General features: G+C 66.4%; 53 protein-coding genes and 5 pseudogenes (1 of these 58 running past the window's edge). 30 read left to right on the top strand and 28 right to left on the bottom strand.

From position 1 onward, the window contains the following. The 3 genes in view from dxr to QT17_RS03580 are tightly spaced (each overlapping or abutting the next) and all read left to right on the top strand, a layout consistent with a single transcriptional unit that may run on beyond the window. Positions 1-404, top strand: partial view of a 1-deoxy-D-xylulose-5-phosphate reductoisomerase gene (gene dxr / locus QT17_RS03590; RefSeq protein WP_039456444.1) — the end only. Its footprint begins 700 nt before the window's first position; only the last 404 of its 1,104 coding nucleotides appear in the window; its start codon lies beyond the left edge, outside the window; the stop codon is at positions 402-404. Then, positions 401-1,411: an RIP metalloprotease gene (locus QT17_RS03585; protein WP_039456442.1), complete on the top strand. Its 1,011-nt coding sequence runs from the start codon at positions 401-403 to the stop codon at positions 1,409-1,411. Before dxr ends, QT17_RS03585 begins: the two co-directional genes overlap by 4 nt. After that, on the top strand, positions 1,411-2,043 hold the full coding sequence (locus tag QT17_RS03580; protein WP_039456440.1) for a glycosyltransferase family 2 protein: 633 nt from the start codon (positions 1,411-1,413) through the stop codon (positions 2,041-2,043). Before QT17_RS03585 ends, QT17_RS03580 begins: the two co-directional genes overlap by 1 nt. Here the strand turns inward: QT17_RS03580 and QT17_RS03575 are convergent. The 6 genes and pseudogenes from QT17_RS03575 to QT17_RS03550 all read right to left on the bottom strand — a co-directional run bounded on the left by QT17_RS03575 (position 2,024) and on the right by QT17_RS03550 (position 5,775). Next, the gene (locus QT17_RS03575) at positions 2,024-2,551 is read right to left on the bottom strand and encodes a hypothetical protein (protein ID WP_039456438.1); all 528 of its coding nucleotides are present in this window, start codon (positions 2,549-2,551) and stop codon (positions 2,024-2,026) included. The genes QT17_RS03580 and QT17_RS03575 overlap by 20 nt on opposite strands. Then, positions 2,552-3,337, bottom strand: a complete 786-nt coding sequence (gene proC / locus QT17_RS03570) for a pyrroline-5-carboxylate reductase (RefSeq protein ID WP_039456435.1) — start codon at positions 3,335-3,337, stop codon at positions 2,552-2,554. Beyond that, complete coding sequence (locus QT17_RS03565; protein ID WP_039456433.1) at positions 3,334-4,533, bottom strand: RsmB/NOP family class I SAM-dependent RNA methyltransferase; 1,200 nt, start codon at positions 4,531-4,533, stop codon at positions 3,334-3,336. The genes proC and QT17_RS03565 overlap by 4 nt, the downstream gene beginning before the upstream one ends. Then, a complete protein-coding gene (locus QT17_RS03560; RefSeq protein ID WP_014515944.1) occupies positions 4,530-4,802 on the bottom strand; it encodes a stage V sporulation protein S in 273 nt (90 codons plus the stop codon). Before QT17_RS03560 ends, QT17_RS03565 begins: the two co-directional genes overlap by 4 nt. Positions 4,803-4,894: 92 nt before the next feature. Continuing rightward, positions 4,895-5,326, bottom strand: a pseudogene (locus QT17_RS03555) (type II toxin-antitoxin system RatA family toxin); the annotation flags it as partial. Positions 5,327-5,340: 14 nt separating this feature from the next. Beyond that, complete coding sequence (locus QT17_RS03550; RefSeq protein ID WP_039456426.1) at positions 5,341-5,775, bottom strand: regulatory protein RecX; 435 nt, start codon at positions 5,773-5,775, stop codon at positions 5,341-5,343. A 23-nt stretch (positions 5,776-5,798) separates the two neighbouring features. Here QT17_RS03550 and QT17_RS03545 point away from each other — a divergent pair, with 23 nt between their 5' ends. From QT17_RS03545 to QT17_RS03525, 6 genes are all read left to right on the top strand, one after another. Continuing rightward, positions 5,799-6,482, top strand: a complete 684-nt coding sequence (locus tag QT17_RS03545; RefSeq protein ID WP_039456424.1) for a metallophosphoesterase — start codon at positions 5,799-5,801, stop codon at positions 6,480-6,482. 50 nt (positions 6,483-6,532) lie between these two features. Then, positions 6,533-7,288, top strand: coding sequence for an MBL fold metallo-hydrolase (locus tag QT17_RS13225; protein WP_081995763.1), 756 nt, complete (start codon positions 6,533-6,535; stop codon positions 7,286-7,288). A gap of 66 nt (positions 7,289-7,354) precedes the next feature. Further along, positions 7,355-7,840 carry a CPBP family intramembrane glutamic endopeptidase gene (locus QT17_RS03540; protein WP_081995764.1) on the top strand — a complete coding sequence of 162 codons (486 nt, stop codon included), beginning with the start codon at positions 7,355-7,357 and terminating at the stop codon, positions 7,838-7,840. A gap of 137 nt (positions 7,841-7,977) precedes the next feature. Next, positions 7,978-9,990 (top strand): PrkA family serine protein kinase, encoded by a 2,013-nt coding sequence (locus QT17_RS03535; RefSeq protein ID WP_039456420.1) that lies wholly within the window; start codon positions 7,978-7,980, stop codon positions 9,988-9,990. Continuing rightward, complete coding sequence (locus QT17_RS03530) at positions 9,987-11,048, top strand: DUF444 family protein (RefSeq protein ID WP_039456412.1); 1,062 nt, start codon at positions 9,987-9,989, stop codon at positions 11,046-11,048. Before QT17_RS03535 ends, QT17_RS03530 begins: the two co-directional genes overlap by 4 nt. A gap of 1 nt (position 11,049) precedes the next feature. After that, positions 11,050-12,423, top strand: coding sequence for a SpoVR family protein (locus QT17_RS03525; RefSeq protein ID WP_039456410.1), 1,374 nt, complete (start codon positions 11,050-11,052; stop codon positions 12,421-12,423). On the opposite strand, the gene QT17_RS03520 is transcribed toward QT17_RS03525, so the two are convergent. From QT17_RS03520 to QT17_RS03510, 3 genes are read right to left on the bottom strand one after another with little or no spacing between them, the layout of a single operon-like run. Next, positions 12,420-13,208, bottom strand: a complete 789-nt coding sequence (locus tag QT17_RS03520; protein ID WP_039456407.1) for a TlpA disulfide reductase family protein — start codon at positions 13,206-13,208, stop codon at positions 12,420-12,422. The genes QT17_RS03525 and QT17_RS03520 overlap by 4 nt on opposite strands. Beyond that, positions 13,208-13,579, bottom strand: coding sequence for a rhodanese-like domain-containing protein (locus QT17_RS03515; protein WP_039456401.1), 372 nt, complete (start codon positions 13,577-13,579; stop codon positions 13,208-13,210). Before QT17_RS03515 ends, QT17_RS03520 begins: the two co-directional genes overlap by 1 nt. A gap of 1 nt (position 13,580) precedes the next feature. Further along, positions 13,581-14,270 carry a thioredoxin family protein gene (locus tag QT17_RS03510; RefSeq protein WP_052155148.1) on the bottom strand — a complete coding sequence of 230 codons (690 nt, stop codon included), beginning with the start codon at positions 14,268-14,270 and terminating at the stop codon, positions 13,581-13,583. A gap of 172 nt (positions 14,271-14,442) precedes the next feature. Between QT17_RS03510 and QT17_RS03505 the strand changes: the two genes are divergently transcribed. The 4 genes from QT17_RS03505 to QT17_RS03490 are packed head-to-tail and all read left to right on the top strand — an operon-like array spanning position 14,443 to position 18,151. Further along, positions 14,443-15,879 carry a rhodanese-like domain-containing protein gene (locus QT17_RS03505; RefSeq protein WP_039456397.1) on the top strand — a complete coding sequence of 479 codons (1,437 nt, stop codon included), beginning with the start codon at positions 14,443-14,445 and terminating at the stop codon, positions 15,877-15,879. Between the two features lie 11 nt (positions 15,880-15,890). After that, entirely contained in the window at positions 15,891-16,547 is a 657-nt protein-coding gene (locus QT17_RS03500) for a rhodanese-like domain-containing protein (RefSeq protein ID WP_039456394.1), read from the top strand. After that, the gene (locus QT17_RS03495; protein ID WP_039456391.1) at positions 16,544-17,287 is read left to right on the top strand and encodes a sulfite exporter TauE/SafE family protein; all 744 of its coding nucleotides are present in this window, start codon (positions 16,544-16,546) and stop codon (positions 17,285-17,287) included. The genes QT17_RS03500 and QT17_RS03495 overlap by 4 nt, the downstream gene beginning before the upstream one ends. Positions 17,288-17,302: 15 nt before the next feature. Continuing rightward, on the top strand, positions 17,303-18,151 hold the full coding sequence (locus QT17_RS03490) for a nitrilase-related carbon-nitrogen hydrolase (protein WP_039456389.1): 849 nt from the start codon (positions 17,303-17,305) through the stop codon (positions 18,149-18,151). On the opposite strand, the gene QT17_RS03485 is transcribed toward QT17_RS03490, so the two are convergent. After that, positions 18,148-19,065: a peptidylprolyl isomerase gene (locus QT17_RS03485; protein WP_039456386.1), complete on the bottom strand. Its 918-nt coding sequence runs from the start codon at positions 19,063-19,065 to the stop codon at positions 18,148-18,150. The two genes, QT17_RS03490 and QT17_RS03485, sit on opposite strands and share 4 nt — an antisense overlap. Positions 19,066-19,078: 13 nt before the next feature. Here QT17_RS03485 and hemE point away from each other — a divergent pair, with 13 nt between their 5' ends. From hemE to QT17_RS03455, 6 genes are all read left to right on the top strand, one after another. After that, the gene (gene hemE / locus QT17_RS03480; RefSeq protein ID WP_039456383.1) at positions 19,079-20,104 is read left to right on the top strand and encodes a uroporphyrinogen decarboxylase; all 1,026 of its coding nucleotides are present in this window, start codon (positions 19,079-19,081) and stop codon (positions 20,102-20,104) included. After that, a complete protein-coding gene (hemH, locus tag QT17_RS03475; protein ID WP_039456380.1) occupies positions 20,101-21,054 on the top strand; it encodes a ferrochelatase in 954 nt (317 codons plus the stop codon). Before hemE ends, hemH begins: the two co-directional genes overlap by 4 nt. Then, on the top strand, positions 21,042-22,421 hold the full coding sequence (gene hemG, locus QT17_RS03470; RefSeq protein ID WP_039456377.1) for a protoporphyrinogen oxidase: 1,380 nt from the start codon (positions 21,042-21,044) through the stop codon (positions 22,419-22,421). The genes hemH and hemG overlap by 13 nt, the downstream gene beginning before the upstream one ends. 7 nt (positions 22,422-22,428) lie before the next feature. Then, positions 22,429-24,669: a diguanylate cyclase gene (locus QT17_RS03465; RefSeq protein WP_039456375.1), complete on the top strand. Its 2,241-nt coding sequence runs from the start codon at positions 22,429-22,431 to the stop codon at positions 24,667-24,669. An 84-nt stretch (positions 24,670-24,753) separates the two neighbouring features. Next, positions 24,754-27,336, top strand: a complete 2,583-nt coding sequence (locus QT17_RS14825) for an EAL domain-containing protein (RefSeq protein ID WP_039456371.1) — start codon at positions 24,754-24,756, stop codon at positions 27,334-27,336. Then, positions 27,333-30,272: an HD domain-containing phosphohydrolase gene (locus tag QT17_RS03455; RefSeq protein WP_039456369.1), complete on the top strand. Its 2,940-nt coding sequence runs from the start codon at positions 27,333-27,335 to the stop codon at positions 30,270-30,272. Before QT17_RS14825 ends, QT17_RS03455 begins: the two co-directional genes overlap by 4 nt. Here QT17_RS03455 and QT17_RS03450 read toward each other — a convergent pair. From QT17_RS03450 to QT17_RS03390, 13 genes and pseudogenes are all read right to left on the bottom strand, one after another. Further along, a complete protein-coding gene (locus tag QT17_RS03450; RefSeq protein WP_039456366.1) occupies positions 30,269-30,568 on the bottom strand; it encodes a metal-sulfur cluster assembly factor in 300 nt (99 codons plus the stop codon). The two genes, QT17_RS03455 and QT17_RS03450, sit on opposite strands and share 4 nt — an antisense overlap. Beyond that, positions 30,565-31,716 carry a hypothetical protein gene (locus QT17_RS03445; RefSeq protein ID WP_039456364.1) on the bottom strand — a complete coding sequence of 384 codons (1,152 nt, stop codon included), beginning with the start codon at positions 31,714-31,716 and terminating at the stop codon, positions 30,565-30,567. The genes QT17_RS03450 and QT17_RS03445 overlap by 4 nt, the downstream gene beginning before the upstream one ends. Positions 31,717-31,766: 50 nt before the next feature. Next, the gene (locus QT17_RS03440) at positions 31,767-32,603 is read right to left on the bottom strand and encodes a protoglobin domain-containing protein (RefSeq protein WP_039456361.1); all 837 of its coding nucleotides are present in this window, start codon (positions 32,601-32,603) and stop codon (positions 31,767-31,769) included. Further along, positions 32,600-33,037 carry a hypothetical protein gene (locus QT17_RS03435; RefSeq protein WP_039456359.1) on the bottom strand — a complete coding sequence of 146 codons (438 nt, stop codon included), beginning with the start codon at positions 33,035-33,037 and terminating at the stop codon, positions 32,600-32,602. Before QT17_RS03435 ends, QT17_RS03440 begins: the two co-directional genes overlap by 4 nt. Further along, positions 33,037-33,815, bottom strand: a pseudogene (locus QT17_RS03430) (DUF2249 domain-containing protein). The gene QT17_RS03435 and the pseudogene QT17_RS03430 overlap by 1 nt, the downstream one beginning before the upstream one ends. Before the next feature lie 23 nt (positions 33,816-33,838). Beyond that, positions 33,839-34,057: a DUF2249 domain-containing protein gene (locus tag QT17_RS03425; protein WP_039456357.1), complete on the bottom strand. Its 219-nt coding sequence runs from the start codon at positions 34,055-34,057 to the stop codon at positions 33,839-33,841. 93 nt (positions 34,058-34,150) lie between these two features. After that, positions 34,151-35,482 carry an MFS transporter gene (locus tag QT17_RS03420; protein ID WP_039456354.1) on the bottom strand — a complete coding sequence of 444 codons (1,332 nt, stop codon included), beginning with the start codon at positions 35,480-35,482 and terminating at the stop codon, positions 34,151-34,153. Further along, positions 35,479-36,807 carry a nitrate/nitrite transporter gene (locus QT17_RS03415; protein WP_039456351.1) on the bottom strand — a complete coding sequence of 443 codons (1,329 nt, stop codon included), beginning with the start codon at positions 36,805-36,807 and terminating at the stop codon, positions 35,479-35,481. Before QT17_RS03415 ends, QT17_RS03420 begins: the two co-directional genes overlap by 4 nt. A gap of 3 nt (positions 36,808-36,810) precedes the next feature. Beyond that, positions 36,811-37,488, bottom strand: coding sequence for a respiratory nitrate reductase subunit gamma (gene narI / locus QT17_RS03410; protein WP_039456348.1), 678 nt, complete (start codon positions 37,486-37,488; stop codon positions 36,811-36,813). A 3-nt stretch (positions 37,489-37,491) separates the two neighbouring features. After that, positions 37,492-38,004, bottom strand: a complete 513-nt coding sequence (locus QT17_RS03405; RefSeq protein WP_039456345.1) for a nitrate reductase molybdenum cofactor assembly chaperone — start codon at positions 38,002-38,004, stop codon at positions 37,492-37,494. 9 nt (positions 38,005-38,013) lie between these two features. Continuing rightward, positions 38,014-39,549: a nitrate reductase subunit beta gene (narH, locus tag QT17_RS03400; protein WP_039456342.1), complete on the bottom strand. Its 1,536-nt coding sequence runs from the start codon at positions 39,547-39,549 to the stop codon at positions 38,014-38,016. 12 nt (positions 39,550-39,561) lie between these two features. Beyond that, on the bottom strand, positions 39,562-43,152 hold the full coding sequence (locus QT17_RS03395) for a nitrate reductase subunit alpha (protein WP_039456339.1): 3,591 nt from the start codon (positions 43,150-43,152) through the stop codon (positions 39,562-39,564). A gap of 2 nt (positions 43,153-43,154) precedes the next feature. Next, complete coding sequence (locus QT17_RS03390; RefSeq protein WP_039456334.1) at positions 43,155-43,946, bottom strand: cytochrome c; 792 nt, start codon at positions 43,944-43,946, stop codon at positions 43,155-43,157. Positions 43,947-44,041: 95 nt separating this feature from the next. Between QT17_RS03390 and QT17_RS03385 the strand changes: the two genes are divergently transcribed. Both QT17_RS03385 and QT17_RS13220 read left to right on the top strand, forming a co-directional pair. Then, positions 44,042-45,841: a GAF domain-containing protein gene (locus tag QT17_RS03385; protein ID WP_039456332.1), complete on the top strand. Its 1,800-nt coding sequence runs from the start codon at positions 44,042-44,044 to the stop codon at positions 45,839-45,841. Positions 45,842-45,844: 3 nt separating this feature from the next. Further along, positions 45,845-46,099, top strand: a pseudogene (locus tag QT17_RS13220) (Crp/Fnr family transcriptional regulator); the annotation flags it as partial. A 40-nt stretch (positions 46,100-46,139) separates the two neighbouring features. Here the strand turns inward: QT17_RS13220 and QT17_RS03380 are convergent. After that, positions 46,140-47,263, bottom strand: a protein-coding gene (locus tag QT17_RS03380) for an IS3 family transposase (protein ID WP_119359095.1) whose coding sequence is annotated in 2 segments (ribosomal slippage) — positions 46,140-47,026 and positions 47,026-47,263 — 1,125 coding nt in all. Because the reading frame shifts where the segments join, the coding sequence is not laid out codon by codon here. Between the two features lie 70 nt (positions 47,264-47,333). Between QT17_RS03380 and QT17_RS03370 the strand changes: the two are divergent. The 4 genes and pseudogenes from QT17_RS03370 to QT17_RS03355 form a co-directional block, all read left to right on the top strand. Next, positions 47,334-47,735: pseudogene (locus QT17_RS03370) on the top strand (Crp/Fnr family transcriptional regulator); the annotation flags it as partial. Positions 47,736-47,827: 92 nt separating this feature from the next. After that, a complete protein-coding gene (locus tag QT17_RS03365) occupies positions 47,828-48,055 on the top strand; it encodes a FeoA family protein (RefSeq protein ID WP_039456329.1) in 228 nt (75 codons plus the stop codon). Continuing rightward, positions 48,052-50,130, top strand: a complete 2,079-nt coding sequence (gene feoB, locus QT17_RS03360; RefSeq protein ID WP_039456326.1) for a ferrous iron transport protein B — start codon at positions 48,052-48,054, stop codon at positions 50,128-50,130. The genes QT17_RS03365 and feoB overlap by 4 nt, the downstream gene beginning before the upstream one ends. Next, complete coding sequence (locus QT17_RS03355) at positions 50,127-50,342, top strand: hypothetical protein (RefSeq protein WP_052155146.1); 216 nt, start codon at positions 50,127-50,129, stop codon at positions 50,340-50,342. Before feoB ends, QT17_RS03355 begins: the two co-directional genes overlap by 4 nt. Here QT17_RS03355 and QT17_RS03350 read toward each other — a convergent pair. Continuing rightward, positions 50,339-50,608, bottom strand: coding sequence for a ferredoxin family protein (locus QT17_RS03350; protein ID WP_039456321.1), 270 nt, complete (start codon positions 50,606-50,608; stop codon positions 50,339-50,341). The genes QT17_RS03355 and QT17_RS03350 overlap by 4 nt on opposite strands. 126 nt (positions 50,609-50,734) lie before the next feature. Between QT17_RS03350 and QT17_RS03345 the strand changes: the two genes are divergently transcribed. The 5 genes and pseudogenes from QT17_RS03345 to QT17_RS03330 all read left to right on the top strand — a co-directional run bounded on the left by QT17_RS03345 (position 50,735) and on the right by QT17_RS03330 (position 52,606). Beyond that, complete coding sequence (locus tag QT17_RS03345; RefSeq protein ID WP_039456318.1) at positions 50,735-51,124, top strand: hypothetical protein; 390 nt, start codon at positions 50,735-50,737, stop codon at positions 51,122-51,124. Further along, complete coding sequence (locus tag QT17_RS14960; protein ID WP_369792355.1) at positions 51,115-51,234, top strand: DUF488 domain-containing protein; 120 nt, start codon at positions 51,115-51,117, stop codon at positions 51,232-51,234. The genes QT17_RS03345 and QT17_RS14960 overlap by 10 nt, the downstream gene beginning before the upstream one ends. Before the next feature lie 15 nt (positions 51,235-51,249). Further along, positions 51,250-51,459, top strand: a pseudogene (locus tag QT17_RS14955) (DUF488 domain-containing protein); the annotation flags it as partial. Positions 51,460-51,556: 97 nt separating this feature from the next. Next, complete coding sequence (locus QT17_RS03335; protein WP_255347411.1) at positions 51,557-52,006, top strand: cytochrome P460 family protein; 450 nt, start codon at positions 51,557-51,559, stop codon at positions 52,004-52,006. 9 nt (positions 52,007-52,015) lie between these two features. Beyond that, positions 52,016-52,606: a MarR family winged helix-turn-helix transcriptional regulator gene (locus QT17_RS03330; protein WP_235283712.1), complete on the top strand. Its 591-nt coding sequence runs from the start codon at positions 52,016-52,018 to the stop codon at positions 52,604-52,606. On the opposite strand, the gene QT17_RS14225 is transcribed toward QT17_RS03330, so the two are convergent. From QT17_RS14225 to QT17_RS03315, 3 genes are all read right to left on the bottom strand, one after another. Next, the gene (locus tag QT17_RS14225; RefSeq protein ID WP_369792356.1) at positions 52,505-52,852 is read right to left on the bottom strand and encodes a hypothetical protein; all 348 of its coding nucleotides are present in this window, start codon (positions 52,850-52,852) and stop codon (positions 52,505-52,507) included. The genes QT17_RS03330 and QT17_RS14225 overlap by 102 nt on opposite strands. Positions 52,853-52,986: 134 nt before the next feature. Continuing rightward, positions 52,987-54,126 (bottom strand): TIGR04053 family radical SAM/SPASM domain-containing protein, encoded by a 1,140-nt coding sequence (locus QT17_RS03320; protein ID WP_039456309.1) that lies wholly within the window; start codon positions 54,124-54,126, stop codon positions 52,987-52,989. A 164-nt stretch (positions 54,127-54,290) separates the two neighbouring features. Next, entirely contained in the window at positions 54,291-54,914 is a 624-nt protein-coding gene (locus QT17_RS03315) for a cytochrome D1 domain-containing protein (RefSeq protein ID WP_235283710.1), read from the bottom strand. Positions 54,915-55,013 lie beyond the last annotated feature (99 nt).

Genomic DNA, 55,013 nt, shown 5'->3' with positions numbered 1-55,013 from the left:
ACGGCCTGGTGCGCTTCACCGACGGCAACCTCAAAGCCCAGCTCGGCCCCACGGACATGCGGCTTTTCATCCAGTACGCCCTCACCCACCCCGAGCGGGCGGAAACCCCCCTAAAAGACCTTCCCCTCCCCGGGGTCTTGGAGTTCCTGGAGCCCGACCTAAACCGCTTCCCCGCCCTACAGGTGGCCTACGAGGCGGGAAGGAGGGGCGGGGTGGCCCAGGTGGCGGTCTCCGCCGCCGACGAGGTGGCGGTGGAGGCCTTCTTGGCGGGTCGCATCCCCTTCACCCGCATCCCAGCGATCCTCGCCCGGGTCCTGGAAGCCACCCCCACCCTTCCCCTAACATGGGAGAACCTCTTCGCCGTGGACGCTTGGGCCCGGGAAGAGGCCAAGAGGTGGACATGAGCCTTCTTTGGTTCCTCCTCATCATCGGCGTGAGCGTCTTCGTCCACGAGCTCGGGCACTACCTGGCCGCCCGCCTCCAGGGGGTGCGGGTCAAGGCCTTCAGCGTGGGCTTCGGCCCCGTCCTCCTGCGGCGGGAGGCCTTCGGCACCGAGTGGCGGCTTTCCGCCATCCCCTTGGGCGGCTACGCCGACATTGAGGGGCTCCTCCCCGAGGAGCGGGGCCGGGGGTACGACGCCCTCCCCTTTTTGGGCAAGCTCTTCGTCCTGGTGGCCGGGGTGGGGATGAACGTCCTCCTGGCCTGGGGGCTTTTGGGCTACCTCTTCAGCGCCCAAGGGGTGCCCGAGGCCACGGGGCGGGCGGTGGTCTTGGAGGTGGTGCCGGGAAGCGTGGCGGAAGGCGTGGGGCTAAAGCCCGGGGACGTCCTCTTCGCCGTGGACGGCACCCCCTTCCAAAGGCCCCAGGACCTGGAGCGGGTCAAGACCCCCGGCACCCACACCCTCTCCCTCCTGCGCCGGGGGGAAGTGGTCCAGCTCACCCTCACCTGGGAAGCGGGGATGGAGCGGCTTGGGGTGGTTTACCAGCCGGAGGTGGTCTACCGCAAGGTGGGCTTTGGGGAAGGGCTCGCCTTGGCGGCGGGCCGCACCCTGGCCTTCGGCCCGGAGATGGTGCGGGCCCTGGTGGGGGGGCTCCTTGGGGTCCTCTCCGGCAACCCGGATAGCGGGGTCATGGGGCCGGTGGGCATCGTGGCGGAAACGGGCAGAGCGGCGCAGGAGGGGCTTTTGCGCCTGGTGGAGCTCGCGGCGGCCATCAACCTCTCCCTGGCCCTTTTTAACCTCCTGCCCATCCCCGCCCTGGACGGGGGCCGTATCCTCCTCCTCTTCCTCGGCCGCTTCCTCCGCATCCGCCCCGAGCAGGAGGCGGTGGTCCACTACCTGGGCTTCCTGTTTCTCATCCTCCTGGTCCTCCTCGTCACCCTCCAGGACCTGAGGCGGCTTTTGGGGGGCTGATGGAGGCCACGGTCCTCATCCCCGCCTACAACGAGGCCGCCACCATCGCCCAGGTGGTGCGGGTGGCCAAGGAGGCGGGCTTCCCCGTGGTGGTGGCGGACGATGGCTCAGTAGACGCCACGGCGGAAGAGGCCCAAAGGGCGGGGGCGGAGGTGGTGCGCCTAAGGGAGAACCGGGGCAAGGGCGGGGCCATCGCCACCGGGCTCGGGCGGGTGGCCACCCCTTACGTGATCCTCCTGGACGCCGACCTCCTTGGGCTCAAGCCCGAACACCTCCAGGCCCTCCTGGACCCCGTGCGCGCCGGCGAGGCGGAGATGACCGTGGGCGTCTTCCAGGGGGGGCGGCTTTCCACGGATTTGGCCATGCGCCTCACCCCCTTCCTCTCCGGGCAGAGGGCCCTGGCCACGGGGGCGCTACGGGGGGTGCCGGGCCTGGAAAAAGCCCGCTACGACCTGGAGCTCCTCCTCACCCGCTACGCCAAGGCCCAGGGCTGGCGGGTGCGCTACCTGCCCCTTCCCGGGGTGAGCCAGGTGATGAAGGAGGAAAAGCGGGGCCTTCTCCCCGGGCTTCTCCACCGGATGCGGATGTATTGGGAGATCCTCCGCTACTCCTTCAAGGCGCACCTGGGGTGAAGCGGAGGAGCTCCACCCAAGCCTCCCCCGCCCGGTAGGCCACCACCCCCAGGCCCGGAACCAGGTAGAGCTCCTTGAGGTCGGTTCCTCCCTTCTCCGTGGTGTAGGCCACCCGCACCCGGTAGGCGTTGAAGGCCCCCGCCTTCACCTTCACCCCCTCCACGCCCTCCACCCGGGCGGAAAGGGCCACCCTCTGCCCCCGGAAGCGGGCGCTTCCCCCCCAGGCCGCCCCGGGAAAGAGCTGGGCCGGGTAGAGGAGGAGGGGCGGGTCAAAGGGGAAGTACCCCTCGGGGAAGCCCACGCCCAGGAGGTGGACCCCATCGGGGGTGAAGCGGAGCCGGTCTTCCCGGAAAACCCGCCCCTCCTTCAGGTAGCGCAGGCGGAAGCCCTCCGGGTATAGGAGGAGTTCCTGGAGCGTGCCGTCGGAGTAGGCGTAGCGGCCTCCCCCTGGGGGGAAGGGTTGGGCCCAAGCCAAAAGGAAAAGGGGTAAAAGAGCCAAAAGGCGCACCTACTCCGCCTCCCCCAGTTCGTGCCCCCGCCGGGTGGCGGCCTCCACCGCCTCAAAGAAGGCGGCGCGGAGGGCGCGGGCCTCGAGGGCGTGGAGGCCGTGGATGGTGGTGCCCCCGGGGCTCGCCACCTCGTCCTTGAGCTGGGCGGGGTGGCGGGTCTTGAGGAGCTCCCCCGTGGCCGCCAAGGCCTCCGCCGCCAGGCGGAGGGCCAGGGCCCTCGGCATGCCCATCTTCACCCCGGCGTCCGCCAAGGCCTCCGCCACCACCGCCAAATAGGCGGGGGCGGAGGCGGACATGGCGGTGAAGGGGTCAAAGAGGTGCTCGGGGATCTCGTACACGTCCCCCACCGTGGCGAAAAGGGCCCGGGCGAAGTCCAAATCCCCCGCCTCCTTGGCCTCGCGCAGCGCGGTGAGGGCGGTGGAGCTTTCCCCGATCACCGCCGCCAGGTTGGGCATGGTCCGCACCACCCGCCGCGTGTCCAGCCTGCGGGCAAGGACCGCGGTGGACACCCCGGCCATGATGGAGATGTAGCCCACCTGGGGAAAGGCGATCTCCGGGGCCAGGTGGGGGAAGTCCCGGGGTTGCACCGCCAAAAGCACCCGCTCCGCCCGGGCCAGGTCCTTGACCTGCAAGGGCCTTATACCGAAGGCCTCCGCCAACTCCCGGGTGCGCTCGGGCGTGCGGCCCACCACCCCCACCTCCTCGGGGCGGAGGAAGCCCCGCTCCAGGGCCCCTTTCAGGATGCTCCGGCCCATCTTGCCCAGGCCCAAAAAGGCAAGCCTCATGCCCTAGAGTCTACCCTCCGCAGGCGCAGGTAATAAAACCCGTCCAGGCCTCCTTCCGGGGCCACGTAAACCCCAAGGCCCTCCCGAAGCACCGGGAAGGGGCAAGAAAAGGGTTCGGGCACGAACTCGGGATGCCGAGCGAGGAAAGCCCGGGCCACCCCCTCCCCCTCCTCCTCCGTGAGGGAGCAGACGGCGTAGACCAACACCCCTCCCTCCTCCGTGGCGGAGGCGGCGGTCTCCAAAAGCTTTAACTGGAGCTCAGCCATGCGGCTTGGATCCTCGGGGCGAAGGCGGTAGCGAAGCTCGGGGTGGGCGCGGAAGGTTCCCGTGCCGGTGCAGGGAGCGTCCAGGAGCACCTTCTTGGCCCGCTCGGGAATGGGAAGGGTGAGGTCTTGGGTGCGGTAGGCCACCGGAAGGCCGAGCCTTTGCGCCGTGCGCTTCCCCGCCTCCTGCCGCTTGGCGTTTAGGTCGTAGGAAACCACCTCCGCCCCGCGGCTTGCCAGGTGGAAGGCCTTTAGCCCCGCCCCACCGCAGAGGTCCAAGACCCGCTCCCCCGGCCCCGCCTCCAGGAGCTGGGCGGCATAGAGGGAGGCGGGGTTTTGCGGCTGGAGGCCGAGGGCGGGAAAGTCGGCCTTGGGGCCTTCCCAAACGTAGCTATCGGGGATGGGCCCGGGCTTTAGCCCCTCCACCGGGCGCACGGCGGTGACGAAAAGGGGCGCGGGCTCGTTGAAGCCCTCGGCAAAAGCCAGGCTCCCCAAAAACCCCCGCCACGCTTCGCAGAGCCAGTTGGGGAGGGATAGGCGCACGCACTCCGGGGCCTCGAGGGGCGCCAGGCGCCGAAGCACGGCGTTCACGAGCCCAGCCAGTCGGGGGTAGCGCCCCTTCACCGCCTCCACCCAGGGGCTCACCCGGGCGTGGTCCGGCTTGCCCAAGAGCCACTCCAAGGCCCCAAGCCGCAAGGCCCAGCGCACCTGTGCGGGCAGACCTTCAGGGCGGGGCAGGTGGGGGGCGAGGAGATGGTCCAAAAGCCGAAGCCGGCGCAAGGCGCCGTAGACCAGGTGGGTCACGTAGGCCTTGTCCCGCTCCGACCAAGCCACCCGGTCTAGCGCCCGGTCTAAAAGCTGCTGGGCCCTCCCTCCCCGCTCCACCTCGAGGAGGAGGGCGAGGGCCAGGGCCCTGGGGTTCGCGGCCCTCAAGACTCCAGGGGATGCGCCTTGATGCTGAACTTCAGGGCGGTCCGCTCCTCGTTCTCCAGGTCCAGCTTGACGAAGGCGGGCTTGACCACCAGGTCCAGGTTGTCGGGAGCGATGTAGCCCCGGGCGATGGCGATGGCCTTCACCGCCTGGTTCACCGCCTGGGGCCCGATGGCCTGCACCTCCACCTCGCCTTTGGTGCGCAAAAGCGCCGCGATGGCGCCGGCCACGGAGTTGGGGCGGGACTTGGAAGAGACGCGCAACGTTTCCACTTTGACCTCCTGAAAGCTCTTAGGCCACCCCGTTCGGCAAAAACATGGGCGGCTTCAGGGCCCATGGTAGAACAAACGGGCGGCTTGCGCAACTAGGCGGACTGGACCCGCTCCTCCAGGCCCTTGAGAACAGACACAGCGTTTTCCTGCATCAACTTGTGGATTAACCGGCGCAAAAGGGGACCAAAAATAGGTATGGTTAGCTCGTAGGTTATGTTTAGCACAACCTTTGTACCCTCACCCTCGGGGATGAACTCCCATGTCCCCTCATAGCGGTCAAAATCCCCCTCGGGCGACCAAAAGCGGTTGCGAAGGAGCGCGTCATCCCACTCTTCCTCCTCTACCCAACGGACCTTCTTACCCATCGCCACCCCTACCCACTCCGTACGCGTCCGGTTCCCCTCTTGATGCAGAAGGCGAAGCGTCTGTACATCCTTCAGGAAAGGCTTTAGGCCCTCTAGATCTTTGGCTAAAGCGTATACCTTCTCAGGAGGAGCCAGGATGAAGCGCTCAGCGTGGACCTCAGCATGGGCCCTTTTTACCCGTTTTCTTCCTCTTTGGCAAGCCGGTAGGCTTCCAGCGCCACCCCCAGGGGAAAGCCCCGCCCCTGGAGGAAGCGCACCGCCTTGGCCTGGTCGTGCCGGCGGGGGTAGCGGCGGAGCACCCTTAAGGCCGCCTCCAAAACCTCCGCTTCCCCCACCTCCCCCAGCACCTCCTCCACCACCTCCCCTGCCACCCCCTGGGCCAAGAGGAGGCGGCGGAGCTTGGCGGGGCCGTATTTGCGCCGGGCAGCCACGAAGGTTTCGGCGAAGGCCCGGTCGTTCAGGTAGCCCAGTTCCTCCAGGCGCACCAAGGCCGCCTCCACCTCCTCTTCGGGGAAGCGGGCGAGGAGCTTTTCCCGAAGGCGGGCCCGGCTCAGCCCCCGGCGGGCCAAGAGCCTAAAGGCGTAGGCCAAAGCTTCCGTCTTCCCCACCCCTTTAGGGTACGCTATGGCCCATGCGGGTCTATGCCATCGCCGACCCCCACCTCTCCCGCGTTCACCCCAAGCCCATGAGCGTCTTCGGCCCCGCCTGGCAGGGACATCCCGAGGCCTTTTTCCGGGGCTGGCGGGAGGTGGTGGGGGAAGGGGACCTGGTCCTCATCCCCGGGGACATCTCCTGGGCCATGCGCCTCGGCGAGGCCATTCCCGACCTCTTAGACCTTGCCGCTTTGCCCGGTAAGAAGGTGCTCCTCAAGGGCAACCACGACTACTGGTGGCCCTCCATCAGCCGCCTTCGCGCCGTCTTGCCACCGGGGATGTACGCCCTGCAAAACGACGCCCTGGTCCTGGAAGGGGTGGCGGTGGCCGGCACCCGGGGCTGGCAGTACCCGCCCGCAAGCCTCGAGGACGAGAAGATCTTCGCCCGGGAGGTGGAAAGGCTCAAGCTTTCCCTCAACGACCTAGCGGGGAAAACCTACCGCCACCTGGTGGTGGCCTTCCACTTTCCCCCCTTCGGCCCCGGGGGGGAAGCCACGCCCCTTTTGGAACGGGCCGCCGAGGCTAAGCCGGACGCCATCGTCTACGGCCACCTCCACGGGGCCGACCCCAGCAAGCTTCTTCCGGCGTACCAGGGTATTCCCCTCTATTTGGTATCAGCTGACGCTCTCGGGTTCCGCCCCCAAAAAATCTTAGAGATTTAATTTGGGATACACTTACTTGCCCGAGAGTTCTTACAGTTTATACTAGGTACATGTGGAACTGGCAACCCCTAGGTCACGGCGTGGAAACCCTTTTCCTAGTCACGCCCCTAACCTGGTGGATCAACTTCGGGGTTCATATTTATCAGTACAAAGGATTTCAAATTGACGCAGGCCCCCTCCGGACTTTGCGCTATACCAGCCGTGCTGAAGCTCTTTTCATCACACACACTCACGAAGACCATGCTGGCGGAGCATCCCGCCTTTCCTTGCCCATTTTCACAGGAAAGGAGGCGGCGTACCTTTTACAAAACCCCCCGCCTCTTCCGCTATACCGCCGCCTGGTATGGGGAACGGTAAAACCTGTACCCGCGCAAGCCGCAGAACGCGTGGGTTCTTTCTTCCTCGTTCCCACCCCGGGACACTCACCCGAACATGTAATCGTATACGATGAAGAGACAGGTGTGGTCTTCGGAGGAGATTTGTTTCTTTCGGTGAAGGCAAACTTGGCTTCCCCCGGGTTTAACGTGCAGGCGCTTATCCATAGCTTGAAGAAAGTTATAGAACTCGCGCCGCGCCGCTTCTTCTGCGCTCACGCGGGAGCGGTGGAAGAACCCGTGAAAGCACTAAAGGCAAAAGTGGATTTTTTAGAACTGACTCGCGATCAAGCGTTGCTGCTCAAGCGAAAAGGTTTGCGTCCCAGCGAAATCCGGGACCGCCTTTTCGGGGGAGAAAGCGCCTGGGCCCTTCTTTCTGGAGGAATAATGAGCCGTCTACGCTTTGTCTACGCTTTACTGGACGAAAGCTAGCCCGTGCGAAGCCTTCAGGTGCTCTTTCTGTTGCAGGCGGGGCTTCTCCTCCTTGGAGCCTCCGGAATGCTCCTTTTAGGCCTCCCCTTAGGTGTACCCCGGTTTGGACAGGACCCTTGGTTAGCCTTGGCCCTTCTCTTCTTTCTTTGGGGCTTAGAAAAATGCTTCCTGCACCTTTTCCCCACCTCTTTTCGGGAGGTGGAAAAGCTTCACCGGGAGCTGGGTTTAGCCCTGAAGAATGCGGGATTGGGTCCTGGTACACTTATCCTCCTGGCCCTCCTTTCCGGGGTGGCGGAGGAGGTGTTCTTCCGGGGCCTCGTGCAAGGCCTTTTGGTCTCCTGGCTGGGAGGGGTGGGGGTCTTCCTCCAGGCCCTCCTCTTCGCCCTCCTCCACCCCGCCCCCAGACGGGCCTTCGCCTACCCCCTCTACACCTGGGTGGCCGGGCTTCTTTTCGGGTGGGCCTACCTCCTCACGGAAAGCCTCCTCCCCGGCATCCTGGCCCACTTCCTCCACAACGCCCGGGGGTTTTACGAGCTTTGGCGGGAAGCTTAGCCTTTTGAACCAAACTAACATCTTGGGGGTTTCCGGACTTTTTGCCTAGGACCGGGGCCACATTTCCCCACGGGGACGTGCTACAATGGGGGTAAGCTATGACAACTCCTGCCAAGCCCCTATGAAGGAGGGCGCACATGAACGAGCTGGAGCGCATTCGCCGCCGCCAGGACCTCGAGGCCTACCGGGCCCTAAGCTGGGAAGGTTCCTTCGCCGATTACCTGCGCCTCCTCAAGGAGGACCCCAGGCCCCTGAGGACCAGCTTCCAGCGGGTCCACGACATGATCCTGGCCCACGGGGTGGAGGAGTACACCCTCTTCCGGGAGAAGCTCCTCCACTACCGCTTTTTTGACGACCCCTTTGAGGGGGGCAAGGACGCCATTTTCGGCCTGGACAAGCCCCTCATGCGCCTGGTGGCCACCCTGAAGGCGGCGGCCCACCGCCTGGGGCCCGAGCGGCGCATCCTCCTCCTCCACGGCCCCGTGGGCTCGGCCAAGAGCACCATCGCCCGCCTCCTCAAGAAGGGGCTGGAAGCCTATAGCCGCACGGAGGAGGGAAAGCTTTACACCTTCTACTGGAAGACACCCGAGGGCCCCCTTCCCTGCCCCATGCACGAGGAGCCCTTGCACCTTCTGCCCAAGGAGATCCGGGAGGAGTTCTTGGCGGAGCTACGGTCGCTTCACCCCGAGTACCCGTATCCCCTCGAGGTGGAGGGGGACCTCTGCCCGGTGTGCCGCTTCCAAATGCGGGAAGCCCTGGCCCGCCACCAAGGGGACCTGGCCGCGGTCTTGGAGCACGAGGTGGGGGTGAAGCGGCTGGTCCTTTCGGAGAAGGACCGGGTGGGCATCGGCACCTTCCAGCCCAAGGACGAGAAGAACCAGGACGCCACCGAGCTCACCGGGGACATCAACTACCGCAAGGTGGCCATCTACGGCTCCGACTCCGACCCCCGGGCCTTCAACTTTGACGGCGAGCTCAACATCGCCAACCGGGGCCTGGTGGAGTTCATTGAGATCCTGAAGCTGGACGTGGCCTTCCTCTACGACCTCCTCACCGCCAGCCAGGAGCACAAGATCAAGTCCAAGAAGTTTGCCCAGATGGACATAGACGAAATTGTGCTTGGGCACACGAACGAGCCTGAATACAGGAAACTCCAGGCCAACGAGTACATGGAGGCCCTGCGGGACCGCACCATCAAGATTGATGTCCCCTACATCCTCCGGGTTTCCGACGAGGTGAAGATCTACCAGCGGGACTTCGCCAAGGTGCGGGGCAAGCACATCGCCCCCCACACCCTGGAGATGGCCGCCACCTGGGCCGTCCTGACCCGGCTGGAACCCCCGAGGCGGGCCGGGCTCACCCTGATGCAGAAGCTCAAGCTCTACGACGGCAAGCTCCTCCCCGGCTGGACGGAGGAGGCGGTGCGGGAGCTGATGCAGGAGGCCAAGCGGGAGGGCCTGGAAGGCATTAGCCCCCGCTACATCCAAGACAAGATCTCCAACGTCCTGGTCACCAGCGAGGAGCCCTGCATCAACCCCTTCATGGTGATGAACGAGCTGGAGGAGGGCCTGAAGCACCATTCCCTGATCTCCGACGAGAAGACCAAGGAACGCTACAAGGCCCTCCTGCAGGAGGTAAAGGCGGAGTACGCCGAGATCGTGAAAAACGAGGTACAACGGGCCATCGCCGCCGACGAGGAGGCCCTGAACCGCCTCTTCCACAACTACATTGACCACGTGAAGGCCTACGTGCTGGGGGAGAAGGTGAAAAACCCCTACACCGGGGCCCCCGAGCCGCCCAACGAGCGGCTCATGCGCTCCGTGGAGGAAAGGATTGAAATCCCAGAGTCCCGCAAGGACGACTTCCGCCGCGAGATCATGAACTACATCGGGGCCCTGGCCCTGGAGGGGAAGCAGTTCACCTACAAGGACAACGACCGCCTGCGCCGCGCCTTGGAGCTCAAGCTTTTTGAGGACCAGAAGGACACCATAAGGCTTTCCGCCCTGGTCTCGGGGGTGGTGGACCCGGAAACCCAGGCGAAGATTGACGTGGTGAAGGCCAGGCTCATCCGCGACCACGGCTACTGCGAGCACTGCGCCGCTGGCGTCTTGGAGTTCGCCGCCTCCCTCTTCGCCCGGAGCGAGCGATGACCCCTGGAGAAGGCTTTTTGCCCATCGCCCGCGACCTGGAGCGCTTCAAGGAGATCGTCCGGGGCGAGGTGAGGAAGCGAGCCCGGGAGTTCCTGACCCGGGAGGAGCTCTTCGGCCAGGTGGACGGGCGGCTCGTCTCCATCCCCCTGCCCCAGCTGGAACTTCCCAAGATCGTCTACGGGGAACCCTTGGGAGAGGGCCTGGGCCTTGGGGGGCCCGGGGACGAGGCCTTAGGGCCTGGGGGGCACATCCCCGTGGCCGAGCTGGAGCTGGAGGAGTTTTTGGACCTCATGGGGGAGGCCCTGCGCCTACCGCGCCTCCTGCCCAAGGGGGAGGGAGAGGTGACGGAGGAGGCCTTCCGCTACGCCACCATCGCCCGGAAGGGCCCAAGGGGGCTTCGCCACGTGCGCCGCACCCTGAAGGAAAGCCTGAAGAGGGCCCTCCTCACCGGGGAGTATCGGCCGGAAGAACCTCGCCTGGTTCCCGAAAGGGAGGACCTCCGCTACAAGGCCCCCAAGAAGCGGCCCAAGCCCCACGCCCAGGCGGTGGTCCTCTTCGCCTTGGATGTTTCCGGGAGCATGCGGGAGGAGGAGCTGCGGCTGGTGAAGACCCTCTCCTTTTGGATCACCCTTTGGATCAAGCGCCACTTCCCCCGCCTGGAAAGGCGCTACCTCCTCCACGACGCCGAGGCTTGGGAAGTCTCTGAGGAGGAGTTCTTCCGCGCCCAAGAAGGCGGGGGCACCCGGCTTTCCAGCGCCCTCCTTTTGGCCGAGGAGATCCTCAAGGCCTACCCCGAGGCCTTCTACAACCGCTACCTCTACCACTTCTCCGACGGGGAGAACTGGCAAGGGGATACCCCCATCGCCCTCGAGGCCCTGCGCCGCCTCCTTCCCACCCTCGCCCTTTACGGCTACGCCCAGGTGCAGGGGCCTTACGGCCAGGGCCGTTTCCTGGAGGAGGTGCGGGAGGCCTTGGCGGGCCAGGCGGGCCTCGCCACCGCCGAGGTGCGGGGCCGGGAGGACCTGCCCACCGCCTTAAGGCACCTTTTGGGAGGGTAGCGTGGATAGGGAGCTTCGCCAGTGGGCCGAGCGCCTAAGGGAAAGGGCAGAAGCGGAAGGGCTCTCCTTCCCCCCTGTGCTTTTTGAGGAAGTGACCCCCGAGGAGATGGCCATGCTGGCCGCCTACGGGGGCTTCCCCCGCCGCTACCCCCACTGGCGCTGGGGAAGCGAGTACCTGCGCCACCGGGAAACCTACCGCTACGGCCTCGGGCGCATCTATGAGCTGGTGGTGAACACCCACCCCGTGCAGGCCTACCTTCTAAGGGGGAACACGCCCCTGGCCCAGAAGCTGGTCATGGCCCACGTCTACGGCCACGCCGACTTCTTCCACCACAACCTGGCCTTCAAGCCCATCCCCAAGGACATGCTCAGCGAAATGGCCCACCACGCCACCTACGTGGAAAAGGCCATGGAGCGGCACGGGGCCAAGGCGGTGGAGGAGTTTTTGGACCTGGCCCTCTCCTTGGAGAACCTCATTGACCCCCACGCCCCCTACATCCAAAGGCCCCAGGAAGAAGAGGAGGAAAAGGCCCCGGAGCGCCTTCGGGTCCGCCCCTACCTGGACCCCTTCGTCAACCCACCCCCCGAGTTTCCCAAGGAGGCGGAGGAGGGGGCCAAGCCCAAGCCCCTGCCCCCAAAGCCCACCCGGGACATCCTGGGGTTCTTGGCCCGGCACGCCCCCCTGGCCCCCTGGCAGAAGGGGATCCTGGAGATCATCCGGGAGGAAAGCCTCTACTACGTGCCCCAAGCGGCCACCAAGATCCTCAACGAGGGCTGGGCCACGTACTGGCACACCCGGCTCCTCCTCCCCCTCCTCACCCCGGAGGAGGCGGTGGAGTTCGCCGAGTTGCAGGCTGGCCTCCTCGCCCCCCACGGGCTCAACCCCTACCGCCTGGGCTACCTCCTCCTGCAAGAGGTGGAGGAACGTTATAACAAGGGGCGCTTCGGCCCGGAGTACGAGGCCCTTCCCCTCGGGGAAAGGCTCCGATACGAGAGGCCCACGGGCGAGGGGCGGAGGAAGCTTTTCCAGGTGCGCACCCTCCACACCGACCTGAGCTTCCTGGAGGAGTTCCTCACCCCCGAGTTCGCCCTGCGCCAGCGCCTCCTTTCCCCGGAGGACCTGGAAACCTTCCCCCAGGCCAAAAAGGCCCTCCTCTGCCGCCTCACCAACGCCGGCTACCCCATCGTGGAGCTTCTTGACGCCAATTACCAGAACCGGGGCGAGCTCCTCTTGGTCCACGCCTACGAAGGGGTGGAGCTGGACCTGAAGAAGACCCAGGCGGTCCTGGAAAACCTCCACCGCCTCTGGGGCCGCCCCGTCCACCTGAAGACCGTGGTGGGGGGCAAGGAAAGGCTCCTTTCCGCCGGGGCCTAGCGCAACACCCGCAGGTAGCCTAAAAGCAACGCCTCGGAAAGCTCCCCCAGGTGCCGGGCCACGAGCCGCCCCTCCCCGTCAAAGAAGAAGGTGGTGGGTAGGCCCTGGACCCCGAGGGCCTGGGAAAGCCTGGTTTCCGGGTCCAGCAAGACCCAGTCCGCCGCCAAGCCCTCCTGTTCCAGGAAGCTCCGCACCACCGCCGGGCCTTCCCCTTGGCTCACGAAGGCGAAGCGCACCTCGGGGTTTTCCCGGCTCACGCGCACCATCATGGGGAGTTCCCGGCGGCAGGGGGGGCACCAGGTGGCCCAGGCGTTGAGCACCAGGGGTTTGCCCCGAAAATCCTTTAGGTTTACCGGGGTACCCCCCAAGGTGGTAAGGGTGAGGGCGGGAAGCCCCACCTCCTGCCGGGCACCCCCCCGGAGGAAAAGCCCCGCCACGAGGCCCGCCGACAAGGCGGCCACCAGGGCGTAGCGCCAAAGATGTTTGGGCAAGACCATGAGCGTGTACCCTCCCGAAGCCAAGATACCCCAAAGGGGGTCAAAGCCTCCTTGCCAGACGTAGAGGACGGAAAGGGGGTCGCGGGCGTAGACGGAAAGGTTTTCCAGGACAAACCCAAGCCGCGCCCCCAAAAGCCCTACCAGGAGGGCGTTGTAGGCCCAAGGGGCCAGCCTTTTGTCCACCTTACGGGCGAGGGCCTCCGCCACCACCACCCCGGCGAGGAGGGCCAAAGCCGCCTGGACCCGGGCCCAGGGGATGGCGAAAGGCCCCAGCTGCAGGGCGTCCATCAGCGGACCAGGGGGTAGCCCGCCCGCGCGATGGCCAGCACCCCCCCTTCCACGTTGTAGAGGTTGGTGTAGCCCTTCTTCTTGAGGTATTCCGCCGCCTGGCGGCTGCGGTTGCCGCTGCGGCAGTAGAGGTAGACGGGCTTATCCTTGGGGAGGCTGTCCGCCCAGCGGGCCACCTCCTCCACGGGGAGGTTCACCGCCCCAGGCACGTGGCCTTGGGCGAACTCCTGGGGCGTGCGCACGTCCACCACATAGGCCCCGGCGCTCAAGGCCCGGTAGAGCTCCTCCGGGCCTACGTTTTGGTAGCTCCCCTTGGGGCCGCAGGCGATGAGGAGGAGGGGAAGGAGGGCCAGAAGGGCGCGGCGGGTCATGTTAGGCCTGTACCCCCACGGCCTTGCGGATGGCCTGGAGGAACTGGGAAAGGGGCTGGGCTCCCAGCACCCGCTCCTTGCCCCCGTTGATGATGGTGTCCGGCACCCCGTGGATGTGGTAGCGGTTGGAAAGCTCGGGGAACTCGTTGGCCTCAATCATCTCGCCCCACACCTTGGGAGAAGCGTAGGCCAGGCGGTGGGCGGTGCGCACCGCCTGGGGGCAGTAGGGGCAGGTGGGGGTGACGAAGACCTGGAGCCGCACCTCCTCGGGAAGGCCGTTGAGCTCCTGGACCACGTTTTCCGGCAGGCCGTGCCCGTCGCGGCCCAGCATCTCCAGGTCCTCGAGGAGGCTTGCGAACTCGTAGCCCGCCGGGATCCCCCGGTAGCGGAGGTTGATGGCCTCCGAGCCCTTTTCCCGCAGGATCAGGGTGGGGGCCGCCTCCACCCGGTAGGCCCTGGCCATCTCCTGCCCGTCGGGGGTGGCCAGGTCGTAAACCACCAGGTGAAGCTTGTCGGAAAGGGCGGCGAGCTCCTCCAAAAGCTGCTTGGTCTCCTTGCAGTAGAGGCAGGGCTCCTTGCCCGGGGCGATGAGGGTGGAGGAGTCGGTGAAAAGCACCATCTCCACGTCCCGGTTGAGGCTGGAAAGCCGCTCGCGAACGATCTCTTGCTCCTTCGGTCCCAGTAACGGCATCGCTTCCTCCTTATTCGGGATACCCCCGTAGGGGTACGTCCTTTGACAAATATAGCAGATGGCGCTCCGCCTTCATAGAGATAGACCTCACGTTGCCCCGGCTTGACACCTATTACCCCCATAGGGTATCTTCAGGGCGTGGGGACAAAGGTCCCGCCTAGGAGGTAAACCCATGATCTTCCGGCAAATCTACGAGGAAGGTTTGGCGCAGATGAGCTACTTTCTAGGGTGCGCCGCCACCGGGGAGGCCTTGGTGGTGGACCCCAAGCGGGACGTGGACACCTATCTGGAGCTCGCCCAAAGCCTGGGCCTGCGCATCACCGCCATCGCCGAAACCCACATCCACGCCGACTACCTCTCGGGGGCCCGGGAGCTGGCCAGGGCCACGGGGGCCACCCTCTACCTCTCGGACGAGGGGGACGAGAACTGGAAGTACCGGGGCCTCGAGGGCTTCCCCCACGTTCTCCTCAAGGACGGGGACGAGTTTAGGGTGGGGAACATCCGGGTGAAGGCGGTCCACACCCCGGGCCACACCCCCGAACACCTCTCCTTCCTGGTGGCGGACGGGGCGGTGACGGAGGAGCCCCTCCTCTTCCTCACCGGGGACTTCGTCTTCGTGGGGGACGTGGGCCGGCCCGACCTCCTGGAGGAGGCGGCTGGGCTTAAGGGCACGGCGGAGCCCGGGGCAAGGCGCATGTTCCGAAGCCTCAAGGAGAAGTTCCTCACCCTTCCCGACCACGTGCAGGTTTGGCCCGGGCACGGGGCGGGGTCGGCCTGCGGCAAGGCCCTAGGGGCCCTTCCCGCCACCACCGTGGGCTACGAGCGGCGCCACGCCTGGTGGGCGGAGTACCTGGAGCGGGACGACGAAGAGGGCTTCGTGAAGGCGCTCCTCCAAGGCCAGCCCGAGGCCCCCACCTACTTCAAGGAGATGAAGCGGCTCAACCGGGACGGCATGCCCATCCTGGGCGGCGTCCCCCACCCCGGGCGGCTCACCCAGGCCCAGTTCCTCCGCTGGCTGGAGAAGGGAGCCATCCTGGTGGACACCCGGGATAAGTTCGCCTTCGCCGGGGGGCACATGAAGGGGGCCATCAACATCCCCGCCGGGAAGAACTTCGCCACCTGGGCGGGCTGGCTTCTGCCCTACGATCGGCCCCTCATCCTCCTGGCCCACCCCTCCGAGGTGGAGGCCCTCACCCGGGCCCTCATCCGCATCGGGCTGGACGAGGTGATGGGGTATATCCCGGGCCTCGAGGGCTACGCCCAAGGGGAGCTGGAAACCGTCCCCCAAATCACGGCCAAGGAGGCCAAGGCCCTTTGGGAGCGGGGCGAGGCGGTGATCCTGGACGTGCGGGGCCGGGACGAGTACTTCGCCGGCCACATTCCGGGGGCCCTAAACATCCACGCAGGCCGCGTGCTGGCCCACCTGCATAGACTCCCCAAGGACAAGCCCCTCATCGTCCACTGTGTGGGCGGGGACCGCTCCAGCACCGCCATCTCCGCCCTCCTCGCCCACGGCGTCCACAACGCCCTCAACCTCACCGGGGGGATTAGGGCTTGGCAGGAGGCGGGCTTCCCCGTGGTGAAGGGGGAAGAGCTGGTGACGGCCTAAGGAGGCGACCCATGTACGAGACGCAAGTGAAAGACCTTTCCCCCGAAGAGGCCAAACGCCTTTACGACCAGGGCGTGCCCTTCTTTGACGTGCGGGAGGTGGAGGAGTACGCCCAGGCGAGGATCCCCGGGGCCCGCCTCCTTCCCCTTTCCGAGTTCATGGCCCGCTACCAGGAAATCCCCAAGGACCAGCCCGTGGTCCTCTACTGCCGCACGGGTAACCGCTCCTGGCAGGCGGCGGCCTGGCTTAGCGCCCAGGGCTACCCGGTCTACAACCTGGAGGGGGGCATCGTCCGCTGGTACCGCGCCGGGCTTCCCGTGGACACCACCCCGGTGGAGGTGGGCTACACCGCCACCCCCTACCGGGAAGTGGGGCCCCTGGAGGCGGCCAAGCTCCTGGAGGAAGCCTTCGTGGTGGACGTGCGGGAGGCCTGGGAATACGGGGAAGGCCACGTGCCCAAGGCGGTGAACATCCCCCTTTCCACCCTCCCCCAGCGCTTGGCCGAGCTTCCCAAGGACCGGCCCATCCTCCTCGTGTGCAACTCCGGGAACCGCTCGGGGGTGGCGGCGGACTTCCTGGTGGAGCAGGGCTTTGACGGGGAGAAGGTCTACAACCTGGAAGGCGGCACCTACGCCTGGGCCGCCTCGGGCCTTCCTCTGGAGCGATGAGCCTCGCCCTCCTTGGCGCCCTCCTCATCGGGCTCTCCTTGGGGCTTTTGGGCTCCGGGGGCTCCATCCTCACCGTGCCCGTCCTGGTCTACCTCCTGGGGGAGCCTCCCAAGCAGGCCATCGCCGAAAGCCTCCTCGTGGTGGGGGGAATCGCCCTTCTAGGGGCCACCCCCTACGCCCTAAGGGGCCTTGTGGACTGGCGGAACGTCCTCTTCTTCGGCCTCCCCGGGATGGCGGGCACCTATTTGGGGGCCTTCCTCTCCCGCTACGTGTCCGGCCAGGTGCAACTCCTGGTCTTCGCCCTGGTGATGCTCCTCGCCGCCTACTTTATGGCCCGGCCCCTCCCCCTGGCCCGAGGGGGGAAGCGCAAGGCCTGGAAGATCGTCCTGGAGGGCCTAGGGGTGGGGGCCCTCACGGGGTTCGTGGGGGTGGGGGGAGGGTTTTTAATCGTGCCCGCCTTGGTCCTCCTGGGTGGACTTCCCATGCACCTGGCGGTGGGCACAAGCCTCCTCATCATCGCCCTCAAGTCCTTCGCCGGGTTTTACAAGTACCTCCACCTCCTGCCCGAGTACGGCCTGGCCGTGAACTACCCCGTGGCGGGGCTTTTCATCGCCGTGGGCTTCCTGGGAAGCCTCCTCGGGGGAAGGCTCGCCTTAAAGGTGCCCCACGAGGCCCTCAAGCGGGGCTTTGCCCTCTTCTTGGTGGCCATGGGGGTTTTTATCGTGGCGCAAAGCCTCTAGGGGTATCCTAAGGGGGTGCCGTTCCGCACCCTTCTGGCCGTGCAAGCCCAGGTCCTGCCGGAGGCCTACCGCACGGAGGAAGCCTTCCGGGAGCGGGTCCACGGCCTCCTAAGCCCCTTAAAGGGCACCCCCGCCCCCCGCCTGGCCGCCTTCCCCGAGCTCTTCGGCCTCCCCCTCCTCCTCCACTTGGAGGGGGAGTTTGCTTGGGGGGAGCTCCTAAAAAACCCCCTCCTCCCCTGGCGGCGGGCCCGGCGGGCCTACGCGGTCCTCCACCGGGTCATGGCCGAGGCGGCGAGGCGCTTTGGGGCGTACCTCCTCGCGGGAAGCCTCCTTTCGCCGCCTTACGAGGAGGAGCTCGCCCGGGGCCTTTTTTCCCGAAGCCCCCTCTTCCAAAACCTGGCCCTTTTCTATAACCCCGAGGGCCGCCTCCTGGCCCAGGTGCCCAAGATGGAGCGCACTCCCCCCGAGCGCTGGCTCAAGGGGGGGCGCTTTGGCCCCCACCTGGTGGAAACCCAAGCCGGGCGGGTGGGCATCCTCATCTGCCTGGACGGCTTCTTTGAGCGGCACCTGGCCCGGCTGGACGCCCTGGGGGCCGAGGTCCTCCTCCAACCCTCCGCCAACCCCGCCCCCTGGGATAGGCCCTGGCCCCCGGACCCCGAGCGCACAGAGGAGGAGGCGTGGCTCACCTCCGCTAGGGAGCGGCTTTGGGGCCGGGAAAACCTTCGGCTCCTCCTAAACCCCATGCTCAACGGCAGGATCCTGGGCCTCACCTTTGAGGGGCGAAGCGGCATCTACGCCCCCGGCAAGGACCTAGCCTTGGCCCAAAGCCCCGTGGGGGACGCGGCCCTCCTCCACTTCCCCTAAAGCCTTTCCGGGAAAAGCCGGATGGTATAGGGGCGGATGAGGGCCTTGGCTAGCTTTTCCCAGGCCAGGTCCTTCACGCCCAAGGCGAGCTCTTCCGCCACCTCCTCCAAGGGGTAGCGGCCCGCGGGCTTCACCGCCTCTAGGAGGATGACGTGGAAGCCGAACTGGGTCCCCACCGGGCCGGACACCTCCCCGGGCTTCAGGCGCAAAAGGGCCGCTTCAAAGGCGGGGATGTAGGTGCCCTCCGGCGCGCACCCCAAGTCCCCCCCCGCCTCCTTGGAGCCCGGGTCCTGGGAAAGAGCCTGGGCCACCTGGGGGAAGGGCTCCCCCTTTTCCAGGCGGCCTAGGGCCTCCCGGGCCGCCTCGAGGGTGGGCAGGAGGATGTGCCGGGCGCAGTAGAGGGTGCCGTGGCGGTACTCCGGGGAAAGGAGCCAGAGGGCCTTGAGGGCCGCGGGGGAGACCTGAAGCTTCTCCCGGTAGTGCCCTTCCAGGGCCTCGAGGGCCAAGGCCTCCGCCAGGAGAAGGCGGTAGGTTCCCACATCGGGAAGCCCCGCCCCCTTCAGGGCCTCCGCCAAGGCGTTCTCGTCGGGGAAGGACTCCAGGAGGGCCTGCACCTGGGCCTCCACCGCCTCGGGCTTAGGCCAAAATCCCTTGGCCTTCGCCACCTGCAATAGCGCCCGCTCCTCGGCCAAGGCCTCCAGGTACTTTTGCCGGTACTGGGCGAGGAGGGCCCGGGTTTCCTCCGTGTCGGGAAGGCCCAGTTGCCTTAGGGCGCTTTTGGCGAACAGGCCAAAACGGAGCTCAAACTGGCTCTTGGTGAGGGCCTCACCCCCCACCTGGGCCACCACGGGGTCTTCCTGGGCCACGGCCAAAGGGCTTAGGATAAGGGCTAGGGCAAGAAGAAGAGCGCGCATGCCCCATGCTAGCATGGGGGGCGTGAACGACCTCATCCTCAAAGCGGCCCGGGGGGAGGCAACCCCCAGGCCCCCCGTCTGGTTCATGCGCCAGGCGGGCCGCTACCAGAAGTCCTACCGCACACTAAGGGAGCGCTATACCCTGCCGGAAATCGTGCGCCAACCCGAGCTCGCCGCCCAGGTGTCCCTAAGCCCGGTGGAGGAGCTCGGGGTGGACGCCGCCATCCTCTTCGCCGACATCACCACCCCGCTTTACGGCATGGGGGTGGACCTGGAACTGGTGGAGGGCAAAGGCCCGGTGATCCACCGCCCCATCCGGGACGAGAAGGGGGTGGAAGCCCTTCTTCCCTTGGAGCCCGAGGAGGCGGTGCCCTTCGTCCTCCAAACCATCCGCATCCTGAAGCGGGTCCTTAAGGTGCCCCTCATCGGCTTCGCCGGGGCTCCCTTCACCCTGGCGAGCTACCTCGTGGAGGGGGGGCCAAGCCGCCACTTCCTGCAGGTGAAAGCCTTCATGTACCGGGAAGAGGCGCTTTGGCACCGCCTCATGGAAAGGCTCACCGAGGCCATGGCCCGCTACCTAAAGGCGCAAAAAGAAGCGGGGGCGGATCTCCTCCAGGTCTTTGACTCCTGGGTGGGGGCGCTCTCCCCCGCCGACTACCGCCGCTACGTGAAGCCCCACATGACGCGGCTCTTCCAGGCCCTAAGGCCTTTAGGGGTGCCGGTGATCCACTTCGGGGTGGGGACCATGGGGCTTCTAAAGGACATGCGGGAGGCCGGGGGGGAGGTCCTGGGCCTGGACCACCACACCCCCCTCCCCTGGGCCCGGGAGGTCCTTGGGCGGGTGCCGGTGCAGGGCAATTTGGACCCCGTCCTCCTCTTCGCCCCGAAGGAGGTCCTCCGGCGGGAGGTCCTGCGCATCCTGGCGGAAAACGGAGGGCGGCCCGGGCACATCTTCAACCTGGGCCACGGCATCCTGCCCAAGACCCCAGAGGAGAACGTGCGCTACGTGGTAGAACTCCTGAAGGAGGTGGCGGCGTGAACGTACTCCTGATGGCCTACGGCACCCCTTATGCCCCCGAGGAGATTGAACCCTACTACACCGACATCCGCCGGGGCAAGAAGCCCTCCGAAGAGCTCCTCAAGGAGCTTAGTGAGCGCTACGAGCAGATCGGCAAAAGCCCCCTGAACGAGATCACCCTGGTCCAGGCCCTGCGGCTCCAGGCCCTTTTGAACCTCGAGGCCCCCGCCTACCCCAAGCGCCTCCTGGGCCCCTTCGGTCCCCGCATCCCCCAGGGGCCGGCCCGGGTCTACGTGGGCACCAAGCACTGGCACCCCACCATCGGCGAGGCGGTGGCGGCCATGCACGAGGACGGGGTGCGGCGGGCGGTGGCCATCGTGGCCGCTCCCCACTACTCCCTAAGGAGCGTGGCGGAGTACAGGGAGAAGGTGGAGGCCGCCCTCAAGGCCCTTCCCGAGCCCATAGACTTCACCTGGGTGGAAAGCTATGAGGCCCACCCCGGCCTCATCGCCGCCTACGCCAGGCGGCTGGAAGAGGCCATCTGGCGGCTAAAAGACCCCAAGGGGGCGGCCTACGTCTTCACCGCCCACTCCATCCCCCTGGCGGCGGTGGAGCGGGGGGACCCCTACCCGCGCCAGGTGGAGAAAACGGCGGAGCTCATCGCCAAGCGGCTTTCCCTCCCCCGCTTCCAGGTGGCCTACCAGTCGGCGGGGCGCACCGCAGAGCCCTGGCTTGGGCCCGACATCAACGAGCTCTTGCGGCAACTTAGGGAAGAGGGCTTCGCCGAGGTGGTGGTGCAGGCGGTGGGCTTCCCCGCAGACCACCTGGAGGTCTTCTACGACCTGGACCTCGAGGCCCAGGCCACCGCCGAAGCGGTGGGGCTCAGGCTCCTAAGGGCCCGGAGCCTCAACGCCGACCTGGACTACATCCAGGTCCTTAAGGACCTGGTGGAGGCGGCGTGGCTCAGGTAGCCATCGTGGGCGGAGGGTGGGCGGGGCTCGCCGCCGCCCTCGCCCTTAAGGAAGAGGGGGTGGACTTCCTCCTCCTGGAGGCCACGCCCCGCCTGGGGGGCAAGGTCTTCACCCACCAAGGGGAAGGCTTCCTAGTGGAGGGCGGCCCGGACGCCAGCGTGCGCTACAAGAAGGAGGTCCTGGATTTGGCCCAGGCCTTGGGTCTGGAGCCCATCGGCACCCTTCCCGCCAAGCCCTCCGCCTACATCCTGCGGAAAGGGAAAGCCCACCCCCTTCCCGAGGGGCTTTTGCAGGTGGTGCCGGGGGACCTAAAGGCCCTGGCCAAGACCCCCCTCCTTTCCCTTTCCGGCAAGCTCCGGGCCCTTTACGACCTCTTCCTCCCCCGGGGGGACAAGGAGGACGAAAGCCTGAAGGAGTTCGTGGAAAGGCGGCTTGGCCTCGAGGTCTTCCAGGCCTTGGTGGCCCCTCTGGCCGGGGGGATCTACGGGGGTGAGCCCGAGGAGCTTTCCATGCGGGCCGCCTTTCCCGCCCTTTTGGAACTTGAGCGGAAGCACCGAAGCCTCCTCCTCGGGGCCATGCGGGCGCGAAGGGGGCGGGGAAGCCGGGAAGGGGGAAGCCTCTTCTTTTCCTTCCGAGGGGGGCTTTCCGCCCTCACCCGGAAGATGGCGGAACGGGTGGCGGAGCACACCCTCCTCGCCACCCCGGTCCTGGCCTTGGAGCCTTTGGGGGGCCGCTACCGTCTGCACACCCCACGGGGCGCCTTGGAGGCGGAGGCCCTGATCCTCGCCATCCCCGCCCCCGTGGCCGCCTCCCTCCTCAGGCCCTTCCTCCCCGAAGCCACGGCCCTTTTAAAGGGCATCCCCCACACCCCGGCGGCCACGGTGAGCCTGGCCTTCAAGGAGGCGCTCCCCGTGAAGGGGCACGGCCTCCTCATCGCCAAAGGGGAGAACTACCAAGCGCGCGGCTTCACCTGGACGCACCTGAAGTGGCCGGGAAGGGCCCCCGAGGGCTTTAGCCTGGTGCGGGCCTACTTTTCCGGGGAGGTGGCCCGGATGGGCGAAGGAGAGCTCGCCCGGCTCGCCCTGGCGGAGCTTCGCCGGTACCTGGGCCAGGAGGTGCGCCCGGAGCGCACCTTCGTCTTCCGCTTCCCCGAGGGCATGCCCGCCTACAAGGTGGGGCACCTGGACCGCCTCACCCGCCTGGACCTCGCCCTCCTCAAAGCCCCGGGGCTTTTCCTGGCGGGGAACTACCTCTTGGGCGTGGGGCTTCCCGAGGTGGTGCGCTCGGGCAAGCAGGCGGCGGAGCGGGCCCTCGCCCACCTCTCCCTAACCCCCCCTGGCGAAAAGGAAACCTCCCGGTTAGTATAACGCCAACATGCTCCTCCCCTACCCTGCCATCGCCCTGGGAGCCCTCCTCCTCGGGCTTTTAGCGGGGCTTTTGGGATATAGCGCCCCTTACATCCTCCCTTGGTTCATGATCTCCACCGCCACCCTGGCCAGCGCCCGGGGGCTTGGCGTGGGCCTGGGGGCGGCGCTCGTTTCCACCCTCCTCCTTCTCCTTTTCCCCGGGTTTGACGGGGTGGCGGTTGCGCTTCTCCTCCTTTCCGCCCTCCTGGCCCACCAGGTGGGCCAAAGCCTCCGGCTAGCCCACCGCCGGGCCAAGCACCTGGCCCGGGCACAAAAGCTTTTGGCCGAGGCCCTCGAGGCCCTCCCCCAGGCCGAGGACCGGGAAACCCTTTTGCGCGGCCTGCCCGAGCGGCTCGCCGCCTTTGGGGAAGGCGGGCACGCCGGGGTCTGGATCCCGGTGCGGGAAGGCTTCCGCCTCCTGGCGAGCGCCCCCCCCTTGGCCTTGGAAACCATCCCCCCCACCGGGGTGGTGGGGCGGGCCTTCCGCGAAGGTAGGCCTATCCACGTGCCCGACGTGCGCCGGGAGCCTGGCTACATCCCCGCCCCGGGGCACCAGGCCCTGGCCGAGCTCGCCCTTCCCCTCCTGGAGCGGGGCGAGGTGGTGGCGGTCCTCAACCTGGAGAAAAGCCGTCCCTTCTTCCCGGAGGAGGTGGAGGGCCTCATCCGCTTCGCCCAGGCGGTGAGCCTAGAGCTTTCCCGCCTGGCGGACCTGGAGGAGCGGAGGCTCCTCGCCGAGCTCGCCCAGAGGATGCAAAGCGCCGCCACCTTGGAGGAGGCGGGGAGCAAAGCCCTCGCCCTCTTCCTAGAAGTGCTCCACCTGGAAGCCGGCACCCTTTGGGAAGCCCGGGGAAGCCGGATGGAGGCCCTGGCCTACCAGGGGGTCACGGAACCCGCCCTCCTCCAGGTGATCCGGGAGGGCCTACCCTACGGGCTGGGCCTCGCCTGGCAGGTCTACGAGACGGGAAGCCCCGTCTTCACCGCCCGCTACGCCGAGGAAGCCCGGGTGGTCCCCGCCTTGAAGGCCCTGAACTGGCGCACCTTCGCCGCCCTTCCCATTCCCACCCCGGGAAGCCCCCGGGCGAGGCGGGTCCTGGTGCTGGGCCAAAGGGAAGAACGGCTTTGGCGCCGGGCGGAAGAGGAGATGCTCCTATCCGCCTGCCGCGCCTTGGGGCTTGGGCTTGAGCGCCTCACGGAGAAGGCGCGGCACGAAGGGGTGAACCGGCTTTTCCTAAATCTACTGGAGAAGCCCCTGGAAGAGCTTTATCAAGAAGTGCTGGAAGAGGCCATCCGCCAGGTGCCGGGCTCGGAAGCGGGAAGCCTTCTTGTGCTGGAAGGCGGGGAATACCTGTTCAAGGCGGCGGTGGGCTACGACCTGGAGGGCCTAAAGACGGTGCGCTTCACGCCGCAGGGCATGCTCCTCTGGTACGGCCGGGGGGAAGGGGAGGCCCGTCGGGGCGAGCCCCGGATCATGAGCGTGGAGGAAAGGGCCATCCCCGAGATCAGCCACCAGACCGCTCCCCCGGAGGTCATAGACACCGCCGGCCGGGCCAAGGAGATCCAGGCCAACCTCTGCCTCCCCGTTCCCTACAAAGGCGAGGTTCTCGCCTACCTCAACTTGGACAACTTGCACGACCCCAAGGCCTTCGGGGAGGACTCCCTCCATGCGGCCCACTACTTCGCCGCTCCCCTGGCCACCTTGCTCCACGAAGCCAAAACCCGGCGCCTCTTGGAGGAGGCCGCCCTCACCGACCCCCTCACGGGCCTCCTTAACCGCCGGGCCTTTGACCGCCACTTCCTGGAGGAGCTTAAACGGGCGGAGCGCTATGGCTACCCCCTCTCCTTGGCCATCCTGGACCTTAAGGGCTTTAAACCCGTGAACGACCGCCTAGGCCACGCCGTGGGCGACCTGGCCCTCATCAAGGTGGCGGAGGCCCTAGAACGGGAAAGGCGCAACGGGGATCGCATATTCCGCTGGGGCGGGGACGAGTTCGCCGTCCTCTTCCCCCACACCCCCAAGCAGGGCGCCATCGCCGCCGCCTACCGCTACGCCAAGGCCATAGAAAAGCTCTGTTTCGGCGAGATCTGCCTGGGGGTGAACATCGGGGTGGCCACCTTCCCCGAGGACGGCGCCACCCCGGATGAACTCCTCTCCGCCGCCGATACCCGCATGTACCAAGCCAAGGCCAAGGGCCTGGCGGTGGTGGCCTGAAGCGCTCCCAAGACCTCTGGGTCCTCTTCTTTGGAACCGGGTGGTCTCCTGGGGGGGTTGGGGTAAAATGCTCCCGGTCTAGCCATGGGCTCTCCACCGGGCACCCACCTGCCCCAGGCGCTATTGCCCCTGTTACGCCAGGGATTAACGGGGCTTCCCCAAGCCCTGGAGGGCGTGGCCCAGGCGCTCAAGGCCCACCGGGCCTACCTCTTCCGCTTGGAGGAGCGCCAAGGCACCTGGTACACGAGCCAGCTCGCCGAGTGGGCCGGGGAGGGGGTGAGCCCGCAGATCCAAAACCCCGCCCTCCAGGACCTGCCCATGGAGGAGGCGGGGTACGGGCGCTGGTTGAGGCGCTTTTTGGCCAACCAGAGCGTGGGCGGGCCCGTGGCCGCCTTTCCCCAAGAAGAGCAGCCCCTTCTCCTGGCCCAAGAGATCCAAAGCCTCCTGGTGGTGCCCATCTTCGTGGAGGGGAGGCTTTGGGGCTTTTTGGGCGTGGACGACTGCCTTCGGGAGAGGCAGTTCACCCAGGAGGAGGAGGCCCTTCTCCGCCTCCTCGCCGAGGCCCTGGCGCAGACCTTGGAGCTGTGGGAGCGGGCCCGCTGGCTCGGCTTTTTGGTGGAGGCCTCCCCCTTTTACCTGGCCCGGCTCTCCCCGGAAGGCAGGCTTCTCCACGCCAACCAAGCCCTAAGGCAGGCCTTTCCCCAAGGGGTTTCGCTCCCGCTAGGGAACGCCTTGGCCAGCCCCGGCTCCCCCAAAACCCACTTCGCACGGGGAGAGCGGGCCGTGGCCTGGACCCTGGTGGCGGTGCCGGGGCCGGGGGGCGTGGCCCTCGAGGTCCTGGCCCTGGGCGTGGACGTGACGGAACGGGAGGAGGCGGAGGCCCGGGAGCGGCGCTGGAACGCCTTCCGCAAAAACCTCCTCCGCATCTACGAAACCCTCATGGCCGAGGGGCTTTCCGACTCCATTTTCGGCCTCATCCTGGACGCCGCCTTGGACACCATCCCGAGCGCCCAAGCGGGAAGCGTCACCGTGCTCATGGAGGACGGGTGCTACCACTTCGTGGCGGCCAGGGGCTACGACCTTAGAGCCCTGCGCCAGGTCTGCCTGCGGCCGGAAGAGCCCCTTTCCCTCACCGGGCACCAGACCGCCCAGGTCTTCACCTGGCGGGAACTCGCCCGCTTCAACGCCCGCTTGGACCCCGAAAGGCGGCGGGTGATGGAGGAAGCGGGCCGCATTGGGGAGATCAAGGCCATCCTCTCCGTGCCCGTCTTCTTGGCGGGGGAGCGGAAGGCCTTTTTGTACCTGGACAACTTTGAGCGGGAAGACGCTTTTACCCCTTTAGACCGGGAGCTGGCCCAGGCCTTTGCCAGCCAGCTGGGCCTCCTTCTAAGGCGGATGGAGCTAGAGGGGCGGCTCCACCACCTGGCCTACCACGACCCCCTCACGGGCCTTCCCAACCGCCTCTTCTTCCTGGAAAAGCTGGCCCAGGCCCTCCAGGAAGACCCTGAGAGCCTAGCCCTCCTCTACCTGGACCTGGATGGGCTCAAGCTGGTGAACGACCTGGACGGCCACGCCGCCGGGGACGAAGCGCTTCGGGTGGTGGCTGCCCGCTTGCGGGCCAGCTTGCGCCCCCGGGACCTGGTGGCCCGGCAGGGAGGGGACGAGTTCTTGGTCCTCCTCACCCACCTCAAGGGCCCCGAGGAGGCGGTGGCCGTGGCCGAGAGGCTTCTTGAGGTGGTGCGCCTCCCCATCCCCTTGCAGGAACGGGTCTACCACCTCACCACCTCCATCGGCCTGGTCCTGGGCGCACCCGGGCTTTCCCCGGGGGAGCTCTTGCAACGGGCGGACCTGGCCCTCTACCGGGCCAAGGGGGAGGGGAAAGACCGCCTAGCCTTTTTTGAAGCCCACCTGCAAGAGGCCCTGAGGCGGGAGATGGAGCTTGTGGAAGCCCTGAGGCAGGACCTGGAGCGGGAAGAAGGGCTTAACCTCGCCTACCAGCCCATCGTGGACCTGGAGGCCGGCAAGCCCGTGGCCATGGAAGCCCTCCTGCGCTGGCGCCTCGCCCCGCCGGGCGAATTCATCCCCCTCGCCGAGCGCCACCGCCTCATGGGGGCCTTGGGCCGCTTCGTGCTCAGGCGGGCCTGCGAGGAGCAGGCGAGGCACGGCCTGCCCGTGCACGTGAACGTGAGCCCGCAGGAGCTTCTAGACCCGTCTTATCCCGCCCAGGTGGCCCAGGTCCTCGAGGACACGGGCCTTCCCCCGCCCGCCCTGGTCCTGGAGGTGACGGAGTCCACCCTCATCCCCGACGAGCGAGGCCGGGACGCCACGCAAAGCCTAAAGGTGCTTCGTGCCCTTGGGGTCAAGGTCTTTTTGGACGACTTCGGCAGCGGCCACTCCAGCCTAGAGCGCCTTTCCACCCTGCCCGTGGATGGGCTCAAGCTGGGCCAGGCCTTCACCCAAGCCCTGGGCAGCCCCCCAGACCCCCAAAGCCCCGCCGCCCGGGTGGTGGGGGCCGTCTTGGCCCTGGCCCAGGCCCTGGGCCTCGAGGCCATCGCCGAGGGCATTGAGGACGAGGCCACCCTGGCCTACCTGAAAGCCCTAGGCTTCCGCCTGGGCCAGGGCTACCTTCTCGGAAGGCCTTCTCCCCTATACTCTGAGGAAAGGTGAGGCTCCCTGATCCTTGGAAAATCGCCTTTGCTTACCTTCTCCTTTCCTTGGCCTGGATTTTGGGAAGCGACCGGCTTCTCCTTAACCTCGCCCCCTCACCCCAGGCGCTCACCTTCTGGCAAAGCGTCAAGGGATTGGTCTTTGTCCTCCTTTCTGGCGGACTCATCCTCTTTTTGACCCAGGCCTTTGAGCGTAAGTGGCAAAGGAACCTCCAATCTTGGAAAACATCGGAAGAGCGCTTCCGAACCCTTCTAGAAAACAGCCGCGAGCTCATCTACCTCCTGGACCGAGAAGGCCACATCCGCTACGTCTCCCCCAACGTGGGCCAGGTCCTAAACTACGACCCCCTGGGCCATACCCGCCAGAACCTCCGCGTCCTGGACTTCGTCCACCCCGAGGACCGCCCCTACGCCGAGGCGGCCCTGGAAGACCTCCTCCGCCACCCCGGGGAGGTACGGGAGTACCGCCTGCGCATCCTGGACGGCTGGGGAAGGGCGCGGGTGGTGCGGGTCTGGGGGAAGAACCTCCTGCGGGATCCTACTGTCCAAGGCATCGTCCTGAACGTCATGGACGAGACGGAAATAGAAGAGGAGCGGAGCCGATTTAAAGGCGTTCTAGAAGCCCTCCCGGGCGTGGTCTACCAGGCCCGGGTGACGGAAGGCCAGGACCCCGCCTACGCTCCCCTCTTCTACGCTAGCCCCCAGTCGGAAACCCTCTTCGGCTATCTGGCAGAAAGCCTCCTGCAAGACCCCGCCTTCTACTTCCAAAAAGTCCATCCCGAGGACCGGGCAGGGCTAGAGGAAACCGTCCGGCGCGCGGTAGCCGAACCCGGCAAGGTTCAGGTCTACACCTACCGCTTTCTCCACGGGAAAAGGAAGACCTGGGTCTGGCTGCGGGACACCCTGGTCTTTGACCCCGAGACCCGCCTCCTCACCGGCTACACCTACGACGTGAGCCAGGAGGTGGAGCAAGAAACCCGCTTCCGCACCCTAGCGGAAACCGCCCCCGCCCTCATCCTCCTTTGGCAACTGGAAAGCCTCGAGGGCCCGGAAAGCGCTCGCCTGGTCTTCGCCAACCCCATGGTCACGGAAACCACCGGGTATACCCCGGAGGAGCTCGCCTCCCGACCCATCTGGGAGTTGGTCCACCCCGCCGACCGGGAAACGGTGCGAAACCGGGGCCTGGCCCGCCTAAGGGGGGAAAACCCTCCCGCGCGCTACGCTTTCCGCATCCTGGCCAAAGGGGGCGAGGTGCGCTGGCTGGACTACTCCGCCGCCCGGGTGGAGGTGATGGGCAAGCCCGCCATCCTGGGGGTGGGGTTGGACATCACCGAGGCCAAGGAGAAGGAACTGGCCCTGGAAGCCTTCGCCCGGGTGAGCCTCGCCCTGCGGCGAAGCGAGGACCTAAAGGAAATGATGGAACACGCCCTGGACGCCGCCTTGGGCGCCCTGGAGGCCCCCGTGGGGAGCATCCTTCTCTACGACCGGGATACGGGGCGGCTGGAGGAGGCGGCGAGCCGGGGCTGGCTCAAGCATATCCCCACGCCCCCCACCTTGGCCGAGGAGGGCATGGTGGCCCGGGCTTTCCAAGGGGAGGTGGTGGTGAGCCCCGACCTCAAGAACGATCCCCGGGTGCGCCCAGGGGCCAAGCCCTTGGTGCCCGAGGGCTTTAGCGGGGTGGTGGTCCCCATCCTGGCCGGCACGGAGCCCATCGGGGCCCTGACCTTGGCCTGGCCCCACCCCCGCACCCCCACCCCGGCGGAGGTGGAACGGGCCCAGCTCATCGCCGAGGCCATGGGCAACGCCGTGCGCCGGGCTAACCTAAGGCGGAAGCTTGCCCAGCGAGTGGAACAGCTGGAGGCCCTGCGGGCCATAGACCAAGCCATCCTGGCTTCCTTGGACCTTGCTCCGAGCCTCGAGGTTCTTCTGGACAAGATCTTCCTCCTTCCCGTGGACGCCGCCGCATTCTTCCTTTATAAGCCCGAGGAGAAGGCCCTTGTTTTCAGCGCAAGCCGAGGCTTCCGTAATCCCAAGGCCTTCGCTCCCCGAAGCCTCCGGCTGGGCCAGGGCCACGTGGGACGGGCCGCCCTTTTGGGCGAAAAAGTGGCGGTGGACGACCTGGAAAAGGAACCCGGAAGCCACCCAGCGTTCACGCGGCAGGAGGCCCTGGTCTCAGAAAGGGCCTACCCGCTCCTGGCCCGGGGCAAGCTCCTCGGCGTCCTCGCCGTCTTTACCCGCAGACCCTGGGACCTCTCTCCAGACGAGGAGGAGTTCTTAGAAGCCTTGGTGGGGCAAAGCGCCTTGGCCCTGGACAGCATACAGACGCTGCGGGAGCTTCAGAAAAGCCAAAGGGAGCTGGAAGCCGCCTACGAGCTCACCCTCTTGGGCTGGGCCAAGGCGGTGGAGCTCCGCGACCAGGAAACCGCCGGGCACACGGAGCGGGTCACGGAGCTCACCCTGCGCCTGGCCCGGGCCCTGGGCGTGCCCGAGGAGGACCTGGACCACATAAGGCGCGGGGCCATCCTGCACGACGTGGGCAAAATCGCCATCCCCGACGCCATCCTGCTAAAGCCGGGCCCCTTGACGGAGGAGGAGTGGGGGGTGATGCGGCTGCACCCGGTCTACGCCCACGAGTGGCTTTCCGGCATCCCCTTCCTGAAGAAGGCCCTGGAAATCCCCTACTGCCACCACGAGCGCTGGGACGGCTCGGGGTACCCCCGGGGGCTAAAGGGGCTGGAAATCCCCCTTTCCGCCCGCATCTTCGCCGTGGTGGACGTATACGACGCCCTCACCTCCGACCGCCCCTACCGCAAGGCCTGGCCCCGGGAAAGGGCCCTGGCCTACCTAAAGGAGCAAGCGGGCAAGCAGTTTGACCCCGAGGTGGTGGCGGCTTTCCTTCGGATGATGGCGGGGGAGGGCCTCGAGACCACCCCCTAGTCCCAGCCCAAAAGCCGCCTTGCCTCCGGGGAAAGCCTCGCCGGGGTCCAGGGCGGGTCAAAGGTGAGCTCCACCCGCACCTCCTCCACCCCCGGAAGGGCGGACAAGGCCCGCCGCACCGCCTCCCCCAGGCTGTCGTGCAGGGGGCAGCCGGGGGTGGTGAGGGTCATGCGCACAAAGGCCTCGGGAGGCTCCACCCTGAGCTCGTAAACGAGGCCCAGGTTGACCACGTCCAGGCCCAGCTCCGGGTCGTACACCGTCTTGAGCAGGTTCCAGGCTTGCGTTTCCAGGCTCACCGCCGCATCACCTCCCAAAGAGCGTAGGCGTGCACCGCCGCTCCCACGGCCACCCCCCAGGCCGCTTGGGGCAGGACGGGGAAAAGAAGCGCCCCCACCGCCCAAAGCCCCCCTGCCAGGTACCCGAGCCCCTCCGGGAGCATCTCCTTGAGGAGGGGCACCCGCTCCTTCCCCGCCCTAGGGGCGTAGCGGTGGGTCCAGACCAAAAAGGGAAGGATTTTGTAAAGCATCCCGCTCACCGCCAGGCCCACAAAACCCAGGGCGAACCAGAGGGCGGCCCACACCGGTTTAAAGGGGAGGGCCAGAAGGGCAAGGCCCAAAAAGCCAAGCCCCGCCAGGTAGTGCCGCACCCCGATGTCCAGGGCGCGCTTCATGCGGTGCTTGAGGATCCGATAGGTGTCGTAGAGGGCAAGGCCGTAGGCCAGGAGAAGGAGGCCGTACCCCAGCCTCTCCCCCAGGGCCAACCCCCAAAGCCCCAGGTTGGCGGCCCAAAGCAAAAGCCCCAAGACCCCCTCGTCCACCCCGTGGGTGAGGGTGAACATGGAAACCAGCTTGTACCCCACCCCCAGGATGGAAAGGAGGAAAACCCCGCCCAGCCCGGCAAGGAGGTGCCACGCCAAGCGCTCGGGGTCGTAGAAGCCATAGCGGAGGGAAAGGGCCTGGACCAGGCCCAAGAGGGGGGTGAGGAGCAGGTAGAAGACCACCCAGGCCAAAGCGGTGGCCACCCGGTTCCAGCGCGGGGCAAGGCGGAAGGTCCGGTAAGCGTGGTAGGCGAAAAGGAGGAGGGCGAGAAGGGCTAGCCCCCCGCCCAAGGGGACAAGGACCGGCAGCCGGGCAAAGCCCAGGGCCAAGAGGACCACCCCCAAGGCCCAAAGGGCCATCACCGGGTAGCCGAGGGCCGGGCGGTAGAGGGGCGCTTCCAGCACTACCGGCAAGAGCTGGTGCATGGCCCCAAGGAGCACCCCCACCCCAAAGCCCAGGAGGTACAGGTGGGCCCCCGCCAGGCCCAAAGGGTGCCGGGGCACGAGGAAGGCCTCCGGGTGGAGGACCCAAAGCCAAGCCCCCCAAAGGAGAAAGGCTTCCCCCAGAAAGATGAACCCGGCGGGAACGGCCAAGGGGATGACCCGGGTGTGGACGGTCGCCACCATGCCCTAATCCTGAGGGGCCCAGGGGGGCTTGGCCATAACCCAAGTCATGGCTAGCGCCCGGGGGGCAGGAGGGTGAGGGTGTCTCCCTCGGCCAAGGGGGTGGCCAGACCCTGGAGGTAGCGGACATCCCGGCCGTTTAGGAGGACGGCAAAGCGGGGACGGAGGCGCCAAAGCGTCTTGGGCTCCAACCATAGGCCCACCGCCTCCTCGGCGAAGAGGGGCTCCAGGGAAACGTCCCTTAGGGCAGGAAGGGCGGCATACACCTTGCGCAAGGCTTCCTCCACGCTTAGAGCCCGCAGGGAAAGGGGCTTGGGCAAGGCGGGCTGGGCCAGGCCCAAGGCCTGGAAGCGGACGGAAACCCCCCCTTCCCGAAGCGCCAAGGCGGCGTCAAACCCCTTGCGCATCACCTCTTCCTGGGCAGAAAGGTATGCGAGCCAAGGGCGCACGTCCCGCACCCTTTCCGCCACGTACCGCCCCACCTGGGCGAAGGAAAGCCCCACGTACTCCGGGGGAATGTGGGCCCCCTTGGGCCCCAGGCCCCCGTGCCAGAGCCCCGCCCGGTACACCTCCCGGGCGAACTCCGCCGAGGTGTCCACCCCCAGGGTGCGGGCGAGCCAGGCGGCGAAGAAAGCCCGCCTCAGGTAAAGCTCTTCCTCCGGCACCCGCCCTTCCCAGCCCAAAGCCTTGGCGGTGCCCGGGTGGCGGCTCAGGTGGTCGTACACCAGGGCCACAAAGGAAGCGGCGCCCTCCAGAAGCTTTTCCGCATCCAGGCGCATGGCCCGCTTGGCCTCCTCGGTAAGCCCCCCGAAGGCGAGGAGGTCCTGGAAGACCTCCTCGGGCAAGGGGGGCAGGTCCAGGACCAACGCCTCCACCTCCACGGCGCTCATATCCCCCTCCTTTCCCGCTCCTCGCGCATTTTTCTCAGCATATCCGCCGTCACCACCCGCTTGGTCATGGCGTGGGCGAAGACCAGGGTGGCAAGAAGCTGGAGGGCGCCGGAAAGGCCAAGCCAAGGCCGGGCTTGGGCGTGGCCCATGAGGTAAAGGGGCTCCAGGAAAAGGCGCAGGAGAAGCCCGGCGTTGAGGAGGAAAAAGGTGAGGGCCTCGAGGCGGTCCTGCCTTAGCCCCCCGGGCCTGGGCATCATCCAGTAGGCCACGCCCATGACCATCTGCAAGAAGAAGCCCACGAGCCCGGCGTGCACGTGGCTTGGGCGAAAGGGGCCCACGAGGCTTGGGAAGAGGTAAAAAAGGGTGCCCAACAAGGCGGTGTAAACCAGGTAAAGGAGGGCGGCCCGCACGAAGAGGAAGTGCCAAAAGCCCATTACCCCCCCTTGCGGATGAGGAGCTCCACCCGCCCCGGGCCCAGGTCCTTTAGGGCGTAGGCGTGCCCCTCCTCCTCCAAGCGGGCCAGGAGGTGGACGGGGCGGCGCACGTGGTGGACCAAGAGCTTCTCCCCTGGCTTTAAAGCGGCCAGGGCCTCGAGGACCCGCATCATGGGCAGGGGCGGCTCCAGGTTCTCTTCAATGAAGACCTCCGCCTGGTAGGCTTCCCAGTCGGCCTCGGTGAGGGAGGCGACCCCTTTACCTCCCCCTATTCCCCCCTCCGCCCCTTGCCGGTAGAAGTGGGCCCGGTAGTGCCGCTCCCCGAGCTTTTCGCACCAGGCCAAAAAGCCCTGCTTGGCCAAAACCCGGTAAAGGGGCACAGGCTCAAAAAGGACCTCCAGCACGAGCCGCTTCCCCGGCTTCACCTCCTTGGCGGCGGCCATGATGTTTGGGAAGGGTTCGCCTCCCCCTTCCAGGATGGGCCGCACGTCCAGATGGAAGCCCACGGGGGCGGAAAGCCAGGCGGGGGCGGGGTGCCCACCAGGCTCTCCTCCGCCAGGGGCATAGAAGGGTTGGCCTCCACCCCCAAGGCGCGGTTGAGCCTAGCCACCAGCTCCTCCGGGGCAAGCCCCCCGATCCTCGCCGCCTGGGCCACGGTGACGAGGTTAGGCATGGTCCGGCGCAGAAGGGGGTTTTTGAGCTTGCGGAAGGCGGGGCTCGCCTCCAAAAAGACTTCTAGGAGCTCGGGCCAGCGCTTCAGCACCTCCGCCACCTTCATCTCCGGCCGGACCATACCGCCTCCTACCGCCGGGTGATCCGCACCCGCCACACCTCGGGGCCGGCCTCGAGGTACTCCCAGGCGAAGGCCCCGGGCCGCTCCGCCTGGAACTGGTAGTAAAGGGGCTTAGGATCGTGGTCGTTGACCAAAACGAAACTCTCCCCCGGCGCCAGGCCGTCAAAGACGCCAAAGATCCGGGGGTGCCGCTCCCTTGGGGGTATGCTCCGCACGTCCAGCTCCATAGCGCCCCCAGTTTCCCGAAATCGGCTCCTCCTTCGCCATGACCCAGGTCAAGGCCCCCGCCAAAGGCGGGGGCCCACCGGGTAGGCTTTGGCTCAGCAGGGCTTCTCCGCCCCCTTGCGGGCGTAGTAGTACCAGTTTAGGAAGAGATTTAGGGCGTAGAAGACCATGAGGCCGTAGAAGAAGGCGGTAAAGCCCCCCGTGGCCTTCTGGGTGTAAGCGGCCAGGGTGGAGAAGATAAAGGGCCCATAAGCGGCGATGGCCGCCGTCCAGCCGATCACCCCCCCCGCCTGCCTCGGGGGGAAGATCATGGGCATCTGCTTGAAGGTGCTGGCGTTCCCCACCCCGCTAAAGAAGAAGACCAGGAGCATGGCCAGCACAAAGAGGGGGAACTGCTCCAAGGAAGTCGGCCGGGTGAAGAGGGTGACCAAGAGGGCGGATAGGAAGATGCCCAGGGCGGAAACCTGGGTCACCACGGCTCCGCCATAGCGGTCGCTCACGGGCCCAGCCAACACCCGGGCCAAGGAACCCACCAGGGGCCCAAGGAAGGCATAGCGCAGGGGATCGGGGGCGCCATCAAACTTCCCGTAGACCTCCCGGATGAGCAAGGGGAAGATGGCGGAAAACCCCGAGAAGGAGCCGAAGGTCATGATGTAGAGGCTGGTCATGATCCAGGTGTGCTTGTCGCGGAAGATGTCAAACTGCTCGCGGAAGTTGGCCCGCACCGGGACGCTCCGCAAGAAGGTCCAGGCGAGCCAGGCTCCCACCAGAACAAAGGGGATCCAGATAAACGTGGCGTTTTGCAGCCAAATGGGCTGGCTGACCCCAGGCTTAGGGGTAAAGGTCTGGGGGCCCCCCAGCAGGGAACCGAAGAGCGCAAAACCGATGATCCAAGGGGTTACGAACTGGACCACGGAAACCCCGAAGTTACCGATTCCCGCCTGCAAGCCCAAGGCCGTTCCCTGCAGGCGTTTGGGAAAGAAGTAGCTGGTGGAGGGCATGAAGCCGGAGAAGTTCCCCCCGCCAATCCCCGCCAAGAAGGCGAGGAAAAGGAGAACCCCATACGGCGTGTGGGGGTTTTGCACGGCAAAGCCCCAGCCCAAAAGGGGAATCAGGAGGAGCAAGGTGGAGAAGGTGACCAGGTGCCGGGTGCCCAAAATAGGGGGCAGGAAGGTCCAAACGATGCGCAACGTCCCCCCCGCCAGCCCTGGCATGGCGGTGAGCCAGAAAAGCTGGGTCGTGTCCAGGGGGAAGCCGGACTTGGGCAAGCGCACCACCAGGGCGCTCACCACGTACCAGGTGATGAAGGAGAGGGTGAGGTTGAAGGTGGTGATCCAAAGGGTGCGCCAGGCCAAGGCGGGGTCCCAGCGCTTGGGGTCTTCTGGGTTCCACTCTTTCAGCCAGGTGTCCTTGAGGGTCTTGGTCATGGCCGGTCTCCTTTCAGCTCAAACTCGTGCCGCAGGTGCTTGGCCTCTTCCTGAAGCAGCTTGATCACCGTGAGGTGCATCCAGAGGAAGGCGAGGGCGGTGAGGAGGAAGAGCACGAAAAAGGTCGTCTGGGGAAGTCCCGTCCAAGCCTGGGTGTAGGCGAAAAGGGGCGGCAGGAAGAAGCCTCCCAACGCCCCGAGCATCCCCACTAACCCCCCCACCGCGCCCACGTCCTGGGGGAAGTAGGTGGGGATGTGCTTGTACACCGCCGCCTTGCCGATGCCCATCCCCACCCCGATGAGGAAGACCAGAAGGGTGAAGAGCCAGACATTCATGGTGAACCGCATAACCTCCTTGGTCCCCTCCTTGGTGTAAAGAACGATGTGCCCTTCGGGCATCATGAGCACTCCCGAGGCCAGGAGGATGATGCCGAAGGTCCAGTACATGACCCGCCGAGCCCCAAGGTGGTCAGAGAAATAACCGCCCACGGGGCGGAGGAGGCTCGCCGGGAAGATGAAAAGGGCGGTGAGGAGCGCGGCTTCGTGCAGGGGCAGGCCGAAGACGTCCACGTAGTACTTGGGCAGCCAGGAGGACAAGGCCACGTAGGCGCCGAAGACCACCACGTAGTAAAGGCTGAAGCGCCAGACCCGCACGTACCTGAGGGGCCTGAGCATCGCCAAGAGGGGCCGCCCCTGCCCCGGCCGCTTGTCTTGTCGGGGGGTGCCGAACCACAGGACCAGGCCCATGAGGACCAGAAGGATGCTGTAGAGGAAGGGGATGAAGCGCCAACCCCCGGGGATGAGCCCCCCCAGGTACCCAGCGGGCGGGATGCTGGCAATGAGGGCGGGGCCGATGAACTTAGTGACGCTGGCCCCCACGTTCCCCGCCCCGAAGACCCCCAGGGCGAAGCCCTGTTGCTCCTTGGGAAACCAGGCGGAGTTCCAGGCGATCCCCACGCTGAAGCTGTTCCCGGCGAAGCCCACCAAGAAGGCGTAAAGGAGGAGCTCCTCGTAGCTTCCGGCGCGGGACACCAGGTAGGCGGGGATGGCGGTGAAGAAGAGCATCAGGGTGAAGACCAGCCTTCCCCCGTAGCGGTCGGCAAAGATGCCCGCCAGGAGCCGCCACAAGGAGCCGTTCAGGATGGCCACCGCCGAAAGCCAGGAAAGCTGCACGTCCGTGAGCCCAAACTCCTTGCGGATGGGCACGCCCAGCACCCCGAACATGAGCCAAACGGCAAACATCAGGGTGAAGGCCAGGGTGGAAAGCCAAAGGACGCGGAGGCGGTCCGGCTTTTCCCGTTCCAGTTGCGCAGGATCATGGACCATGGTTCACCTCGCCAGCTTCCTAATCCAGATCACGATCTGCCAAGGCCGCACCAGGTATCCCAAGGGCACGGTAATGATGTGCACCAGCCGGGAGAAGGGGAAGAGGGCCAAAAGGAGCCAGAAGTTGAACACATGGAGCTTGGTCCAAAAGGGCAGGTCCAAAATGAGCTCCGGCCTAGGCTGGAGGGTGAAGACGGACCACAGGTAAGGGGTCATCACCGCGGGGAACCAGTAGCTCCCGTAGCGGTAAAGCAGGGCGGTGAGGACCCCGGTGAGGGCGGAGAGGAAGATCAGGAGCAAGACCAGGTAGTCCATGGGGGTGGAGGCCGCCCGCACCCGGGCCACGGCGATGCGGCGGGCAAGGAGGATGTAGGTGCCCGCAAGGGCCCAAAGCCCCAGGCCAAGCCCGGTGATTTCCAGGAGGTAAAGGCGCAGGGGCACGGCGTTCCAAAGGAGGAGCCCCTTGGGCACCAGAAGGGCCAAGAGGTGGCCCAGGAGGACGATCACCAGCCCCCAGTGCATGGCGGTGGAGCCGAAGAAGAGGCGTTTTTGCTCCAGGAGCTGGCTGGACTGGGCGGAAACGGAAAAGGGCCGGTAGACCATGCGGTAGGCGGTGACCGCCACCGCCAGGGTAAGGGCGATGTAGGGAAAGACGCCAAAAAGGAGGGTGTTCCAGCTCATCCTTCACCTCCCCGACAAGACCCCCTGCAAGGCCTCCTGGACGGCCTCGAGGACCAGGAGGTAGGGGTTCTTGGCGTCCAGGGTCTTCAGGGTGCGGTGCATCTCGGAAAGCGCCTTGGGCAGGATCTCCAAAAGTTCCGGCAGGGGAGCCTGGCTCCGGGCCAGGTAGCGGAGGACGTTGGCCAGGTGGTCGGGAAGCTCGCTCCCCGGGTCCAGGCCGAGCTCCCGGTAAGCCCGCACCAAAGAGGCCAAAAGCTCGCCCCGCTGGTAGCTTTCCCCGTAGGCGGCGTAGCCCACATAGGGCGCGGTGGTGGGGGTGAGGTCCAGGGTACGGGTGTAGAGCTCCTCCCACTCGCCCAGGGAAAGGTCTTCCACCTGGCGCAGGAAGCGCTCCAGCCGCTGCTTGGCTGGGCTTCTCGGGCACGCGATCCAGCGGCGCCAAAGCTCCTCAAGCCGCCCCGGCACCGGGTAGTCCAACGCCAGGGCCAGGGTTTCCAACAAGGTGGGGCTCAGCATGCTTCCCCCCTACTCCCCCCGCAGGGGCGGCTGGATGTAGCCGAAACCCGCCTCGCCCTTGGCGGCCAACGGATCCTTCCACACCTCGGCGGCCATCTCCCGGTGGTAGGGGGGCAGGACGAACCGCTCCTCCAAGGTGGGCAAGGTGGTGAGGCGGTAGATGGCCTCGGCCTCCTCCAGGGTGAGGCCCGCATCGGCCAGCACCCGCAGCGCCCGTTCCGTGGGGCGGCCCTCGAGGCTCTCCTGCCGCTTGAGGATGCGCACCGCCAGCATCTTCTTGAGGATGGGCAGGATGAGGGCCTCGTTCCCGCCGGCGAAGAGCTTGGCCAGGTACTTCACGGGCATGCGGGCCTTCTCCAGGCTTTCGTAAAGCTCAAAGTCCAGGTCGGTTTCCGGCAGGTCCAGCCGCACCAGGCCCCCATTGCCCTGGCTTGCCCGCAGGGCCTTCTCCACCGTGGCCACCACCGGGGAGAGGGGGGGGACGTAGAACATCATGGCCAGGGTGCGGTACTCGGGGTGGAGGGGCAAGGCGAGCCGCCAGACCTTGACGAACTTGTAGATGGGCGAGTTCTGGGCCGCCTTGATCCAACTCTCGTCTATCCCTTCCGCCTGGGCGGCGGCGATGACCTCGGGGTCAAAGGGGTCCAGGATGAGGGAGAGCTGGGAGGCCACCAGCTCCTCGTCCGGCACCATGGCCGCCTCGGGGATGCGGTCGGCATCGTACAGCAAAACCCCCATGTAGCGGATCCGCCCCACGCAGGAGTGGGCGCAGGCCGGGGCCTGGCCGGTTTCCAGCCGGGGGAAGCAGAGGATGCACTTCTCGCTCTTGCCCGTGGCCCAGTTGTAGTAGACCTTTTTGTAGGGGCAAGCGGCCACGCACATCCGCCAGGCCTTGCACTTGTTCTCGTTCACCAGGACCACGCCGTCTTCGGCCCGCTTGTAGATGGCCCCGCTGGGGCAGGCGGCCACGCAGGCGGGGTTCAGGCAGTGGTTGCAGATCCGGGGCAGGTATTGGAAGACCACCCCCTCAATCTCCTGAAGCTGCGCCCGCACCTCAGGGTCTAGGGCCTTGAGGTTGGGATCGTTCTGCGCGTAGAGAGGGCTTCCTCCAAGGTCATCGTCCCAATTGGGCCCAGTCTCGGGGGTCATGGGCTCCCCGGTGATCATGGAAACGGGGATGGCCGTGGGCTGGTACTCGCTTTCGGGGGCGGTGAAAAGGTCGGAGTAACGGAAGGTATAAGGCTCGTAGTAGTCATCCAAGGAAGGCAAAGCGGGGTTGAAGAAAAGGCGGAAAAGGCCTTGGGCGCGGGAGTGGAGCCTAAGGTCCAGGTGGCCATCCCTGTACGCCCACCCCCCCTTGAAGCGGTCCTGGTCCTCCCAGCCCGTGGGGTAGCCGGCCCCAGGCCGCGTTTCCACGTTGTTCCACCACATGTACTCCGCGCCCTTGCGGTCGGTCCACAGGTTCTTGCAGGCGATGGAGCAGGTGTGGCAGCCGATGCACTTGTCCAGATGGAAGAGCATGGACATGTGGGCTCTAACCTTCATGGGCTTCCTCCTTTACCACTCCGGGGGCTTCTCCAGCTTGCGCACGTAGACCCAGGTGTCCCGGTTCACCCCCACAGGCCCCCAGTAGTTGAAGGCGTAGGTGAACTGGGCGTAGCCGCCCGACATCAGCACGGGCTTGAGGCGGGCCCGGGTGATGGAATTGTTCATCCCCGCCCGCTGGCCCCTTAGCGGGCTCTTGGGAATGCCCACCGTGCGCTCCGTGGCGTGGTAGACGAAGACCGTGCCCCGGGGAATGCGGGCGGAGACGATGGCCCGCTGCACGAAGACCCCGTTATCGTTGAAAAGCTCCACCCAGTCGTTGTCCTGGATGCCGAGCTCGGCGGCGTCCTTGTCGTTGAGCCAGATGGGGTAACCGCCCCGGGAAAGCGTCATCATGCGGTGGTTCTCGGAGTAGGTGGAGTGGATGGACCACTTGCCGTGGGGGGTGATGTAGTTCATGAGCTTGCCCTGGGCCTCCTTAGCGCTTTTTTCCGTTTCCTGGAGCATGTGGACCTCGGGGCGGGGCTTGTAGGTGGGTAGGTGCTCGCCCCAGGCCAGGTAGTTGGGGTGGTCCAGGTAGAAGTGCTGCCGCCCCGTGAGGGTGCGCCAGGGAACGAGGCGCTCCACGTTCAGGGTGTAGGGGCTGTAGGCCCGGCCTTGGTTGAGGATGGCGCTCCAGGTGGGGGTGGTGAGCTGGCGGCGGGGCTGGGCCACCAGGTCCTTGAAGGAGATGCGGACGTGGCGGTTGCCCTCCGCCAGGTCGGTGAGCTTCACCCCGGTTTTCTTCTCCTCGTCCAAGAAGGCCCGGTAGGCGAGCTCCCCGTTGGATACCGGGTCCAGGAAGAGGATGGCTTCCGCCACCTGGCGGGGCTCCTCGAGGCTGGGCCGCTTCTCCCCTTGGTAAAGCCGGGGTTGGCGCTCGGCGAGCTCCCGGTAGAAATCCTCCACGGGAATGGAAAGCCCGTGCATCCCCACCCCGTTCTTCTCCACCGCCGGGCCAAGGGTGACCATCTTCTCGTAGAGCTGGGTGTAGTCGCGCTCCACCACCCGGAACTTGGGCATGGTTTTCCCGGGGATGGGCTCCACCTCGCCCCGCTTCCAGTCCCGGTCCTCTAGCTGGGCCAGCTCGTCGAGGGTGTCGTGCTGCAGGGGGATCATGACGATGTCCTTCACGGGCTTGGGCAGGTGGACCCTGGCCAGCTCCGAGACCCTTTTGGCGATGGCCTTGAAAATCTCCCAGTCGGGCTTGGACTCCCAGGAAGGGGGCACGGCGGCCTGCAGGGGGTTGATGAAGGTGTGGAGGTCGGTGGTGTTCAGGTCGTCCTTCTCGTACCAGGTGGCGGCGGGAAGAACGATGTCGGAATAAAGTGCGCTGGTGTCCATGCGGAAGTTGAGGTCCACCACCAGGTCCAGCTTGCCCTCGGGGGCAGGCTTGCGGTACACCACCTCCGCCACCTGCTCTTCCGCCACCTCCTCGGCGATGGCGTTGGTGTGGGTGCCCAGGTAGTGCTTCAGGAAGAACTCGTGCCCCTTGGCGCTGGTGCCGATGGCGTTCCCCCGCCAGATAAACCAGACCCTGGGCCAGTTCTCCGGGGCGTCCGGGTCTTCCACGGCGAACCTCAGCTCGCCCCGCTTCAGGGCTTCCACCACGTACTGGACCACCTCCGCCTCGGTCTTGGCCCCTTTGGCCTCCGCCTCCTTCACCACCTCCAAGGGGTTCTTGTTGAATTGCGGGAAGAAGGGAAGCCACCCCTTGCGCACCGCCCGCACCTGGTGGTCCACGGTGTGGTCGGAAAGCCCCTGGGCCGTCTTGTCGTAGGCGGAGAAGCCACGCTCGTAGCGCCACTGGTCCGAGTGGACGTAGTGGAAGCTCGGCGTGTTCTGCTGCCGAGGGGGGTAGCCCCAGTCGGTGGCGAAGGCGATGGGCCCCCAGCTGGCCTGGTTGGCGAGCTTCTCCTGGCCCACGTAGTGGGCGAGGCCGCCCCCGTTCACCCCCACGCTCCCCGTGAGCATGAGGGCCACGATCCCGGCGCGGTACATGAGGTTGTTGTGGTACCAGTGGTTGATGCCGGCGCCGATGATGATGAGGTTTTTCCCCTGGGTCTTAAGGCCATTCTCCCCCCAGGCCCGGGCGTACCGGAGGAGGGTTTCCCGGTGGATCCCCGTCCACTTCTCCTGCCAAGCCGGGGTGTAGGGCAGGTCGTCCTCGTAGCTTTGCGGGTAGTCCCCGGGCAGACCCCGGCCCACCCCGAACTGGGCCATGAGCAGGTCAAAGACCGTGGCCACCGCCACCTTCTCCCCTTCCCTGGTGGTGAGGTACTTCACGGGAACCCCGCGCTTGAGCTTGCGGTCCGAGGCGAAATCGTCCAGCTCCACCAGGACCACCTCGTCCTCCACCCCCAGGAGGGTGAGGCGGGGGTTAAGGGGTTCGCCGGTCTTGGGGTCTTCCAGCTTCAGGTTCCACTTGCCCTTTTCCTTCTGCCAGCGGAAGCCCAAAGTTCCAGCGGGCATCCGGGGACCCTTGGCCTCGTCGTAGATGAGGAGCTTGAAGTCGCCGTTTTCCTCCTCGGCGTACGCCGCAAGGCGGTTCGCCCGGAGGTAGCGCCCGGGACGGCCGTCCTTGATCTCCACCAGGAAGGGGCTATCCGTGTAGCGCTTCAGGTAGTCCTGGAAGTAGGACACCTCCTGATCGGCGTAGAACTCCTTCAGGAGAACGTGGTTCACCGCCATCCAAAAGGCGCCGTCCTGACCGGGGTTTATGGGGATCCACCAGTCGGCGTACTTGGAAACCTGGGAGAAGTCGGGGCTGAAGACGGTGAGCTTGGCCCCGGCGTGCCGCACCTCGGCGATGAAGTGGGTGTCCGGGGTGCGGGTCATGTTGAGGTTGGAGCCCATGACGGCGATGAAGCGGGCGTTGTACCAGTCGGCGGACTCGTGGACGTCCGTCTGCTCCCCCCAGATCTCCGGCGAGGCGTTGGGCAGGTCGCAATACCAGTCGTAAAAGCTCATGGGCACGCCGCCCAAGAGGGAGAGGAAGCGGCTTCCGGCGGCGTAGGAAACCTGGCTCATGGCGGGGATGGGGGAAAACCCGATGACCCGGTCTGGCCCATGGCGCTTCACCGTGGAAACCACCGCGGCGGCGATGAGTTCCAGCGCCTCGTCCCAGGACACCCGGCGGAAACCTCCCTTGCCCCTCGCCTTTTGGTAGCGCTTGCGCTGGTGGGGGTCGCTCTGGATGGCCTCCCAGGCGGCCACGGGGTCTGGGTGCTTGGCCTTGGCCTCGCGCCAGAGGTCCAAAAGGGCCCCGCGGGCGTAGGGGTACTTCACCCGGATGGGGCTGTACTGGTACCAGCTAAAGCTGATGCCCCGCTGGCACCCCCGGGGCTCGTAGGGGGGAAGGCCGGCCTCGAGGCTCGGGTAGTCCGTGGCCTGGAGTTCCCAGGTAACGATGCCGTCCTTGACGAAGACCTCCCAGGAGCAGGAGCCGGTGCAGTTCACCCCGTGGGTGGTGCGCACCCTTTTGTCGTGCTGAAAGCGGTTGCGGTAGAACTCCTCCCACTTCCTCTCCGCCGGGTTTTCTATCTCCTTGATCCAGTCCCTCATGCTCACCTCCTAAGCTGGCTCCGAATGCGCTCCGCCAGGCTCCTGGGGCGGAGCTGCCACACCGCCGCCTGGTAGACCAAAAGGAGCCCCAAGAGGAATACCCCCGCCACCAAGAAGCGGCCCAGGTACAGGGAAGGGGGCCTCGGGGCTTCCTGCGAAACCTGCACCAAGAACGCCGCCAAGGCTGCCGCCTCGGCCTCGGTAAGCGGCCTGCCCTTATAGGCCTCCCGCATTACCGGGAAGGCGGGGTTGGTGAGCAGGGCGGAAAGCCCAGCCTCCCCGCCCAGCCGCTTGGCGGCGTCCATGAGGTCCTTGCCCAGGGAACCCCCACCGAAGAAACCCACCCCGGCCACGGTGTGGCAGGCCTGGCAGGGAGCGCCGCCGTTTCGCAAGGGCTTCTGCCCCAGGTAAAGGGCCCGGCCCAAGGCGGCATCCCCTTGGACCCTAGGCGCCGGGGGGGCCGCCTCGGCAGGGGCCCCGCCCAGGCTCTTCAGGTACTGGGCGATGGCCCTTGCCTCTGCCTCGGAAACCTGCGGCAGGGGAGGCATCACGCCGTTGTAGGTGACACCCCCCACCTCCAAGGGCCCGGAAAGCCCTTGGCGCACCACCTGGACCACGTGCGTTTCGTCCTGGGCCCTGGGGTTCCCGGCCAAGGGCGGGATGGCCCCAGGGATGCCCTGGGCCTCGGCCCCGTGGCAGCTGGCGCAGAACTGGCCGTAAAGGGCCTTCCCCTCCTGGGCCCAGGCAGGGACCAGGAGGAAGGCCAGGACCAGGGGATAGAGCCTTCGCTTCATCCTCACCTCCGGCCCTCAGTGTGGGGGCACCGCCTGGCGGCCACTTGCCCGGCCCGGGACATCTGTCCTAAGAGATGGGCCCTACCCTGAAGGCGATGCGGCCTTTAGCCCGGCTCAGGCTCACCGCTGAAGGGTGGGCGGAGGTCCTGGAGGCCGACCCCTCCTTGGGCCTGGAAGGGTCCGATCTCCCCTGTGCCCTCCTGGTGCAGGGTCAGGACCCCTTTGGCCGCCCTCTCTGCGCCCGCTGCCCTGTGCAGCGGGAGCTGAAGCGGGGAGCCTACCGGGCCAGCACCCCTCTGCTCCTCAAGGGCAAGCGCCTGCGCTGCCAGGGGTACCGGGAGGATGGGGGCTTTTTAATAGAGTTTTACCCAGAAAAGGCCGAGCCCCCGGACCTCCTGCTGGAGCTCTCCCGCCTTACGCAGCACCTCCTACACCATCCCGAAGCCCTCCCGGAGGCTCTGGAGACCTTCTTGGGCACCTTGCGTAAGGCCCTGGGCATGGAGGCCGCCGAGCTCTTTTTGGCCGACCCTGAAGGGCATCACCTGATCCTCACCGCCTACGAGGGGCTCCACCGGGAAGCGTTTTTAGAGAAGCCCTGGTTTCACCTGGGCGAGGGGTACCCGGGCATCGTGGCCCTGCGTCGGGAGCCCCTCTTCACCCACGCCCTGCAGCAAGACCCCCGGTACCTGCGGCAAAAGGTGAAGCAGCTGGGCTACCAGACCTATATCTGCTACCCCCTGGAGCTTCCCCACGGCCTCATCGGCGTGCTCAACCTGGCAGCGCGGAACCCGGGCCTGGACCACGAGGAGGCCCTCGAGGCCCTTTCCCGCATCGCCCCCCTTTTCGCCAGCACCCTCTACACCCTCCTCACCCGCCTGGGGGAGGTGGGGCTTTTGGCCTTAGGGGAACGGCTCCACCGCGGGGAGGTTTCCGAGGCCCGGCAGACCTTCCTCCAGGGGCTCAAACGCCTGGCCCAGGCCACCGGGGTAAGGCTGGTGACCCCAGCCGGGGAGCGGATGGAGCTGGGGCTCGTGCCCCCGTGCGCCATGCAGGACTGCCCCGCCTGGCGGGGGGAGGTGGTGGGCCTGAAAAACGGCCTACCCCAATGCCCCGAAGCGGAAGGGAGGCCCAGGATCTGCCTGCCCCTTTGGGCCAAGGGGCAGGTGGCGGCCGTGGGCACCTTGTTCCACGCCCGTGCGCCCAAACCCCCCACCGGCCCCGCCGCCCCCGCCCTCTGGTTCTCCCGGCTCGCCGTTCCCCTCCTCTTTCCCCAAAGCGAGGCGCGGGAGCTGGACCTCGAGGTCTACGCCCTGGGGGGCTTCCGCCTCCGCTTCCGGGGCAAGGAGCTCTCCCCCAAGGACTTTGGCCGCAGCGGGGCTTACCGCCTGTTCAAGTTCCTCCTGGCCAACAAGGACCGGGCCCTCTATACGGACGACCTGGCCGAGGCCTTCTTCCCCGAGTTGGAACCCGAGCGGGCCCGGCAAGAGGTGTACGCCCTGGTTTACCACCTGCGCAAGGCCCTGCCCGGCATCGTGGAGCGGGAAGGGGAGTACTACCGCCTGCGCCTTCCGGAGCGGCGCTTCCTGGACTTTGAGCGCTTTGAGGAGCTCATGCGCAAAGCGGACCTAGAGGAGGGGCTTTCCGCCTTCAAAACCCTCCGCCAGGCCCTGGAGCTTTACAAAGGCCCCCTCTTCGGCGACGACCCCTACGGGGAGTGGGCGGAGGCGGAACGGACCTACCTCCAGGAAAGGGCCCTTTCCGGCCTGCTGCGCCTGGGGGACCTGGCCGAGGCCCTGGGCTACAAGGAGGTGGCCAAGGAGGCGTACGCCCGGGCCTTAAAGCTGGAGCCCTTCCTGCAGGAAGCCAAAAGGCGCCTCGAGGCCCTAAGGGGGTGAAGCGTGGACCTGGCCCAAGTACCCCTCTTCCGCGAGCTGGACCCCAAGGACCTGGAAGCCTTGGCCCGGGAAGCCCGGCCCCGCCCCCTGCGAAAGGGGGAGGTGCTCTTTTTAGAGGGGGAGGCCGTCCGGGCCCTCTTCGTGGTGCAAAAGGGGCTCATCAAGGTCTACAAGCTAGACCCCGAGGGAAGGAAGCAGGTGGTCCTCCACGTGGAGGGGCCAGGCCGGGTCCTGGCGGAGGTGGCCCTCTTCCTGGAGTGTACTGCGGCCCTAAATTTGGACCACCTTACCGGTCAGTTTAGTCAGGGCTCCCATCCCCTTTCAACAGGCTCTCCGAAAAGGCCTCGGGCGTCATGTAATCCAAGGCCGAGTGAGGACGCTTACGGTTGTACACCTGGAAGACAAACCGCTCCACCGAGGCCCGCGCCTCCGCCAGGGTCCTGTACTCCCGCAAGGCCACCCACTCCTCTTTGATCGTCCGGATCAACCGCTCCGCGTGCCCGTTCTCCCAAGGCCTCCCCGTCCCCGCGTAACTGAGCCGCACCCCTAGCCCCAAAAGCCGCTCCACATACGCCCTGGAGGTGTACTGCACCCCCCGGTCCGAATGGTGCACCTCGGGACACCCCTCCCTCAGGGCCATCTCCAGGGCCGCAAGAGCAAGCCCCTGGGACAGCCTCGGCCCCAGGGCCACCCCCAGGATCTTGCGGGTGTGGAGGTCCATCACCACCGCCAGATAGGCCACCCCCTCCCCCAGGACCACGTAGCTCAGGTCCGCCACCCACACCTGGTGCGGGCGGGTCACCGCGAGTCCCGGCAGGAGGTTCTTCACCCCTTCCGGGAGAAGGCCCCCTGGGGAGGTGGTCCTGGGGGAGGGCCCCTTGCGGGGAAGGAGCAAGCCCTCCTCGCGCATCAGGGAGCGCACCCGCTTCTCCCCCACCTGGACACCTTCCCCCCGCAAGAGGGCGGTGAGGCGCCGGTAGCCGTACCGGGGCCAGGCCGCCGCCAGGGCCCGCAAGCGTTCCCGGAGGGCCCTCTCCTCGGGAGGGGGGTCCTGGGGCCGGTAGTAGAGGGTGCTCCGGGGCACCCTGAGGACCCGGGAAAGCAGGCGGAGGGGGTAGGCTCCCTTGAGGGCCTTCACCAGCTCCCGCCTTTCCTTTGCCGGTAGAGCCCCGAGGCTTTTTTTAGGACCTCCAGCTCCAGGGCCATCTGGCCGACCAAGCGTTCCAGCTCGCGGATGCGGGCCTCCTGCTCCGCGCAGCCGGAGGTGAAGGCGGCGTGGGCGTTCTCCAGGAACTCCCGCTGCCAGCGGTAAAGGAGGGACTCCGCCACCCCATAAGCCCGGCAGGCTTCGGCCACGGTCCTTTGACCCGACAAGACCTCCAACACAATTTTTGCCTTTTCCTTCGCTGACCACCTGCGCATCTCGCTACCCCTTCAGACTACACCCCTTGGCCTCTCTCTTGGGGTGGTCCAAATTTGGGGCAGCACTTCAGAGCGGCCCACCTACCCCGCCAGCGCCGAGGCCTTGGAGGAAAGCCAGGTCCTGGCCATTCCCAAGGAAGCCTTCTTCCGCCTGGTGGAGGAAAGACCCCCCCTAGCCCGGGCCCTGATCCGCTACCTGGCCCGCCGGCAAGGCCAGCTCCTCCACCTCCTGGACCGCCTGGTCTTCCACGAGGTGCGGGAGAGGCTTTGCGAGTTCCTTCTGGAGAGGCTAAGGGAGGAAGGGCAGGGCTTCCGCCTTCCCACCAACCCCGAGCTGGCCGCCCTGCTGGGCACGGTGCCCGAGGCGGTTTCCCGCAACCTGGGGGAGCTTTACCGGCGGGGACTCATCCGGCTTTCCGGCCGAAGGGTGGAAATCCCCAACGCCACGGCCTTGGAGGAGGAGATCTTGTGAGAACGATTATCGCTTCTAAATCATGTAATCCGACCGGAATGCTTGACTTTTCCCGCCAGCCCATCGTAGCCTCAGAGGCAGGAGGTGCCCTTATGTATCCCCTCTCCGCCCTCTCCCCTGGCCGACGCGCCCGCGTGCTCCAGGTGGCGCCGGGGCGCCGCCGGCTTTTGGCCTTGGGCCTTCGCCCCGGCGCCACGGTGGAGGTCTTGCTCCAGGCTCCCCTCGGCGACCCCTTGGAGGTACGGGCGGGGGAAACCTTCTTGCTCCTGAGGAAGGAAGAGGCGCAGGCGGTGATGGTGGAAGCCCTGGACGAAGCATGAGCTGCCCCCGGTGCGCACCCCAGGCGTCCTTGGTCTTGAAGGCGGAGGAGCGCTGGGCCTTGGTGGGCAACCCCAACACCGGGAAGTCCTCCCTCATCAACGCCTTGGCGGGGGCGGGCCTCGAGGTGGGCAACTGGTCCGGGACCACCTTAGAGCGCCTTTCCGCCCACCTATCCCTGGGTGAGGCCCGGGTGGAGCTCGTGGACCTGCCCGGCACCTATAGCCTCCTCCCCACCTCCCCGGAAGAGGCCCTCGTCCTGACGGAGCTCCTACAAAACCCCCCGGACCGGATCCTGAACGTGGTGGATGCGGGGAACCTGGAGCGCAACCTGGTCCTCACCCTGGAGCTCATGGAGCTCGGCCTGCCCATGGCCCTGGTGGTGAACCTCCTGGACGAGGCCGAGGCCAAGGGGCTTCGGGTGGACCTGGAGGCCTTGGCCCAGGCCCTGGGCCTGCCCGTGGCCGGGGCCGTGGCCGCCCGGGGCGAGGTGGAAGGGGTTTTGGAGGCGGCCTTGGGGGCCGGCACGCCGCACCCCCCCGTGCGCTACCCCGCCCCCCTCGAGGCGGCCTTGGCTGCCCTGGAGCCCTCCTTCCCCAGCCGCGGGCTCGCCCTTCTCGCCCTTTTGGGGGAAGGGGTGCCCTTACCCGAACCCCTCCTGGCGGCCGCCCAGGAGGAGCGGGAAAAGCTCCTCCTGAAGGGGCACGACCCCTACCTTCTGGCCCTGGAGGGGCGCTACCAGAAGGCCAAGGAGGTGTACGAAAAGGCGGTGCAGCGCCAAGGCACCCCCTCCTCCCTCACCGAGCGCCTAGACCGCTTGGTACTCCATCCCCTTTTGGGCCTACCCCTCTTCCTCCTGACCCTTTTCTTGGCCTTCCGCTTCACCTTTGCCCTTTCTAGCCCTTGGGTGGACCTGATCGGCCGGGTGCAGGAGGTGCTGGCGGGGTGGGTGGCCGCCTCGCCCCTGCCGCCTATGCTCCGCTCCTTCTTGGCGGAGGGGGTGGTGGCGGGGGTGGGCACGGTGCTGGCCTTCACCCCGGTCCTTTTCCTCCTCTATCTGGCCCTGGCCTTTTTGGAAACCTCGGGGTTCCTCGCCCGTATGGCCTTCGTGGCCGACCGGGTGATGCGGTGGGCAGGCCTTCCCGGCAAGGCCTTCATCCCCTTGGTGTTGGGGTTTGGCTGCAACGTGCCCGCCGTTTACGCCACCCGGGCCCTTTCCCACCCCTTGGACCGCCTGCGGGTGGCCCTGGCCATCCCCTTTCTGGCCTGCGGGGCCCGGCTTCCCGTCTTCACCCTGTTCGCCTTTGTCTTCTTCCCCAAGAACGCGCCTTTTGTGGTCCTTGGGCTTTACCTCTTGGGCCTCCTGGTGGGCCTCGTCACCGCCTTGCTCCTCGGGCGCTTCCTCCGGGCCGGGCAGGGCGAAGGGGCCATGGAACTTCCCCCCTACCGCTTCCCGCCCCTAAAGCTCCTCCTTCGCCTCTCTTTGGCCCGCACGGGCAGTTTCGTGCGGGGGGCTGGGGGGCCCATCCTGGTGGCGGTTCTCCTCATCTGGGTCCTCCTTCACCTGCCCTTGGGGAGCACGAGCCCCTACGCCCTTTTGGCCCAAGGAATTACCCCCCTCTTTGAACCCCTGGGGGTGAGGGACTGGCGGCTCGTGGGGGCCCTGATCCCGGGCTTCGTGGCCAAGGAAGTGGTGGTGGGAGCCTTGGGGGTGAGCTTCTTGGGCGGGGAAGGCGTGGCGCCCGTGGGCCTCCTCGAGGGCCTCCGCACCCTCTTAGGGGCCCTCTTCCAAGCCCTCTGGGGCACCCTAGAGAACCTCCTTTCCCTCTTCGCCCCGGCAAGCTTTTCCTTGGCCCCGGAACCCACCCCCTTGCAGGCCGCCCTGAAGGGAGCCGTGGCCCCCATGGGGGCCCTGGCCTACCTGGTCTTCGTCCTCCTCTACACCCCCTGCGTGGCCACCCTGGCCGCCTTGCGCCAGGTGGTGGGGGCACGCTGGGCCAGCTTCGCCGTGGCCTACCAACTCCTTCTGGCCTACGCCCTGGCCTTCCTGGCCGGGCACCTTCCCCTCCGCCCATGACCCAAAAGGCCCTAGACCTCCTCCAGACGCCCAAGACCGCCGCCGAGCTGGCCCGGGCCTTGGGGCTAACCCGAGAAGGGGCCGAACTCCTTTTGCGCCAGCTGGCCCGCCGCGGTTACGCCAAGCCCCTGGCGTGCGGCACCGCCTGCGGGACGTGCGCCTTCCGGGGGCTGTGCCAAGGTCCAGGAGAGCTCTACTGGGTGCGCACCTAGCCTTCCCTTTCCAGAACGTGCACGTTGGGAAGGGTCATGGCCCAGTGGCGGTTTTTCTCTATGTAGTCCCGCCACTTTTCCGGCACGTCCTCCTCGGGGTAGATGGCGCTCACCGGGCAGGCGGGCACGCAGGCCCCGCAGTCAATGCACTCGTCCGGGTGGATGTAGAGCTGCTCCCCGGCGTCGTAAATGCACTCCACGGGGCAGACCTCCTGGCAGGAGCGGTCCTTCACGCCAATGCAGGGCTCGCAGATCACGTGGGGCATGGCTCACCTCCAAGGCCCACTTTGGGGGATCGGCCCTTGGCGGTCCATGATGCAGGTCAAGGCCCAAGGGCACCCTTTGTGCCTCGGGTCAAGGCCCGCTCCCGGCCTTCCGCCTAAACTTGAAGGGTGTTACGGCAACCCTTGCCCCCTCTTTCCCTCCGCACCCCGGAAGGGGCCAAGGTCTACCTGCCCGACCTCAAGGGAAAGCCCTTGGCCCTGGTGCGGGACCTGGGGCTGGCCCAGGCCCTGGCCCGCAGGCGCGCCGACCTCCAGGCGGTAAACGCCCAAGCTTATCTCCTGGCGCAAAAGCCCATCCCAAGCCCCCTGCCCCTCCTCCTGGATCCAAAGGGGACCCTGCTTGCGGCCATCCCGCCGGGGGGCGCCCTGGTAACGGACGCCCACCTGGAGGTCTACCACCTGGGCCCCGTGCGGGACGCCGAGGAGGTATTGGACTGGCTTCGGTTCGTGGAGGCCCAGTGCCCGGAGTGCGTCCTGCCGGAGGCAGAATGGATCTGAGGGTGAAGCGGGTCTACGACCCTCCCTCCCTCGAGGACGGCCTGCGGGTCCTGGTGGACCGGCTTTGGCCTCGAGGGCTTTCCAAGGAGAAAGCCCAGGTGGACTGGTAGGCCAAGGGGCTTGCCCCTTCCCAGGCCCTGCGCCGTTGGTTCGGCCACGATCCAGCCAAGTACCCCGAGTTCCTTGCCCGCTACCGAAAGGAATTGCAGGAGAACCCCGACCTGGAAAAGCTCAAGGGTTTAGCCCGGGAAGGACGCGTTACCCTCCTCTATGCCGCCAAGGAAAGGCGATACAACAACGCCTGGGCCCTGAAGGAGATCCTAGAAACCCGCTAACCCCTTTAGGCTTGACAAGAGGATTATAGGGGCGGTATTATTTAGGAGTCCTAAGGAGGTGGCTATGGCGAGGTCGGGAACCGGGAAAGCGGGGATTTTGCTAGTCCTGCTGGCGCTTCTCCTATCTTTTGGGCAAGAAGGCATTCCTTACCCTGAGGGCTTCCGGCTTTGGCCCCACGTGAAGAGTATGGAGCTCAGGCCGGGCCATCCCCTCTACGAGAGCTTCGGAGGCCTGCACCACATCTACGTGAACCCCACGGGGCTTCCCACCTACCTGGAAGGCAAGAAGGCCGCCTTCCCCAAGGGCACGGTCATCGTCTTTGACCTCCTCGAGGCCAAGACCGAAGGAAACGCCCTCGTGGAAGGCCCGCGGAAGCTCATCGGCGTCATGGTCAAAGACCCCGGGCGCTACCCGGAAACGGGCGGCTGGGGCTACTACGCCTTCGGCCCCGACAAGAAGCCCCTTGCCATTGACCCCAAGGCCTGCCATGCCTGCCACCAGGGAGCGGCCAACACCGACTACGTCTTCAGCGCCTTCCGGCCCTAAGCTAAAGGGGTGGACGCCGAGGAAAAGCTCCTCTTCCTCCTAGAGCGCCTGGCCCAGGCGGAAAGGGCCCTCCTCACGCAAAAGGCCCACCGCCTGAGCCTTTCCGCCACCCAGGCCCAGCTCCTCCTTCACCTTTCGGCAAGGCCCCAAGGGGTGGTGGACCTGGCCCACCTCCTCGCCCTCACCCCGGCCACGGTGAGCGAGGCCCTAAGCGCCCTGGAGCGGAAGGGGCTTTTGGCTCGGGAAAAGGACCCAACGGACAAGCGGCGCTTCCACCTCACCCCCACCGCCGAGGGAAGGCGCCTGGCGGAGGCCCTGGGGGATTACCTGGACCCCATGCGAAAGGTACTAAGAGGGGTGGAGCATAAGGCCCTCCTCCTTCCCCTCATGCGGCTCCTCGAGGGCCTCGTGCGCCAAGGTGTCATGGCCGATACGGGCATGTGCCTCACCTGCCGGCACCTCCGGGCGGAAGAAGGGCTCCGCTGCGCCCTCCTCCGGCTAACGCTGGCCCCAGAAGACTCCGCCTCGCCTGCCCAGACCACGCCCCCGCTGAAGTTGCCCTACCGGGTAGGCCTGCCCTTGAGCACTCTGCGGGGTTAAACGCTTTTCCCGAGCCCTTTGAACCTCGGCGGGCGTAAAGGGTTGCGGGTTGCGGTTGCCGAAGCTGGCGCCTATGTGATTGAGCAGAAGGGCGATCTCCTCATCCTTCAACTGGCCCATGGAGGGCATCAGGCCGTTATAGGTAAAAGAACCCACCTTCAGAGGGCCTTGCAGGCCAAAGGCCACCACCTGCACCAAATAGGCCCGCCCCTTAGGGTCCTTGAATAAGGGATCCAACCCCGCCAGGGGCGGAAAAGCTCCCGGAACCCCCTGCCCCGTGGGCTGGTGGCACCCGGCGCAATACTAGGCATAGAGCTTGCCCCCATCCTGGGCCAAGGCCATCCCCAAGAGTCCCAACGCCAAGACCATTCACCCGTTCCTCATGCTCCTCTCCTTTCCGCAAGGGGGCGCTTGCCCTTCAGGTCCAACCACGCCGGGGGCACATAGGCGCAGCGGGGGTCAGCAGCCAGGTAGTCCCCCGTTTCCGCCCAGGCCCGGGCCCGGCTCCCTCCACATACGTAGCGGTACTCACAAACCCCACACTTCCCCTTCAGGAGGTCTTTGTCGCGGAGTTGGCGGAAAAGCGGGCTTTCTCGGTAAATCTCCAGAAGGGGTCTTTCCCGCACGTTACCCGCATACACCGGCAAAAACCCCGAAGGGGCCACATGCCCTGTGGCAGACACGAAAACAAAGCCGTTGCCGTCCGTGACCCCCAGGCGGGAGTGTTCCATGCCGTCTTGAAAATACTCCCGGTGCAGGCTTTCACCGGCCGCCAAAGCCCGGTCCTTTCCCCCTTCCGCCTCCCGTCTTTGCAAAACCACCCGACGGAAGTGGTGGGCCTCGGTGGTTTTAACGTGGAAGGGGTAAACCTTGGAAACCTCGTAAAGCCAATGGAGGACCTCCTCAAACTCCCTAGCGGAAAGCTGCTTGAGGAGCATTCCCCGCCCCACGGGAACCAGGAAGAAGAGGCTCCAAAGAACCACGCCTTTCTCCGCCAAGCGTTCGGGCATCGCCTTAAGTTCTGGCCAGTTTTCCCGGGTCACCGTGGTATTCACCTGCGTGGGAAGCCCCGCGTCCCGGGCCCAGTCCAAGGCCGCCAGAGTCCGGGCGAAAGTACCCTTTTCCCCCCGGAAGGCATCGTGGCTTTCCGGGCTCGCCCCGTCCAGGGAAAGGGCCAGCCGGGTAACCCCCACCTCCCGAAGCCGGAAAACCATCTCCTGGGTAAGCAGGGGGGTGGCGGCGGGGGTCAAGCCCACCTTGAGCCCGAGCTCCCGGGCCCTAGCGATGAGGGAGAAGAGGTCAGGCCGGGCCAACGGATCACCCCCCGTGAGGAGCAAAAGGGGTTTGGGTCGGTAAGTGGCGACCTCCTCTATCAGCCGCAGCCCTTCTTCCGTGGAAAGCTCCCCCGGCAACGGGTGAGGCTGGGCCGAGGCCCGGCAGTGCCGGCAAGCCAGCATGCAGGCGTTCGTCACCTCCCAGGCGACGAGGTAAGGGTATTGAGCAAAATCGGGGCGTTCCATGTTTCTAGCCTCTGCGAAAGGGTCCTCAACGTCCATGATCCGGGTCAAGGGGGAGGGAAAGCCCCTCCCCCAACCCCGCTAGTAGATGTCGTAGGCGGTGTTGTATACGTTGAACTTGCCCGTAGGGGTGCGGACCCAGTCCCCGGTGATCCGGGCCTTCTCCTTCAGGTCAAGGCATCGTAGACCACGATGAAGGTGGGCGTGTCCTTCGCCCCCCAGGCGGAAACCCAGATCTCCGTGCCTCCCTTATTGAACTCCGGGTGCACCATGCGGGCCTTGTGCTCCTGGGCCCCAGGCACCTCCCAGCACTTCGTGACCTCCAGCTTGCGCTTATCTATCGCGCATAGGCTGGCCGCAGCCTGGGGGCTTGGGCTCATGGGAAAGTCCACGATCACCCAAGGGCTATTGGGATGGGTCTTGATGAAGAGGGTACCCGTGTAAGGAAGCTGGATCCGCTTCACCACCTTCCAGGCATACTGGGGGTGTTTCTCCGGATCCACCCCCACCACCGTCACCTCGGGACTGCCGATGTTGCCCGTGGCCCACACGGGCCCGAAGGTGGGATGGGTCCAGTTGGAACCCCGGCCCGGGTGGGGTCTCACCCACGCCTCCACCTCCGCCACAAACTCCCGGGTCTTGGTGTCAATCACGATGAGCTTGTTCACGGCGTTGGCGGCCACGATGAAGTAGCGCTTCATGGCCCAACCGCCATCGTGAAGGAAACGCTCGGTGTCAATCATGGTGATGGGCAGAGGACGGCCTGGCTTATGGAGTTGGGAGTAGTCCACCAACCAGGTCTGGCCAGACTCCTTCCAGGGCTTTACCCAAAACTCCTTCCTCGCCCTCCCTTAGCCTGCTTCAAGAGTTCTTGGGTGACTTCATAGTTG

This window comes from Thermus sp. 2.9, assembly GCF_000794385.1.
GTDB classification, from domain to species: domain Bacteria; phylum Deinococcota; class Deinococci; order Deinococcales; family Thermaceae; genus Thermus; species Thermus thalpophilus.
Note: the sequence above shows the minus strand (reverse complement) of the source record. Positions and strands in the feature narration are given on the sequence as shown.

Bases quoted from the DNA above. Each gene is read 5' to 3' on its own strand.
- QT17_RS14960 (WP_369792355.1), top strand. From the start codon at position 51,115: ATGGATCTGAGGGTGAAGCGGGTCTACGACCCTCCCTCCCTCGAGGAC.
- hemE (WP_039456383.1), top strand. From the start codon at position 19,079: ATGGGGGGCGTGAACGACCTCATCCTCAAAGCGGCCCGGGGGGAGGCA.
- QT17_RS03585 (WP_039456442.1), top strand. From the start codon at position 401: ATGAGCCTTCTTTGGTTCCTCCTCATCATCGGCGTGAGCGTCTTCGTC.
- QT17_RS03485 (WP_039456386.1), bottom strand. From the start codon at position 19,065: ATGCGCGCTCTTCTTCTTGCCCTAGCCCTTATCCTAAGCCCTTTGGCC.
- QT17_RS03365 (WP_039456329.1), top strand. From the start codon at position 47,828: ATGTATCCCCTCTCCGCCCTCTCCCCTGGCCGACGCGCCCGCGTGCTC.
- QT17_RS03395 (WP_039456339.1), bottom strand. From the start codon at position 43,152: ATGAGGGACTGGATCAAGGAGATAGAAAACCCGGCGGAGAGGAAGTGG.
- QT17_RS03390 (WP_039456334.1), bottom strand. From the start codon at position 43,946: ATGAAGCGAAGGCTCTATCCCCTGGTCCTGGCCTTCCTCCTGGTCCCT.
- QT17_RS03355 (WP_052155146.1), top strand. From the start codon at position 50,127: ATGACCCAAAAGGCCCTAGACCTCCTCCAGACGCCCAAGACCGCCGCC.
- QT17_RS03515 (WP_039456401.1), bottom strand. From the start codon at position 13,579: ATGACCCGCCGCGCCCTTCTGGCCCTCCTTCCCCTCCTCCTCATCGCC.
- QT17_RS03495 (WP_039456391.1), top strand. From the start codon at position 16,544: ATGAGCCTCGCCCTCCTTGGCGCCCTCCTCATCGGGCTCTCCTTGGGG.
- QT17_RS13225 (WP_081995763.1), top strand. From the start codon at position 6,533: ATGTGGAACTGGCAACCCCTAGGTCACGGCGTGGAAACCCTTTTCCTA.
- QT17_RS03440 (WP_039456361.1), bottom strand. From the start codon at position 32,603: ATGAGCGCCGTGGAGGTGGAGGCGTTGGTCCTGGACCTGCCCCCCTTG.
- QT17_RS03320 (WP_039456309.1), bottom strand. From the start codon at position 54,126: ATGGAACGCCCCGATTTTGCTCAATACCCTTACCTCGTCGCCTGGGAG.
- QT17_RS03535 (WP_039456420.1), top strand. From the start codon at position 7,978: ATGAACGAGCTGGAGCGCATTCGCCGCCGCCAGGACCTCGAGGCCTAC.
- QT17_RS03405 (WP_039456345.1), bottom strand. From the start codon at position 38,004: ATGCTGAGCCCCACCTTGTTGGAAACCCTGGCCCTGGCGTTGGACTAC.
- QT17_RS03580 (WP_039456440.1), top strand. From the start codon at position 1,411: ATGGAGGCCACGGTCCTCATCCCCGCCTACAACGAGGCCGCCACCATC.
- QT17_RS03385 (WP_039456332.1), top strand. From the start codon at position 44,042: ATGCGGCCTTTAGCCCGGCTCAGGCTCACCGCTGAAGGGTGGGCGGAG.
- QT17_RS03465 (WP_039456375.1), top strand. From the start codon at position 22,429: ATGCTCCTCCCCTACCCTGCCATCGCCCTGGGAGCCCTCCTCCTCGGG.
- QT17_RS14825 (WP_039456371.1), top strand. From the start codon at position 24,754: ATGGGCTCTCCACCGGGCACCCACCTGCCCCAGGCGCTATTGCCCCTG.
- narH (WP_039456342.1), bottom strand. From the start codon at position 39,549: ATGAAGGTTAGAGCCCACATGTCCATGCTCTTCCATCTGGACAAGTGC.
- QT17_RS03540 (WP_081995764.1), top strand. From the start codon at position 7,355: ATGCTCCTTTTAGGCCTCCCCTTAGGTGTACCCCGGTTTGGACAGGAC.
- QT17_RS03510 (WP_052155148.1), bottom strand. From the start codon at position 14,270: ATGCCGTTACTGGGACCGAAGGAGCAAGAGATCGTTCGCGAGCGGCTT.
- QT17_RS03505 (WP_039456397.1), top strand. From the start codon at position 14,443: ATGATCTTCCGGCAAATCTACGAGGAAGGTTTGGCGCAGATGAGCTAC.
- QT17_RS03350 (WP_039456321.1), bottom strand. From the start codon at position 50,608: ATGCCCCACGTGATCTGCGAGCCCTGCATTGGCGTGAAGGACCGCTCC.
- QT17_RS03420 (WP_039456354.1), bottom strand. From the start codon at position 35,482: ATGACCAAGACCCTCAAGGACACCTGGCTGAAAGAGTGGAACCCAGAA.
- QT17_RS03520 (WP_039456407.1), bottom strand. From the start codon at position 13,208: ATGGACGCCCTGCAGCTGGGGCCTTTCGCCATCCCCTGGGCCCGGGTC.
- QT17_RS03435 (WP_039456359.1), bottom strand. From the start codon at position 33,037: ATGGGCTTTTGGCACTTCCTCTTCGTGCGGGCCGCCCTCCTTTACCTG.
- QT17_RS03445 (WP_039456364.1), bottom strand. From the start codon at position 31,716: ATGGTGGCGACCGTCCACACCCGGGTCATCCCCTTGGCCGTTCCCGCC.
- proC (WP_039456435.1), bottom strand. From the start codon at position 3,337: ATGAGGCTTGCCTTTTTGGGCCTGGGCAAGATGGGCCGGAGCATCCTG.
- QT17_RS03425 (WP_039456357.1), bottom strand. From the start codon at position 34,057: ATGGAGCTGGACGTGCGGAGCATACCCCCAAGGGAGCGGCACCCCCGG.
- narI (WP_039456348.1), bottom strand. From the start codon at position 37,488: ATGAGCTGGAACACCCTCCTTTTTGGCGTCTTTCCCTACATCGCCCTT.
- QT17_RS03530 (WP_039456412.1), top strand. From the start codon at position 9,987: ATGACCCCTGGAGAAGGCTTTTTGCCCATCGCCCGCGACCTGGAGCGC.
- QT17_RS03415 (WP_039456351.1), bottom strand. From the start codon at position 36,807: ATGGTCCATGATCCTGCGCAACTGGAACGGGAAAAGCCGGACCGCCTC.
- QT17_RS03500 (WP_039456394.1), top strand. From the start codon at position 15,891: ATGTACGAGACGCAAGTGAAAGACCTTTCCCCCGAAGAGGCCAAACGC.
- QT17_RS03545 (WP_039456424.1), top strand. From the start codon at position 5,799: ATGCGGGTCTATGCCATCGCCGACCCCCACCTCTCCCGCGTTCACCCC.
- feoB (WP_039456326.1), top strand. From the start codon at position 48,052: ATGAGCTGCCCCCGGTGCGCACCCCAGGCGTCCTTGGTCTTGAAGGCG.